At 71.0% G+C, this 55,482-nt stretch carries 53 protein-coding genes and 6 pseudogenes (1 of these 59 only partly in view); 39 read left to right on the top strand and 20 right to left on the bottom strand.

All coding sequences use genetic code 11. The features are described 5' to 3' along the window. A protein-coding gene (locus ACWEOE_RS34860; RefSeq protein WP_452016807.1) for a universal stress protein crosses the window boundary here: on the top strand, positions 1-626 show its 3' portion. It extends 274 nt beyond the left edge of the window; the window shows 626 of its 900 coding nt (coding positions 275-900); its start codon lies off the left edge, out of view; its stop codon occupies positions 624-626. Between the two features lie 134 nt (positions 627-760). Here ACWEOE_RS34860 and ACWEOE_RS34855 read toward each other — a convergent pair whose 3' ends face one another. Together ACWEOE_RS34855 and ACWEOE_RS34850 are read right to left on the bottom strand one after the other, a co-directional pair. Continuing rightward, positions 761-1,693 carry a galactose-1-phosphate uridylyltransferase gene (locus ACWEOE_RS34855; protein WP_452016805.1) on the bottom strand — a complete coding sequence of 311 codons (933 nt, stop codon included), beginning with the start codon at positions 1,691-1,693 and terminating at the stop codon, positions 761-763. Positions 1,694-1,932: 239 nt separating this feature from the next. After that, the gene (locus ACWEOE_RS34850; protein WP_452016803.1) at positions 1,933-3,081 is read right to left on the bottom strand and encodes a site-2 protease family protein; all 1,149 of its coding nucleotides are present in this window, start codon (positions 3,079-3,081) and stop codon (positions 1,933-1,935) included. Positions 3,082-3,246: 165 nt separating this feature from the next. Between ACWEOE_RS34850 and ACWEOE_RS34845 the strand changes: the two genes are divergently transcribed. Further along, a complete protein-coding gene (locus ACWEOE_RS34845) occupies positions 3,247-3,417 on the top strand; it encodes a hypothetical protein (RefSeq protein WP_452016801.1) in 171 nt (56 codons plus the stop codon). On the opposite strand, the gene ACWEOE_RS34840 is transcribed toward ACWEOE_RS34845, so the two are convergent. Then, positions 3,333-3,986 (bottom strand): hypothetical protein, encoded by a 654-nt coding sequence (locus ACWEOE_RS34840; protein ID WP_452016799.1) that lies wholly within the window; start codon positions 3,984-3,986, stop codon positions 3,333-3,335. The genes ACWEOE_RS34845 and ACWEOE_RS34840 overlap by 85 nt on opposite strands. A 187-nt stretch (positions 3,987-4,173) precedes the next feature. On the opposite strand from ACWEOE_RS34840, the pseudogene ACWEOE_RS34835 reads away from it, so the two are divergent. The 16 genes and pseudogenes from ACWEOE_RS34835 to ACWEOE_RS34760 all read left to right on the top strand — a co-directional run. Then, positions 4,174-5,460, top strand: a pseudogene (locus ACWEOE_RS34835) (SulP family inorganic anion transporter); the annotation flags it as partial. Positions 5,461-5,654: 194 nt separating this feature from the next. Beyond that, a complete protein-coding gene (locus tag ACWEOE_RS34830) occupies positions 5,655-6,047 on the top strand; it encodes an STAS domain-containing protein (RefSeq protein ID WP_452016797.1) in 393 nt (130 codons plus the stop codon). Positions 6,048-6,250: 203 nt separating this feature from the next. Next, on the top strand, positions 6,251-6,997 hold the full coding sequence (locus ACWEOE_RS34825) for a zinc-binding alcohol dehydrogenase family protein (RefSeq protein ID WP_452016795.1): 747 nt from the start codon (positions 6,251-6,253) through the stop codon (positions 6,995-6,997). A 366-nt stretch (positions 6,998-7,363) separates the two neighbouring features. Next, positions 7,364-8,245, top strand: a complete 882-nt coding sequence (locus ACWEOE_RS34820; RefSeq protein ID WP_452016793.1) for a universal stress protein — start codon at positions 7,364-7,366, stop codon at positions 8,243-8,245. 19 nt (positions 8,246-8,264) lie between these two features. Continuing rightward, a pseudogene (locus tag ACWEOE_RS34815) lies at positions 8,265-8,381 on the top strand (CBS domain-containing protein); the annotation flags it as partial. A 136-nt stretch (positions 8,382-8,517) separates the two neighbouring features. Beyond that, on the top strand, positions 8,518-8,769 hold the full coding sequence (locus ACWEOE_RS34810) for a CBS domain-containing protein (protein ID WP_452016791.1): 252 nt from the start codon (positions 8,518-8,520) through the stop codon (positions 8,767-8,769). Positions 8,770-8,904: 135 nt separating this feature from the next. Next, the gene (locus ACWEOE_RS34805; protein ID WP_452016789.1) at positions 8,905-11,184 is read left to right on the top strand and encodes a heavy metal translocating P-type ATPase; all 2,280 of its coding nucleotides are present in this window, start codon (positions 8,905-8,907) and stop codon (positions 11,182-11,184) included. Between the two features lie 213 nt (positions 11,185-11,397). Next, complete coding sequence (locus ACWEOE_RS34800) at positions 11,398-12,267, top strand: universal stress protein (RefSeq protein WP_452016787.1); 870 nt, start codon at positions 11,398-11,400, stop codon at positions 12,265-12,267. Continuing rightward, complete coding sequence (locus ACWEOE_RS34795; RefSeq protein ID WP_452016785.1) at positions 12,264-14,624, top strand: phosphoketolase family protein; 2,361 nt, start codon at positions 12,264-12,266, stop codon at positions 14,622-14,624. Before ACWEOE_RS34800 ends, ACWEOE_RS34795 begins: the two co-directional genes overlap by 4 nt. Before the next feature lie 3 nt (positions 14,625-14,627). Further along, complete coding sequence (locus tag ACWEOE_RS34790; RefSeq protein WP_452016783.1) at positions 14,628-15,641, top strand: anion permease; 1,014 nt, start codon at positions 14,628-14,630, stop codon at positions 15,639-15,641. Then, positions 15,638-16,243, top strand: a complete 606-nt coding sequence (locus tag ACWEOE_RS34785; RefSeq protein WP_452016781.1) for a DUF47 domain-containing protein — start codon at positions 15,638-15,640, stop codon at positions 16,241-16,243. The genes ACWEOE_RS34790 and ACWEOE_RS34785 overlap by 4 nt, the downstream gene beginning before the upstream one ends. 173 nt (positions 16,244-16,416) lie before the next feature. Next, on the top strand, positions 16,417-17,055 hold the full coding sequence (locus ACWEOE_RS34780; protein WP_452016779.1) for a response regulator transcription factor: 639 nt from the start codon (positions 16,417-16,419) through the stop codon (positions 17,053-17,055). 215 nt (positions 17,056-17,270) lie between these two features. Beyond that, positions 17,271-17,675 (top strand): Hsp20/alpha crystallin family protein, encoded by a 405-nt coding sequence (locus ACWEOE_RS34775; RefSeq protein ID WP_452016777.1) that lies wholly within the window; start codon positions 17,271-17,273, stop codon positions 17,673-17,675. 67 nt (positions 17,676-17,742) lie between these two features. After that, a complete protein-coding gene (locus tag ACWEOE_RS34770; protein WP_452016775.1) occupies positions 17,743-20,382 on the top strand; it encodes a GNAT family N-acetyltransferase in 2,640 nt (879 codons plus the stop codon). Positions 20,383-20,413: 31 nt separating this feature from the next. Beyond that, positions 20,414-23,152, top strand: a complete 2,739-nt coding sequence (locus ACWEOE_RS34765; protein ID WP_452016773.1) for a cation-translocating P-type ATPase — start codon at positions 20,414-20,416, stop codon at positions 23,150-23,152. An 11-nt stretch (positions 23,153-23,163) separates the two neighbouring features. Further along, a complete protein-coding gene (locus ACWEOE_RS34760) occupies positions 23,164-24,582 on the top strand; it encodes an MBL fold metallo-hydrolase (RefSeq protein ID WP_452016771.1) in 1,419 nt (472 codons plus the stop codon). A 255-nt stretch (positions 24,583-24,837) separates the two neighbouring features. Here the strand turns inward: ACWEOE_RS34760 and ACWEOE_RS34755 are convergent, their stop codons facing one another. The 5 genes from ACWEOE_RS34755 to gap all read right to left on the bottom strand — a co-directional run bounded on the left by ACWEOE_RS34755 (position 24,838) and on the right by gap (position 27,401). Then, a complete protein-coding gene (locus ACWEOE_RS34755) occupies positions 24,838-25,272 on the bottom strand; it encodes a hypothetical protein (protein WP_452016839.1) in 435 nt (144 codons plus the stop codon). 74 nt (positions 25,273-25,346) lie between these two features. After that, positions 25,347-25,508: a hypothetical protein gene (locus ACWEOE_RS34750; RefSeq protein ID WP_452016769.1), complete on the bottom strand. Its 162-nt coding sequence runs from the start codon at positions 25,506-25,508 to the stop codon at positions 25,347-25,349. 206 nt (positions 25,509-25,714) lie between these two features. Further along, positions 25,715-25,876, bottom strand: coding sequence for a hypothetical protein (locus tag ACWEOE_RS34745; protein ID WP_452016767.1), 162 nt, complete (start codon positions 25,874-25,876; stop codon positions 25,715-25,717). Positions 25,877-26,068: 192 nt separating this feature from the next. Beyond that, positions 26,069-26,356 carry a PLD nuclease N-terminal domain-containing protein gene (locus ACWEOE_RS34740; protein WP_452016765.1) on the bottom strand — a complete coding sequence of 96 codons (288 nt, stop codon included), beginning with the start codon at positions 26,354-26,356 and terminating at the stop codon, positions 26,069-26,071. Positions 26,357-26,387: 31 nt separating this feature from the next. Next, positions 26,388-27,401, bottom strand: a complete 1,014-nt coding sequence (gap, locus tag ACWEOE_RS34735) for a type I glyceraldehyde-3-phosphate dehydrogenase (RefSeq protein ID WP_452016763.1) — start codon at positions 27,399-27,401, stop codon at positions 26,388-26,390. Between the two features lie 166 nt (positions 27,402-27,567). Between gap and ACWEOE_RS34730 the strand changes: the two genes are divergently transcribed. Beyond that, a complete protein-coding gene (locus tag ACWEOE_RS34730; RefSeq protein WP_452016761.1) occupies positions 27,568-27,855 on the top strand; it encodes a hypothetical protein in 288 nt (95 codons plus the stop codon). 78 nt (positions 27,856-27,933) lie between these two features. Beyond that, entirely contained in the window at positions 27,934-28,200 is a 267-nt protein-coding gene (locus ACWEOE_RS34725) for a WS/DGAT domain-containing protein (protein WP_452016760.1), read from the top strand. Here ACWEOE_RS34725 and ACWEOE_RS34720 read toward each other — a convergent pair. The 6 genes from ACWEOE_RS34720 to ACWEOE_RS34695 all read right to left on the bottom strand — a co-directional run bounded on the left by ACWEOE_RS34720 (position 28,193) and on the right by ACWEOE_RS34695 (position 33,786). Then, on the bottom strand, positions 28,193-29,554 hold the full coding sequence (locus ACWEOE_RS34720; RefSeq protein WP_452016758.1) for a wax ester/triacylglycerol synthase family O-acyltransferase: 1,362 nt from the start codon (positions 29,552-29,554) through the stop codon (positions 28,193-28,195). The genes ACWEOE_RS34725 and ACWEOE_RS34720 overlap by 8 nt on opposite strands. A 3-nt stretch (positions 29,555-29,557) precedes the next feature. Continuing rightward, a complete protein-coding gene (locus ACWEOE_RS34715) occupies positions 29,558-29,971 on the bottom strand; it encodes an AMIN-like domain-containing (lipo)protein (RefSeq protein WP_452016756.1) in 414 nt (137 codons plus the stop codon). A 323-nt stretch (positions 29,972-30,294) separates the two neighbouring features. After that, positions 30,295-31,854, bottom strand: a complete 1,560-nt coding sequence (locus ACWEOE_RS34710; RefSeq protein WP_452016754.1) for a bifunctional aminoglycoside phosphotransferase/ATP-binding protein — start codon at positions 31,852-31,854, stop codon at positions 30,295-30,297. Positions 31,855-32,061: 207 nt separating this feature from the next. Further along, positions 32,062-32,403: a hypothetical protein gene (locus ACWEOE_RS34705; RefSeq protein ID WP_452016752.1), complete on the bottom strand. Its 342-nt coding sequence runs from the start codon at positions 32,401-32,403 to the stop codon at positions 32,062-32,064. 187 nt (positions 32,404-32,590) lie between these two features. Continuing rightward, complete coding sequence (locus tag ACWEOE_RS34700) at positions 32,591-33,451, bottom strand: universal stress protein (RefSeq protein WP_452016750.1); 861 nt, start codon at positions 33,449-33,451, stop codon at positions 32,591-32,593. A 5-nt stretch (positions 33,452-33,456) separates the two neighbouring features. Then, the gene (locus ACWEOE_RS34695; RefSeq protein ID WP_452016748.1) at positions 33,457-33,786 is read right to left on the bottom strand and encodes a hypothetical protein; all 330 of its coding nucleotides are present in this window, start codon (positions 33,784-33,786) and stop codon (positions 33,457-33,459) included. A 324-nt stretch (positions 33,787-34,110) separates the two neighbouring features. On the opposite strand from ACWEOE_RS34695, the pseudogene ACWEOE_RS34690 reads away from it, so the two are divergent. Beyond that, positions 34,111-34,170, top strand: a pseudogene (locus tag ACWEOE_RS34690) (hypothetical protein); the annotation flags it as partial. 289 nt (positions 34,171-34,459) lie between these two features. On the opposite strand, the gene ACWEOE_RS34685 reads toward ACWEOE_RS34690, so the two are convergent. Then, positions 34,460-35,092: a hypothetical protein gene (locus ACWEOE_RS34685; protein WP_452016746.1), complete on the bottom strand. Its 633-nt coding sequence runs from the start codon at positions 35,090-35,092 to the stop codon at positions 34,460-34,462. 200 nt (positions 35,093-35,292) lie between these two features. Between ACWEOE_RS34685 and ACWEOE_RS34680 the strand changes: the two genes are divergently transcribed. The 5 genes from ACWEOE_RS34680 (at position 35,293) to ACWEOE_RS34660 (ending at position 38,671) form a co-directional block, all read left to right on the top strand. Further along, entirely contained in the window at positions 35,293-36,150 is an 858-nt protein-coding gene (locus ACWEOE_RS34680; protein ID WP_452016744.1) for a universal stress protein, read from the top strand. Between the two features lie 25 nt (positions 36,151-36,175). Then, a complete protein-coding gene (locus ACWEOE_RS34675) occupies positions 36,176-36,487 on the top strand; it encodes a CBS domain-containing protein (protein ID WP_452016742.1) in 312 nt (103 codons plus the stop codon). Positions 36,488-36,501: 14 nt separating this feature from the next. Continuing rightward, a complete protein-coding gene (locus tag ACWEOE_RS34670) occupies positions 36,502-37,056 on the top strand; it encodes a flavodoxin domain-containing protein (protein ID WP_452016741.1) in 555 nt (184 codons plus the stop codon). Between the two features lie 165 nt (positions 37,057-37,221). Continuing rightward, positions 37,222-37,527, top strand: coding sequence for a hypothetical protein (locus ACWEOE_RS34665; RefSeq protein ID WP_432845006.1), 306 nt, complete (start codon positions 37,222-37,224; stop codon positions 37,525-37,527). Between the two features lie 58 nt (positions 37,528-37,585). Beyond that, positions 37,586-38,671, top strand: coding sequence for an acetate/propionate family kinase (locus ACWEOE_RS34660; RefSeq protein ID WP_452016739.1), 1,086 nt, complete (start codon positions 37,586-37,588; stop codon positions 38,669-38,671). Positions 38,672-39,607: 936 nt separating this feature from the next. Here the strand turns inward: ACWEOE_RS34660 and ACWEOE_RS34655 are convergent. Beyond that, on the bottom strand, positions 39,608-40,087 hold the full coding sequence (locus tag ACWEOE_RS34655; RefSeq protein WP_452016737.1) for a universal stress protein: 480 nt from the start codon (positions 40,085-40,087) through the stop codon (positions 39,608-39,610). A gap of 191 nt (positions 40,088-40,278) precedes the next feature. Here ACWEOE_RS34655 and ACWEOE_RS34650 point away from each other — a divergent pair, with 191 nt between their 5' ends. The 6 genes and pseudogenes from ACWEOE_RS34650 (at position 40,279) to ACWEOE_RS34625 (ending at position 46,635) form a co-directional block, all read left to right on the top strand. Continuing rightward, entirely contained in the window at positions 40,279-41,271 is a 993-nt protein-coding gene (locus ACWEOE_RS34650) for an Acg family FMN-binding oxidoreductase (RefSeq protein WP_452016735.1), read from the top strand. Beyond that, the gene (gene ppsA / locus ACWEOE_RS34645; RefSeq protein ID WP_452016733.1) at positions 41,268-43,508 is read left to right on the top strand and encodes a phosphoenolpyruvate synthase; all 2,241 of its coding nucleotides are present in this window, start codon (positions 41,268-41,270) and stop codon (positions 43,506-43,508) included. Before ACWEOE_RS34650 ends, ppsA begins: the two co-directional genes overlap by 4 nt. Before the next feature lie 133 nt (positions 43,509-43,641). Further along, positions 43,642-44,643 (top strand): annotated as a pseudogene (locus tag ACWEOE_RS34640) (Acg family FMN-binding oxidoreductase); the annotation flags it as partial. Positions 44,644-44,767: 124 nt separating this feature from the next. Further along, entirely contained in the window at positions 44,768-45,388 is a 621-nt protein-coding gene (locus ACWEOE_RS34635; RefSeq protein WP_452016731.1) for an Rv1733c family protein, read from the top strand. A gap of 28 nt (positions 45,389-45,416) precedes the next feature. Next, positions 45,417-45,923 (top strand): universal stress protein, encoded by a 507-nt coding sequence (locus tag ACWEOE_RS34630; RefSeq protein ID WP_452016729.1) that lies wholly within the window; start codon positions 45,417-45,419, stop codon positions 45,921-45,923. Between the two features lie 10 nt (positions 45,924-45,933). Then, a complete protein-coding gene (locus tag ACWEOE_RS34625; RefSeq protein WP_452016727.1) occupies positions 45,934-46,635 on the top strand; it encodes a CBS domain-containing protein in 702 nt (233 codons plus the stop codon). Between the two features lie 64 nt (positions 46,636-46,699). Here the strand turns inward: ACWEOE_RS34625 and ACWEOE_RS34620 are convergent, their stop codons facing one another. Both ACWEOE_RS34620 and ACWEOE_RS34615 read right to left on the bottom strand, forming a co-directional pair. Further along, a complete protein-coding gene (locus ACWEOE_RS34620; RefSeq protein WP_452016725.1) occupies positions 46,700-46,936 on the bottom strand; it encodes an SHOCT domain-containing protein in 237 nt (78 codons plus the stop codon). Between the two features lie 23 nt (positions 46,937-46,959). Further along, positions 46,960-47,979: an Acg family FMN-binding oxidoreductase gene (locus ACWEOE_RS34615; protein ID WP_452016723.1), complete on the bottom strand. Its 1,020-nt coding sequence runs from the start codon at positions 47,977-47,979 to the stop codon at positions 46,960-46,962. A 497-nt stretch (positions 47,980-48,476) separates the two neighbouring features. Between ACWEOE_RS34615 and ACWEOE_RS34610 the strand changes: the two genes are divergently transcribed. The 6 genes from ACWEOE_RS34610 (at position 48,477) to ACWEOE_RS34585 (ending at position 54,330) form a co-directional block, all read left to right on the top strand. After that, positions 48,477-49,835, top strand: coding sequence for an MBL fold metallo-hydrolase (locus ACWEOE_RS34610; protein ID WP_452016721.1), 1,359 nt, complete (start codon positions 48,477-48,479; stop codon positions 49,833-49,835). 387 nt (positions 49,836-50,222) lie between these two features. Beyond that, positions 50,223-50,465, top strand: coding sequence for an SHOCT domain-containing protein (locus tag ACWEOE_RS34605; protein ID WP_452016719.1), 243 nt, complete (start codon positions 50,223-50,225; stop codon positions 50,463-50,465). Beyond that, positions 50,462-51,922, top strand: a complete 1,461-nt coding sequence (locus ACWEOE_RS34600) for a multicopper oxidase family protein (RefSeq protein WP_452016717.1) — start codon at positions 50,462-50,464, stop codon at positions 51,920-51,922. The genes ACWEOE_RS34605 and ACWEOE_RS34600 overlap by 4 nt, the downstream gene beginning before the upstream one ends. Positions 51,923-52,476: 554 nt before the next feature. Then, a complete protein-coding gene (locus ACWEOE_RS34595) occupies positions 52,477-53,382 on the top strand; it encodes a universal stress protein (RefSeq protein WP_452016715.1) in 906 nt (301 codons plus the stop codon). A gap of 322 nt (positions 53,383-53,704) precedes the next feature. Beyond that, the gene (locus ACWEOE_RS34590; RefSeq protein WP_452016713.1) at positions 53,705-53,869 is read left to right on the top strand and encodes a hypothetical protein; all 165 of its coding nucleotides are present in this window, start codon (positions 53,705-53,707) and stop codon (positions 53,867-53,869) included. 101 nt (positions 53,870-53,970) lie between these two features. Continuing rightward, complete coding sequence (locus tag ACWEOE_RS34585; protein ID WP_452016837.1) at positions 53,971-54,330, top strand: TOBE domain-containing protein; 360 nt, start codon at positions 53,971-53,973, stop codon at positions 54,328-54,330. Between the two features lie 62 nt (positions 54,331-54,392). Here the strand turns inward: ACWEOE_RS34585 and ACWEOE_RS34580 are convergent. Next, positions 54,393-54,797, bottom strand: a pseudogene (locus ACWEOE_RS34580) (TSUP family transporter); the annotation flags it as partial. A gap of 13 nt (positions 54,798-54,810) precedes the next feature. Here ACWEOE_RS34580 and ACWEOE_RS34575 point away from each other — a divergent pair. Continuing rightward, on the top strand, positions 54,811-55,209 hold the full coding sequence (locus ACWEOE_RS34575) for a hypothetical protein (RefSeq protein WP_452016711.1): 399 nt from the start codon (positions 54,811-54,813) through the stop codon (positions 55,207-55,209). 13 nt (positions 55,210-55,222) lie between these two features. Here the strand turns inward: ACWEOE_RS34575 and ACWEOE_RS34570 are convergent. Next, a pseudogene (locus ACWEOE_RS34570) lies at positions 55,223-55,387 on the bottom strand (integrase core domain-containing protein); the annotation flags it as partial. Between the last annotated feature and the right edge of the window lie 95 nt (positions 55,388-55,482).

Here is a 55,482-nt window from a genome sequence, read left to right as displayed (position 1 = left end):
TCACCGACACCGCGACACCCGCTCTTCTCGACCGCTCGCGACACGTCAGGATGATCGTGCTCGGGCGCAGCGGAACCGGCGGGTTCGCCGGCATGCTGGTGGGGGCGACGGCCGCCGCGGTGGCGAGCCACGCGGCCTGCCCGGTCGCCGTGGTCCGCGGGCGGCACGGCGACGGGCCCGTCCCCGTGGACGGTTCGGTGGTGGTCGGCGTGGACGGCACGCCGAACAGCGAGGCGGCCGTCGCGGTGGCGTTCGAAGAGGCTGCCTTCCGGGGTGTCGGGCTGGTGGCGATCCACGCCTGGAACGACGTCACGTACGACTCGGTCGAGGGCACGGCACGCCTGATGCCGCAGCCGGAGGTCCTCGAACCGACGGAAAAGCGGCTGCTGGCACAGCGGTTGGCCGGCTGGCAGGAGAAGTACCCGGATGTCGAGGTCCGCCGCGAGGTCGTCCGCGACCGGCCGCGGCATGCCCTGCTCGCCGAATCCGACACCGCTCAGCTCGTGGTGGTCGGCTGCCGCGGTCGTGGCGGGTTCGCCGGCATGCTGCTCGGTTCGACCAGCCAGGCCCTGATCCACCACGCCTCGTGCCCCGTGATCGTCGTCCGGCCCGAAGCGAAGCAGTGACGGGCCGAGGTCGTGGACGTTCGGCAAGGTCGCCCCGGAAGCGCTCGCCGACTGTCCTTTTAGGGCCTTTTGTCGCGAGCGTACCCGGGGTGATCGAGTGCGCTCGTTCACCCCGCTCTTCGCCGGGCACCACGTCAGGGTGTGACAGCGGCGGCAACCCGCGTGCGGAGGCGTGCGGCGGCTTGGTCGGGGGAGACCGTCACGACCGGGATCCCCGTCGCGAGCTCGAGGCCCGCCGCGATGTCGAACCGGGGCAGCAGCTGTAAAGACCATGCGAGAAAGGGCGCGTCCTCGTATCCGCTGGGCGCGGTCCGCAGAACCAGGTTGTACGCCGGATCGCTGAACTCGGTCCGCAGCGCGGACAGCACCGCTCGCAGGCACCGCGCAACGGCCTCGACACCGCTGCGCGGCGCCGCGGCGAAATCCGCGTCCGGTTTGCGCAGCGTGAACCGAACCTCGCAGTCGGCCCGTGGCGCGAAGGGACTGAAAGCGATCACCTCGTCGTCGGCGAAAACGATCCTGGTGCCGATGTTGAGCTCTGAGGCCAAGATGTCTCTCGCGAGGCTCCGGCGATACGTGGAATGGTGGTCGCGGGCGATCTCGAGCTCACGGCGCGTGGCCGAGGACAGCACGGGCAGGCCCGCGATCTGCGAGTGCGGGTGGGAGAGGGAGATACCGGCGGCGCGGCCGTGACTGCGGAAGACGGCGACTTGGGCGGCGTCAACGCGCAGTGCCAGGTGGCGCGCCTGCCACGCCGAGAGCACGTCGACCACTTCCGAAGTGGTTGCGGTCGCCGGGTCCCAGGCGTGGGACGGTGATTCGATGACGACCTCGTGCCCGTCAGACAGCGCGTACCGATTGCGTACCGCGCGCACGCGCCAGCCGCCGTCGACGCCGGCGAGCCGCCAGGTCTCGGCGGGGGTGTCCTCACCGGGGCCGGGGCAGAACGGACACTCCGTGCGCGTGAGGACGCGCGGACGCGGAGCCCGGCCGGACGCGAGGACCGACCACTCCTGCGAGTCGGAGTTCCAGCGGAGTTCTCCGCCATGCCAGCGTTTCGTCGTCATTCTGTTTCCTTCCGCACGGGGGGAGAGGAACGTCCCTCTTCCCGCTCGCAGCAGTCGAGGATCCACTCCGGCGCGACCGGCCGGTAGGCGTCGACGGCCAGTTCAGCGGTAGCCGCATCTGCATGGCGGCGCCCTCTGTTCGTGCTCGCCACCGCACAGCCAACGGTGAGGAAAGCCGCGCGGAAAGAGGCGAAAGGCCCTGAGGGGCGGGGCCGGCGACCCCGAGCCCGTGTGCCGATTCAGGACGCAGCCGACCGTCCGACCCGCGCGCCGAGGTCGGCCAGTTCCAGCGCACGGGCGAGATCACCGGGCGTTACGACCCCGGCGAGGATCCCGTGGTCGACGACGAGTACCAGATCCTGGCCAGGACGCTGCGTCGTCCGGCCGAGCACGTCTGTCAGCGGCGTCTCGGGAGCTGCCAGGAAGCAGGCGGGAGGCTTCGTGCACACCGCTTCGAGACGGGTCGACGTGCGGACGTTCTCCGGCACGCGTGCCAACCGCGACAGGCTGACGACGCCGATCGGGTGTCCTTCGAAGGACGCCACGGGAAAAGTGCGGAACGGCGCCTGCGGTGGCGTGTCGAGAAAACCCTGCACGGTGTACCAGCCGGGCGCGGTCGCCGGGGACGGACTCATCACGTCCTCGAGCCGGACGCGCGAGAGCTTCTCACGCAGCGGCGCCGCGGTCAGCTCGGTGCGGGCCGCGAAGGCGAGGAACCAGCCGATGGCCACGAGCCAGCGGCCTTCGATGCTCCCGGTGGCGAGGAACAGCCACAGGCCCATGCCGACCAGCGCCGCGGCGAGGACCCGGCCGCTTTGCCCCGCGGCGCGGCGAGCGCGGCTCCGGTCTCCGGCGATCTTCCAGACGATGGCTTCGGCGATGCGGCCACCGTCGAGAGGAACGCCTGGCAACAGGTTGAAGAGCGCGAGCATGCCGTTCGTCCGGCCCAGCCACCTCAGCGCGACGACCACGACGGCCGGCAGAGAGGAAGCGAGGAGAACGGCGGCGCCGAGGAAGACCCCGCCGAGGAGCAGGCTCGCCGCCGGCCCCGCGCCGGCCACCAGGAACGCGGCAATGGGCGTGGGCGGATCTTCCGGCAGTTCGGTGGCGCCACCCAGCAGCCACTGAGTGATACGGCCGGCTTCGAGGCCGCAGCTGCGCGCTGCGATGGCGTGACACAGCTCGTGGACGAGCAAAGACACCAGGAACATCACGGCACAGAATGCACCCACCGCCCAGTACACAAGCGCGGACGAACCCCGGGCGCTCACCGGAAGAACGCTCGTCGCAAGCAGGGACGCCAGCAGGCAGGCGATGATCAGCGCGGACCAGTGGGCTCCGATGCGAATCCCGGCGATCCGGCCGAGCGGGAACGTCGCACGTGTCATCGCCCGAGTCTCCGGCGAGGGCCCGAATCTCGGTCAGGGTCGCACCACCCCGGCGCGAGTGACCAAAGACTCCAGACCGGCGGACGTCCGGAAGCTGCGGTCATGTCGGGCGCGCTTCTAGCGTCGTCCGGAGTTCCCCGTGCTGACGAGGACCGGAGGAGACCGATGGACGAGAAGGAAAAGGCCCGGATCGAAGAAGACGCGCGCCGTGAAGTCGCCGGGCGCGGCCGGCACGGCTCGGCGATCCGTCGTTACCTGTGGGTCAGTGAACGGCGGGCGATCGAGGAGAACGAAAGAGACGCCGTCCCCGAGTCGGCACCGGAGCCGAAGCGCTGACCGGCACGCCAGGTGCGTTTTTCCTCCGCTACGACCAGAGGCTCGAACACCGCCCGCGCGACTTCTTCACCAACTCCGCCGCGGCCGGCCCGAAATGCATCCTCAAACTCGCGATCGAGGCGGGAGATGTGCAGGTCGACGTGCCAGTGCTTCACCTGCATGCCATCCTCCTCACGGGAGAATGCAGCGGCCGGGCTTCGACCCGCGATGAAGCCCGTGAACCGGGGGCCCGACGCGTGCCTGGTCCGCTTCGGTTCCAGCGCGAAGGGCGTGCCGTCCGGTGGCCGCCTCGGACGGAGTTCTGAGTGCTGGAGCCGCCGTGCGCGGAGGCGGAGACGGACGAGGCGCGATGAGCCCACGATTGCCCTGGTGCCGAATCCCGCCTGGCACCGGCAGGTGCCCGTGACGATCACGACGTGCAGCAGTGAAGACACGCAATTGTGCAGCCAGCGCCGGTGCGGGTCCAGACCGTCTTCGTCGGAGCGGTCTTCCACGATGAGCGCGGTTGCCAGGCGCCGGTCCGCGACGTTGGCGTATCGCCGGTCGACCACGTCGGCGGGCTGAAGCACGAGCCAGTCGCGCCGGAGTGGGAGACGTCCGCTCGGCTGTGGTCGCCGAGGCGAATCCGCGGTGGAAGTGCCGGCTGTCCATTACGGGCCTCAATGTCGTCGAAACCAGGTTCCGCCGGGCAGCACGGCGCCGGCAGAGCCGGACCGCCTCCGGCGGCCCGGGACCCGGCGGGCCAAAGGCGGTCGGATGGCGACGCCCGGACGCCCTACCCTCGGGCCGGCGCCGGCGGAGCCGACCGGGCCTCGACTGTCGGGATCCGCGCCCGCACGGGCATGCGCGGCGGACTGGCTTGACCCGGATCGAGCGCGGCGACCGGAGGTCCCGGGCGGTGGGGACTTCCGGCCGCTGCGTGTGACCGTGACCGCGGGGAGGCTTGAAGCCGTGAACCTCACCGCAGCTCTTCCCGGCCTGGCGCGCCTGAAGGGGTATCGCCGGGCGTGGCTGCGCGGAGACGTCGTCGCCGGGGTCACGGTCGCGGCTTACCTCGTGCCGCAGGTCATGGCTTACGCGGAGGTGGCTGGGCTGCCGCCGTCGGCCGGGCTTTGGGCATCGGTGGGGCCGCTGGCGGTTTACGCCGTGCTGGGCTCGTCGCGCCAGCTGTCGGTCGGGCCCGAATCGACGACCGCGCTGATGACCGCGGCGGTCCTGGCGCCACTCGCGGCCGGCGACACCGCGCACTACGCGGCTCTCGCAGCGACGTTGGCGATCATGGTCGGGTGCCTGTGCCTCGCCGCGGGGCTGGTGCGACTGGGCGTTGTCGCAGACTTGCTGTCGAAGCCGGTTCTGACCGGCTACATGGCCGGCATCGCCGTGCTGATGATCGTCGGGCAGCTCGGGAAGGTGAGCGGCATCCCGGTCGACGGCGAGGGATTCGCCGATGAATTGGTCTCGTTCTTCACCCAGCTCGATCTGCTGCGGTGGCCCACGCTGGCGCTGGCGGTGGCCGTGCTGGTGGTGCTGTACGTCCTCGAACGGTTCGTCCCCTGGGTGCCGGGCCCGCTGGCGGCGATGGCGCTCGCGACCGCGGCGGTGGCGGTTCTCGCTCCGGCCGGGTTCGACCTCGTCGGCCCCTTGCCAGCCGGGCTGCCGCCCGCGGTGACCGGCGTTTCGGCGGCCGACGTCGGCGAGCTGATCCTGCCCGCGGCGGGGATCGCGATCGTCGGGTTCTCGGACAACGTCCTCACCGCGCGAGCCTTCGCGGCTCGCCGCGGGGAGGAGATCGACGCGGACCAGGAGCTGCGGGCGCTCGCCGCGGCGAACGCGAGTGCCGGGCTGTTGCACGGCTTCCCGGTGAGCAGCAGCGGCAGCCGGACCGCGCTGGGCGTGGCGGTGGGCGCGCGCACCCAGCTGCACTCTCTCGTCGCGCTCGCCACCGTGGTGCTCGCCGTGTTCTTCGCCCGGCCTCTGCTGGCAGTGTTCCCGAAAGCGGCGCTGGGTGCATTGGTCGTGTTCGCCGCCGCGCACCTGGTCGACTTCCGCGAGCTGCGCCGGTTCGCCCTGTTCCGGCGCAGCGAGATCGTGCTGGCGCTACTGACGATCGCCGGAGTGCTCGGGCTGGGGGTGCTCTACGGCGTGCTGGCAGCCGTCGGCTTGTCCGTCCTCGACTTGCTGCGCAGGATCGCCCGCCGCACGACGGCATCCTCGGCACAGTGCCCGGGCTCGCCGGGATGCACGACGTCGACGACTACCCGGCGGCAACGACCGAGACCGGCCTGGTCGTCTACCGCTACGACGCGCCGCTGTGCTTCGCCAACGCGGAAGATTTCCGCCGGCGGGCGCTCGCCGCGGCGGCCGGGGACGGTTCGGGGCCGCCGCAGTGGTTCGTGCTCAACGCGGAGGCGAACGTCGAAATCGACGTCACCGCCGCCGACGCCCTCGACCGGCTCCGGGAGGAGCTCGGCCGGCGGGGGGTGGTGTTCGCGATGGCGCGGGTGAAACAGGACCTGCGCGACGATCTGGTGGCCGCCGGGCTGGTCGCCAAAGTGGGGGAGGAGCGGATCTTCCCGACCTTGCCGACCGCCGTCAGCGGTTACCGGGACTGGGCCGACACTCACGGTTGACCATCCACAGTGGTCAATCTCCGGCAGGCGGCAGAGACGAACGTCCTGGCGCGCAGGGACCACCGCACGGTCCGTTGTGCTCCGCGGCGGCGCATGCTGGTGCGGACCGTGCCCGCGACGCAGGAGGCCGACCATGACGAATCTGCCGACGACTATGACCGCGTGGCAGGTGACCCTTCCGGGACCGATGGCTTCGAAGCCCGATGCGGCGGACGCGCATTCCGGCGCCGCGACCCGCGCCCGGCGAGGTGCTGGTGCGGGTGCTCGTGTGCGGGGTGTGCCGGACCGACCTGCACGTCGCCGAGGGCGACCTGCCGGTGCACCGGCAGGGGGTGACGCCGGGACACGAGATCGTCGGCGAGGTCGTCGACGCGGGCGCCGGGGTCTCCGGTTTCGCGCCCGGCGACCGGATCGGGATCCCGTGGTTGAGGGAAACGTGCGGCCGCTGCCGATATTGCCTCCGAAACCGGGAGAACCTGTGCGCGGGGTCGCGCTACAGCGGTTGGGACGCCGATGGCGGATACGCGGAGTTCGCCGTGGTCCCGGCGGAGTACGCGTTGCCGTTGCCCGAGAGCTACCCGGACGAGGAACTCGCACCACTGTTGTGCACGGGCTTGATCGGATACCACGCGCTGGAGCGGGCCGAAGTGCCCGAAGGCGGTCGGCTGGGCATTTACGGCTTCGGCGGAAGCGCGCACCTCACGGCACAGGTGGCCCTCGCCCGAGGCGCCACCGTGCACGTGATGACCCGCAGCACCGAAGCGCGCGAGCTCGCCCTGGAGCTCGGCGCGGTTCGGCCGGAGCAGCCGCCGACCCACCGCCGGAGCCGCTGGATTCGGCGATCCTGTTCGCGCCGGTCGGAGAACTCGTTCCGCCCGCGCTGGAGGCGCTGGATCGAGGCGGCACGCTGGCGATCGCGGGCATCCACCTGTCCGACACGCCGCCGCTGAACTACCAGCGGCACCTGTTCCAGGAACGGCAGGTCCGCAGCGTCACGGCGAACACCCGGGCGGACGCGCGAGAGTTCCTGGCGTTCGCCGCGGCGCACCACCTCAGCGTCAGCACCGTCCGGTACGCCCTGGACCAAGCAGACCGGGCGCTCGCCGATCTGGCCGGTGACCTCGTGAACGGCGCGGCGGTGCTGCGGGTCGCCTGAACCGCGCAGTGGCCACGCCGAGCTGTCCGAAAGTCCGTCGAGCCGGGGCTGACCTTGGTCCCGGGGCCTGGGGACGAACGACCGCAGCGGCGGCGGCGGCCGCGCCCTACCGTCGTTCCCGGATGCGTGGTGAGCGCACCGGAGCCGGAGGGAAGGCCTCATGAGCGCAACCGCCAACCACCCGATAGTCGTTGCGGTCGACGGCTCGGGGACCGCCGCGACGGCCGCGTTGTGGGCGGCCGCAGAAGCTGTTCGAAGGGACGTGCCGCTGCTGGTTTTCACGGCGTACGGCATCGAGGACACCGGTTTCGGCGGCAAGGTCTACCCGCCGTCGGAGTGGCTCGCGGTCAAGCAGGCCGAGGCGGACGGTCTGCTGCGCCGCACGCGCGCGACGGTGCAGGCAGCCGTGCCCGGGCTCGAGATCGCCACGGAAGCCAGTGACCGCGGAACAGTCCCGGCGCTGCTGGAGATTTCGCACCGGGCGCACCTGCTGGTGACCGGCGAGCCGGCCGGGGCGATCGCAGGGCTATTCAGCGGTTCGCCCGACGTCGACCTCGCCGCAAAGGCCCACTGCCCGGTGGTGGCCGTGCGCGGCGCCGAAAACGTCGACGGCCCGGTGGTCGTGGGCTGCGACGGCAGCCCCCTGAGCGAAGCGGCGATCGCATGGGGCTTCGAAGAAGCTTCAATCCGCAACGCCCCGCTCGTCGCGCTGTACGTCTGGCACGATGGCGACAGTGCGGGGCTGTTCAGCGACGGCAACGTCGCATTCCAAGGCGAGACCGTGCGGGAGTCCGGCCACCGGTTGCTGGCCGAGCGGCTCGCCGGCTGGCAGGAGAAGTACCCGGACGTCCGCGTCGAGCGGCGCGTCGACCACGACAAGCCGCGCCACCGGCTGCTGTCCACGAGCCATGGCGCGCAGCTGCTCGTCGTCGGGAGCCGGGGCCGCGGTGGGGTCACCGGCCTGGTCCTGGGTTCGACGAGCCAGGCCCTGCTGCACCACGCGGCCTGTCCGGTGATGGTCGTCCGCGCCGAAATCGCCTGAGCCACGGAGGAGTGCGCCCATGAGCAGCACCACGTCCGCGATGATGACCGCCGACCCGATCACCGTTTCCACGCAGGCTCCGTTCGAGGACCTCGCGCGGCTGCTCACCGGCACCGGGATCAGCGCGGTCGGCGTGCTCGACAAGACCGGCGTGCTCGTCGGCGTCGTCTCGGAGGCGGACTTGCTTCCGCACCTGTGGGACGGTCGCAAGTCCCGGTGGCGTGAGCGTCGGCCGGCCGGCAAGGCGACCGCTTGCGTTCGCGAAGGATCTGATGACCAGCCCGGCCGTCACCATCGACGCAGGCGCGCCGCTTTCGGCGGCCGCGGAGGAGTTCGCCCGGCGCGGCGTGGGCCGGTTGTTCGTGCTGAGCGACGACCGTGTCGGCGGGGTGTTGTCGCGTCGCGACCTCGTGACGGTCTTCACTCACGGTGATGTCGTGCTGAAACGAACGTTGATCCGGGACCTGTCCGGTGTCGTCGAGGTGCGCAACCGCCTCGACCACGTGTGGAACGACGTGGCCTGAGCCGGTCGCCGGAACTCGATGTCCGTTCCTGCTACCAGGAGGAAGCCGTGCCACAACCGATCGATGCCTTCGCCCGCGCGGAGAACGCGGGGAACACCGTGCCAGTGGTCGCGTTGCCGGGCGGCGCGGGCCGACGTGCGAACTGAGGCGATACCGCCGCGGCTGCGGGAGACCGCGCTGCTCGCCGGAGTCCTGCTCCTCGTGGCAGGAGGCGCAGTCGCGTGGTGGCTGGGTGCGGCTCGAGTCGCGGACTGGGTGTGGGCGGGGGCGGTCGTGCTCACGCTCGTGCCCGCGGTGGCGTGGGTCGCGGCCGACCTGCGCGCGCGACGATGGGGTGCCGATCTGCTCGCCGTGCTCGCCCTGGCGGCCACAGTTGCGGTGGGGGAGTTCCTCGCCGGGGCCATCGTCGCGACCATGGTCGCCACCGGGCGGGTGCTCGAAGCCGGTGCGCGGCGGCGGGCGAGCCGGAGCCTGACCGCGTTGCTCGAGCGAGCGCCCCGCGTGGCTCACCTGCGTACCGCGGCCGGTCACGAGACCGTGCCGGTCGACTCGGTGCGGGCCGGTCAGCTCGTCGTCGTTCTGCCGGGCGAGGTCGTGCCGGTGGACGGCGTCGTGCCGGACGGCGGCATCTTCGACGAGTCGGCGCTCACCGGTGAACCGCTCCCGGTGACACGGCAGGCGAACGACACGATCCGCAGCGGCGTGCTGAACGCCGGCGCCGCCGTCGACGTCCGTGCGAGCGCCACCGCCGCGGCGAGCGCCTACGCCGGGGTCGTACGGCTTGCCGAACAAGCGGCCGCCCGGTCGGCGCGGGTCGCCCGGATCGCCGACCGCGTCGCGATCTGGTTCCTGCCAGTCGCCCTCCTGATCGCCGCGCTCGCCTGGCTGCTGACCGGTGAGGCGGAGCGCGCCGTCGCGGTCTTGGTGACCGCGACGCCGTGCCCGCTTCTGCTGGCGGTTCCGATCGCCGTCACCGCCGGCATGTCACGGGCGTCCAAGGCCGGGGTCGTGGTGAAGGACGGCGCCACGCTCGAAGCTCTCGGCAGCGCCGCGGTGTTGCTGGTGGACAAGACCGGCACCGTGACCACGGGACGGCCTGAGATCACCGACCTCGTGTGCGCGCCGGGTCACGACCCGGCCGAGGTACTCGCGCAAGCCGCTGCGGTGGAGCAGTTCTCGCCGCACGTGCTGGCGGCGGCCGTGGTGCGCGCGGCTTCGTCTGCCGACGTCGTGCCGGCCGACGCCGAGGACGTCACGGAGGAGGTCGGATCCGGCGTCCAGGGCATGGTGGGCGGGCGCCGAGTCAGGGTGGGCCGCCAGCCCGCCGGCGCGGAGCTGCCGACGTGGGCTCGTGGCGCCGCCCGCCGTGGCCGGCTGGACCTGGCGTCGGTGCTGTGGGTCGAGTGCGACGGCGAACCTGTCGCCGCCTTGCTCGCCAAGGACCCGATCCGGCCGGATGCCGCCCGCACGATGCGGAGACTGCGGGCGGCCGGCCTCCGTGACATCCGGCTGCTCACCGGAGACCGCGTCGACAACGCGCGTGAAGTCGCCTCCATGCTGGGCCTGGACGACGTCCAGGGCGAGGCCACGCCGGAGGAGAAGCTGCGCACTGTCGAAGCCGCTCGTGCGCGCGGGGTGACGGTGATGGTCGGCGACGGTGTCAACGACGCCCCCGCGTTGGCGGCCGCCGACGTCGGAGTCGCGCTCGGCTCACGGGGCGCCACCGCGGCCGCGCAAGCCGCCGACGCGGTCATCCTCGACGACCGGCTCGCCCGGCTCGCGGACGCGGCCGAGATCGCCCGACGCTCGCACCGGCTCGCGGTGCAGAGCGCGGTCGCCGGCACGGCGTTGTCGATCGTGGCCATGCTGGCCGCGGCGGGTGGTTTCCTGGTTCCGGTGCTCGGAGCCCTGGTACAGGAGGCGATCGACGTCGCGGTGATCTTGAACGCGCTGCGAGCACTGCATGCTCCTCGCACCGGCGCCCCGGCTCCCGCCGGAGTGCTGAGGCGGTTCGAGAGCGAGCACGAACGGCTGCTCCCGGCTCGGACCGCGGTGCGCCAGGCCGCCGATTCCCTCGCCGGAGGTGCGACCACGGCGGCGGACCGCGCCGTCCGCACGGCCGCCCGGCTGGTGACCGAGCAGCTGCTGCCGCACGAGTACGCGGAGGAGAGCGAACTCTATCCGGCGCTGGCGGACGCACTGGGCGGCCCGGAGGGCACCTTCCCGATGAGCCGCGAGCACGCCGAGATAGCCCGGCTCGCGCGGCGGTTGAACCGGCACCTCGGGGAGGCTCCGGACGGCATCCAGCCCGACCAGGTCGACGACCTGCGCGCCACGCTCTACGGACTGGACGCGGTGCTCACCCTGCACTTCGCCCAGGAGGAGGAGGCGTATTTCACGCTGCCGTCCGCATGAAGTGCGGTCCTCACCCTTGATCTCCGGCGGTTTTCGTCCTTTGTGGACATGCAATGCGGGGGACGTAAGTCCCCGGGACCGGTGACAGACGCCAGCGGTGCAGGGGACAGCGCGTTTCTAGGCTCGGTCGCGACACGAACGGGACCGACCTGTGGGTGCACTTCACTCGATGACCACAGCGGTGCCGAGCCGCCCGGACGAGGGGGAGACCCGATGAGCGCGACCGAACCCAGGATCACCGTCGGCGTGGACGGCTCGGCCGGCTCCACAGCGGCTGTCGCGTGGGCTGCCAGGGCCGCGGCACGCCGCCACGTCGGCCTGAAGATCGTGCACGGGCTCCAGTTCGCCGGCCCGTATTACTTCGGTGTGGGGGCCGAAGCATTGTTCGACGCGATCCTTGCGGACGGGCGGCGCGTCGTCGCCGATTCTCGTGGGCTCGCGCTGAGCCTCGACCCGGGCCTCGCCGTCTCGACGGAGCTGCCCGACGAAACCCCAGCGCGCGTGCTGATCGAAGAATCGCGCCACTCCCGGATGGTCGTCGTCGGCAAGACCGGGGCCGGCGGCTTCACCGAGCGGCTGGTCGGCGGCACCGCGGCGACGGTCGCCACTCATGCGCACTGTCCCGTCGTGGTCGTCCGCGGCCAAGGTGAACCCGGAGCAGGTCCGGTCGTCGTCGGTGTGGACGGCAGCCCGACCGGCGATCAGGCCATCGCTGTCGCGTTCGAAGAGGCCTCGCTGCTCGGCGCGCCGCTGGTCGCGCTACACGCCTGGCACGACGGTGCCGCGCACAACACGGCCGATTCCGCCCACCCGGGCGCCTTCGACGAGTGCGAGAGGCGGCTCCTCGACGAGCGGTTGTCCGGCTGGCAGGAGAAGTACCCGGACGTCGGGATCCAGCGGCGCCTGGTGTGGGATCGGCCTCGTCAGGCTCTGATCGAGGCGAGCGTGACGGCCCGGCTTGTCGTCGTCGGCAGCCGCGGCCGGGGCGGCTTCGCCGGGATGGCGCTGGGCTCGACGAGCCAGGCACTGGGCGAGCGCGCAGCGTGCCCGGTGATCGTCGTCCGCCCGGAGGCCGAGGCATGACCGCGCTCGGCAACCGGCCGGCCGTGCTCGGCAGCACCGAGCTGGCCCAGGTCCACGCCCTGTGGCGGGCCGCGAACTACCTCGCGGCCGGTCAGATCTACCTGATGGCCAACCCGCTGCTGCGTGAGCCCCTGCTGCCCCAGCACGTCAAGCCGAGGCTGCTCGGGCACTGGGGAACCTCACCCGGCCTCAACTTCGTCTACGCCCACCTCAACCGGGCCATCCTGACCCACGACCTGAACGCCATGATGGTCACCGGCCCGGGGCACGGCGGCCCGGCACTGCTGGCCAGCACCTGGCTCGAAGGCAGCTACTCGGAAGCTTGGCCGGACGTCACGCGGGACGCGGAGGGCATGCGGGCGCTGTTCAAGCAGTTCTCGTTCCCGGGCGGCGTTCCCAGCCACGTCGCGCCGCAAGTGCCCGGTTCGATCCATGAAGGTGGTGAGCTGGGGTACTCGCTCGCGCACGCCTTCGGCGCGGCGTTCGACAACCCCGGCCTGGTGGTCGCCTGCGTGGTCGGCGACGGAGAGGCCGAAACCGGTCCGCTCGCCACGTCCTGGCACGCCAACAAGTTCCTGGACCCGGCACGCGACGGTGCGGTGTTGCCGATCCTGCACCTCAACGGCTACAAGATCGCCAACCCCACCGTGCTCGCGCGCATCGCACCGACCGAGCTGGATGCCCTCTTGCGGGGTTATGGGTACGAACCGATCTACGTAGAAGGCAGCGAACCCGAGGCGATGCACCAGGCGATGGCCGCCGCACTCGACTCGGCGGTCGCGGACCTCGCGGTGATCCACCGCCACCGCGACCGTCCCCGGTGGCCGATGATCGTGCTCCGCAGCCCCAAAGGGTGGACAGGACCGTCGGTTGTGGACGGACAACAGGTCGAGGGGACTTGGCGGGCGCACCAGGTTCCGTTGTCCGAAGTGCGGACCAACCCGGAGCACCTGCGGCTGCTGGAGCACTGGCTGCGTTCCTACCGTCCCGAAGAGCTTTTCGACGATCGTGGCCGCCCGGTCGCCGACGTCACGGCGATGATCCCGTCGGGTGAGCGCCGGATGGGTGCGAACCCCCACGCCAACGGCGGAGTCCTGCTGCGTCCGCTCGCACTTCCGGATACCGCGGCCCACGCCATCAACGTGTCACGGCCGGGCGCGACGGTAGCCGAGCCGACCCGCGTCCTGGGTCGGTTCCTGCGCGATGTGTTCGCGCTCAACGCCGACCGGGCGAACTTCCGCCTCTTCGGGCCTGACGAGACCGCGTCGAACCGGCTCGACGCGGTCTACGACGTCACCGCCAAGGAATGGCAGGCCGCGGTCGAACCGGTCGACGAGCACCTCTCGCGCGACGGCCGGGTGATGGAGGTGCTTTCGGAACACCTGTGCCAGGGGTGGCTCGAGGGGTACCTGCTCTCGGGGCGGCACGGACTGTTCTCCTGCTACGAAGCCTTCGTGCACATCGTGGACTCGATGGTGAACCAGCACATCAAGTGGCTGCGGGTGCACCGGGAGATCCCGTGGCGCTGGCCGGTCGCGTCGCTCAACTACCTGCTCACCTCGCACGTCTGGCGCCAGGACCACAACGGTTTCTCCCACCAGGACCCGGGTTTCGTCGACCACGTCGCCAACAAGAGCGCCGAAGTGGTGCGGGTCTACTTCCCGCCGGACACCAACACCTTGCTCGAGGTCGCCGCCCACTGCCTGCGCAGCCGCGACTACGTCAACGTCGTCGTCGCGGGCAAGAACGACACGCCCGACTGGCTCGACGCCGAGGCGGCCGCTCTGCACTGCGCCCGCGGCGCGAGCATCTGGGAATGGGCCAGCACCCACGCCGACCGCGAATCGGACGTCGTGCTCGCCTGTGCGGGCGACGCGCCCACACTGGAGGTCCTCGCGGCCGCGCAGATCCTGCGAGCGGCGCTGCCCGACCTGGCCGTGCGCGTGGTGAACGTCGTCGACCTCATGCGGTTGCAGCCGGCCTCCGAGCACCCGCACGGCCTCGGCGACCGCGAGTTCGACGCGCTGTTCACCCCGGACCGGCCGGTGATCTTCGCCTACCACGGCTACCCCTGGCTGATCCACCGCCTGGCCTACCGGCGCACGAACCACGCCGGGCTGCATGTCCGCGGGTACACCGAGCACGGCACCACGACCACGCCGTTCGACATGCTGGTGCTCAACCACATGGATCGGTTCCAGCTGGTCATCGACGTGATCGACCGCGTGCCAGGGCTCGTCGCCACGGCGGGCTTGCTGCGGCAGCACATGACCGAGGAACAGGGCCGCCACCGCCGCTGGATCCGGGAGCACGGTGAGGACCTGCCGGAGGTGCGGAATTGGGCCTGGGAGGAGTGAGCCGTGAGCACCACGGCTGTGCTGGCCGTGGCGATCATGATCACCCTGGTCTTCGACTTCACCAACGGGTTCCACGACTCGGCGAACTCGGTGGCCGCGCTGGTCGCGACGCGGGCTGCCGCCCCCGGAGCGGCGCTGCTGCTGGCCGCCGCCTGCCACGTCGCGGGTCCGCTTCTGGCCGGCACCACGGTCGCCGACACGGTCGGCGGCGTGGTCCGGCTTCCGGCTTCGGACGTGCTGCCCGCGGTCGGCGCGGCGGTGACTGCCGGGATCATCTGGAACGTACTCACCTGGTGGCGGGGGTTGCCGTCGAGCTCGTCGCACGCGCTCGTCGGCGGCCTGGTCGGAGCGTGCGTCGCCGTCACCGGGCCTTCGGGGGTCCGCTGGGGCGGCGTCGACGGGTTCCACGTCTCAGGCGTGCTCGGGGTCCTGGCCGGCCTTGCCGTGTCACCGGTGCTCGGCGCCGGGCTGGGCGCGGGCGCCGACCGTCTCGCGCGCCGGGGCCTGCGCCGGGCGCGCCGCCGGGCGGACACGCTGATCCGGCGGTCGGAATGGGTCACCTCGGGTGCGCTGGCCTTCAGCCATGGTGCGAACGACGCCCAGAAGTCGATGGGCGTCATCACACTGCTGCTGGTGTCGACCGGGTACCTCGGCGCCTTCGTCGTGCCACTGTGGGTGAAGCTCGCCGCCGCGGCGGCGCTGACCCTCGGTACCGGGTTCGGTGGCTGGCGGGTGGTCAAGACAATCGGCCGTGGCATCTACCGGATGCGCCCGGTCGACGGCTTGGCGAGCCAGGGCACCTCGGCCGCGGTGATCCTCACCGCGGCCGCCGCCGGCGCCCCCGTCAGCACGACTCACGTCGTCGCCGCATCAGTGGTCGGAGCCGGCGCCAGCCGCCACGCTCACCACGTGCGGTGGCCGGTTGTCGGCGAGATCTGTTCCGCGTGGCTGGTCACCCTGCCGGCATGTGCCGTGCTGGGCGCCGTCGCGCTGCCCGTGTGGAGGTGGATGGCGTGAAGTTGCCGAAGGCCTGGTTCTTGCCGAACAACCCCGACGTGCTCGGGCTTTTGCGGGACCAGGCCGACACCGTGTCCGAGGTACTGGCCGCTCTGGCCCGCTGGGTGCGGGGCCAACCGGCGGACGGGGACCTGCGCGCGCCGCTGCTGGTCCAGTCGGCAGAACGCCGCCAGGTGCTCGTGGCTGTGCGAGAGGCGTTCAGCACCCCCATCGAGGCCGAGGATGTGTTCGAGCTGGCGGAGCGGCTCGGTGAGATCGCTGACGCCGCGTACATGCTCATCCGCGAGTCGAATCTCTCCCGTACGCCGCCTGATGACCACCTCGAGGCGATGGTGCTCACCGCGGTCGCTGCTTTCGACGAGCTGCAAGCGGCCCTGGGCCTGTTGCCACACCCCGATGCGGCCGGACGCGCCGATGCCGCGGTGTCCTCATTGGATCGCGCAGAGCACGCGTACCGCAGGGCGATCGCAGGCCTCGAGACGGAGCCGGACGCCCGCCGCGAAATGCGTCTGCGGGAGCTGTACCGCCGAGCCGAGCACCTCACCCTGGCGGTGCAGCGGCTGGGACGGCGGACCTGGTACGCCGTCTACAAGATTTCCTGATCCGAAGTGAGCTGACCGCCGGACGTGCGAATGCCCATGTCGGGGGCCCTCGTCGTTCCCCGGTGGAGCTGACATGACCTACGCCCTGAGTTCGGGGACTTTGGTCATCGCGATCCGGGAGCCGGCGATCGTACGCTGATCCGCGTCATCGTTCTTGACCCGGGAGGTTCCCGATGTTCCGCGTTTTTCTCGTGGACGACCACGAGGTCGTGCGTCGCGGTGTGGCGGACCTACTGGACGAGGACGAGGAGATCACGGTGATCGGGCAGGCCGGCAACGTATCGCACGCACTCGCGCGGATCCCGGCACTGCGACCCGACGTGGCTGTGCTGGACGTGCGAATGCCCGACGGAAACGGCATCGAGCTCGCGCGCGAGCTGCGTTCGAAGCTGCCCGAACTCAAGTGCCTGATGCTCACCTCGTACACCGACGAGCAGGCCATGCTCGACGCGGTGATGGCCGGCGCCTCCGGGTTCGTGATCAAGGACATCAAGGGCATGGACCTCGTATCGGCGGTTCGGGAGGTCGGCGCGGGCAAGTCCCTGCTCGACGCCCACGCGGCGGCGGCCTTGATGGCGAAGCTGCGCAACAGCCAGGCGAAAAAGGGCCCGTTGACCGACCTCTCGGACCAAGAGCGCAAGCTGCTGGAGCTGATCGGCGAAGGCTTGACCAACCGGCAGATCGCGGAGCGGATGTTCCTGGCCGAGAAGACCGTCAAGAACTACGTGTCCCGGCTGCTGACCAAGCTGGGCATGGAACGCCGGACTCAGGCCGCGGTCTTAGCTACGGAGCTGCGAAATCAAGATCGCTGACGGGCGACGGGAAATCGGCTCGGGAAGCGGGCTCTGCCGGCACGTGGCTCGGTCGACGGCGTTGCGCTCGGGTGCTCGGCCTCCAGCGTGTTGGAGCGCGACCTCCGCCGGTGACGAAGGTCCCCGCAGTTCGGGTAGTCCGGCCGCGTCGGCACGCGCGGTCCGGACGGTCTCCTTGTGGTGTGACGAGGTCGTCGCGGAGGAAGGAGAACAGGATGACTGGTTTGGTGCCGGGTTCGCGCCTGGCGTTGCCGAGCATCGCGGCGTGGCTGGAGAACCCCTGGCCGTTCGCCGAGCACAACCCCGTGCGCATCGAGGAGTCCACAGAGGATGGAAAGTACGTCGTCCGTGCGGAGCTACCCGGATTCGACCCGGAGCACATCTCCGTGACCACGCATAACGGTCTGCTCAGCATCACGGCCGAACGGGAGGCGAGGGAGACCGCCGAGGGGCGCAGTGAGTTCTACTACGGCACCTTCGGCCGGACGATCACCCTGCCGGCGGGTGCCGACCCGGCGAAGGTCAAGGCGACGTACTCCGACGGCATCCTCGAGATCTCGATGCCCGTCTCGGAGCACCCGCAGGACAAGCGCGTGAAGATCCAGGTCACCAACGACTAGGTGGCCACCGCGGTGGGCGTGGCCGGTTCGGCCGGTTGCGCCCATCCTTGTGTCCCGAGGAGAAGCGATGAGCGTGGAAGCGGGCTCCCGGGCCCTGCTCACGGACGGCGAGGTGGTGCTCGTGCGGGCGTTGCACCCTCCCGACACCGCCGCAGTGTTCGCGCTGCACACTCGGCTCACCAAGCAGGACACTTACTTCAGGTTCTTCGGCGCCCGACCGGCCACTTTGGACAAATTGGCCGGCGAGATGGCCGCCGATCCGGGTCCCGGGCACTACGCCGTGGGCTGTTACCGCGGTGGCCTGCTCGTCGGCGTCGCCAACTACGAGGTCCTCGGCGATTCCGACGAGGCCGAGGTCGCGCTGGTCGTGGACGCGGCGCTGCGCACGCACGGCGTCGCGACGCTGCTGATGGAACACCTCGTGTCGCACGCCCGGAAAGCCGGCTTGAAGCGCTTCGTCGCGCTGGTGCTCGCCGAGAACGCCCCGGTGCTGCACGTCCTGTCCGACCTCGGCCTCCGGTTCGAGGCCGCGATCGGTGGGCCCGAGCGGGACGTCGTGCTGACTCTGGACGAGGACCCCGACTACCTGGACGCGGTGCTGAAGCGCGACGCGGTCGCCGACGCAGCCAGCCTGGCTCACCTGTTCAGGCCGTCCTCGATCGCCGTGATCGGTGCGGGTCGGCGGCCGGGATCAGTAGGCCACGCGGTTCTGGCCAACCTGGTCGCGTCGGGCTACCCGGGGCCGGTCGAGGTCGTGAACCCGCACGCGGTCGAGATCCTCGGCGTGCCCACCGTGCCGTCCGTGGCTCGGCTGAGACGGACACCGGAACTCGCGGTCGTGTGTCTGCCCGCGGCACCGGCCGCCGAGGCGGTCGAAGAGTGCGGGAAGCGGGGGGTCCGGGCGATCGTCGTCATCTCCTCGGGCCTGACCGGGACCGACGCCGGCACCCGGGTCCACACGGCGGTGCGGGAACACGGGATGCGGCTCGTCGGGCCCAACTGCCTCGGCGTGGCTTCCACCGACCCGGCCTGCCCGTACGATCTCACGTTCCTCGCGACGCCCGTCCGGCCGGGGAACATCGGCGTCGTCACCCAGTCGGGTGGTGTCGGCATCGCTCTGGCGGAGTCGCTGGGCGACCTCGGTCTCGGCGTCTCGACCTTGGTCTCCACCGGCGACAAATACGACGTCAGCGGCAACGACCTGCTGATGTGGTGGACGGCCGATCGCCGTACCGAGCTCGCCGTGCTGTACCTGGAGTCGTTCGGCAACCCACGCAAGTTCAGCCGTCTGGCCAGGCAGCTTGGCCGCACCCGCCCGGTGCTCGCCGTCCGTTCGGGCAGCGGCAGGACCGCACAGCGTGCCGCGGCCTCGCACACCGCCGCCGCCGCGACTCCGGCCGTCACGCGCGACGCCCTCTTCGAGCAGGCCGGCATCATCGCGGTCGACACGGTCGCGGAGCTGGTCGACGTCATCGCCGGACTGTCGTGGCAGCTGCTTCCGGGAGGCCCGCGGGTGGCCGTGGTCAGCAACGCCGGTGGCGCCGGAGTCCTCGCTGCCGACGCGTGCGAGCGCGAAGGCCTGGTCATGGCCGAGCTGTCGGGCCGGACCCGGGACCGGCTCGCCGGATTGCTTGCGCCCGAGGCCGCGGTGTGCAACCCGGTTGACACGACCGCGGCCGTTCCGCCGGATGTGTTCGCCGGAGCGCTACGCGCGGTGCTCGCCGATGACGGCGTCGACGCGGTGATCGCCGCCACCGTGCCGACCGCCGTGGGAGACCCCGGGACGGCGCTGGCCGAGGTGCTGCCGCCCGAGTACAAGACCGTCTTCGCGGTCCGGCCGGGGCAGCGTGCGCGCGTCACATCGCTCGTCCCCGGCAGCCGCCGAGGAGTGACCGCCTGCTACGACGACCCGGCGGCTGCCGCCGCGGTGCTGGCGCGGCTGGTGCGCTACCAGGAATGGCTGCGCCGGCCGGAAGCCGACGAACCCCTTGCCTCGTCGGCAGATCCCGCCGCGCTGCGGGCGTTCGCCGCGGGGCGGGAAGGTTGGCTGTCGCCCGTGGACGCCGCCGAGTTGCTGCGGCTGGCCGGTGTCCCCGTGGTCGAGACCCGGTACGTCGAAGCCGGCGACTCGATGGCCGCAGCGGTCGCCGACCTGGAGTCACCGGTCGTGCTGAAGGCCGACGCCGACGGGCTGCTGCACAAGAGCGCCGGGGGTGGTGTTCTCCTGAACGTCCGGGGCGCCGACCGGATCCTCGAAGCGTTCCGCACTCTGCGGGCGCGGTTCGGGTCTTCCCTGCGCGGGGTCACCGTCCAGCCGATGGCCCAACCCGGCCGGGAGCTGCTCGTCGGCGTGCGCTCGGATCCGGTGTTCGGTCCGCTGGTGGTGTTCGGCCTGGGCGGGGTCGACACGGACCTGATCGACGACCGCGCTGCGCGGCTCGCGCCGCTCAGCGTCGCCGACGCCGACCTGCTCCTGGAGGGTCTGCGCGCGTCGAAATCGCTCTGGGCCCCGGAACAGTTCGACCGGACCGCGGTGCGGGACCTGCTGCTCAAGGTCAGCCGGCTCACCGACGTCCTGCCCGAGCTCGCCGAGCTGGACCTCAACCCGGTGCGGGTCCGCGCCGAGGGCTGCGTGGCGCTCGACGTCCGAGCGCGGTTCGAGCGGCCCTCGTCGGCAGACCCGTTCCTGCGCCGCCTGCGGGATTGACTGCGGGCCCCGAAGCGAAGGAAACCCGACGATGACGATGCACCTGAGACCCAAGCCCGGGGTAGCCGACGCTCCGGCGATCGACGCCCGCGAGCCTGTCGTCCGGCTGCTGCGGGACCTCCGTACCGGCCCGAACGGTTTGACCGCACGGGAAGCCGCCCGGCGCCTGCAGGTGAGCGGGCCGAACACCCTGCCGGCGCACGGTGGCCGGAAGTGGCCGCTGGAACTGGTCCGTCAGTTCGTCCACCCCCTAGCGCTGCTGCTCTGGCTCGCGGGCGCGCTGGCCTGGGTGGCCGGCACGACGAACCTGGCGATCGCGATCGCCGGGGTGATCGTGCTCAACGGCCTGCTTGCGTTCGTCCAGGAGCAGCAGGCAGAGAAGGCCGTGGAAGCGCTCGGGCGCTACCTGCCTGCCCGAGCGTCGGTACTGCGCGACGGGAGCCCCCAACACGTTCCCGTCGCCGAGCTCGCGCCCGGAGACGTCCTGTTGCTGGATGAAGGCGGCCGGGTCCCGGCTGACGCCCGGCTGATCGAGGGCCTGCTCGACGTCGACGCGTCGATGCTCACAGGAGAGTCGCTGCCGGTGACGCGCACGGCCGCCGCCACCGACGACGCGGCCCGGCCGCTGGATTCGCCGGTGCTGGTGTTCAGCGGCACGGTGTGCGTTGCCGGTGCCGCTCGTGCAGTCGTGCACGCGACCGGGCGGCACACCGAGATCGGACGGATCGCGTCCCTGTCGGCCCGGGTGGGCCGCGAGGAGAGCCCACTGGAACGGCAGGTGCGCCGGGTCGCCTGGCTGATCGCCGGCGTAGCCGTGCTGGTGGGGCTCGCGTTTCTGCCGCTGGGCTGGCTGGCCGGGTTGTCGTGGTCGGCGGCGTTCGTGTTCGCGATCGGGCTGCTGGTCGCGAACGTCCCGGAAGGGTTGCTGCCGACCATCACCCTCGCCCTGGCCGCGGGCGTGCGGTCGATGGCGAAGGCGGGCGCTCTGGTCAAACGGCTCTCGGCCGTCGAGACTCTCGGCTCCACGACGGTGATCTGCACCGACAAGACCGGCACGCTCACTCGCAACGCAATGCACGTCGAGGAAGTCAGCGGCGCCCTCGGCGACATCCTGCCGGACTCCGGTGTGCTAGCCGAGACACTGGCTCGGTGCAGCACGGCCGACCTCGCCGCCGAAACCGGCGACCCGACCGAGCTGGCACTGCTGGGCTTCGCGGCCGAGCAGGGCACCGTGCTCACCCCGGCCGAGCGTGCGGTTGATCGCGAGAGCCTGTACGCGTTCGACCCGAGGCTCAAGCGGATGTCCACCGTGGACCATGCCGGCGCATCGCTGCGCGTGGCGACCAAAGGTGCGCCCGAGCAGGTGGTGCCCCTGTGTGCCACGGTCTTGGATGCCGGCGGCGCCGAGATCCCGCTCACCCCCGAGCTGAGGGCGCCGATCGCCGGGCGCGTCGACGAGATGGCGGGCCGGGCGTTGCGCGTGCTGGCCGTGGCCCGCCGCGAGCTGCCCGAGCTGCCGCGCGGCCGGGGCGAAGCCGAGTCGGACCTGTGCCTGCTCGGCCTCGTCGGCCTGGTCGACCCGCCACGTCCCGAGGTCGCCGCGGCGGTGGCCGACTGCCATTCGGCCGGGATCATCGTCCATGTCGTGACCGGGGACAACGGCCTGACCGCCGCGGAGGTCGCGCGCCGGGTGGGAATCGGTGCCGATCGCGTGATCAGCGGAGAGGACCTCTCTCGGCTGCCGGAGCAGGATCTCGACGAAGCTTTGACCGCCGGCGGGGAGATCGTGTTCTCCCGAGCCGCGCCCGAGGACAAACTGCGCATCGCCGACGCGCTGCGCGACTGCGGCGAGGTCGTCGCCATGACCGGGGACGGCGTCAACGACGCGCCGGCGTTGCGCCGCGCCGACATCGGGGTGGCGATGGGCGTCGGCGGTACGGACGTGGCCAAGGAGGCCGCGACGGTAGTCCTGACCGACGACAACTTCGCGACGATCGTCGCGGGTGTGCGGGAAGGGCGCCGGGTCTTCGACAACGTCCGCAAGTTCGTGCTCTACATCTTCGCGCACGCGGTGCCCGAGGTGCTTCCCTTCCTGCTGTTCGCGGTTTCGGGCGGCGCGGTCCCGTTACCGCTGACCGTGCTGCAGATCCTCGCGATCGACCTGGGCACGGAAACGCTGCCCGCGCTGGCGCTCGGCCGTGAGCCCGCGGAACCCGGGTTGATGTCCCGGCGTCCCCGCCGGCGCTCCGAGGGTGTGGTCACGGGGCGGATGCTGCTGCGCGCGTGGGGGATCATGGGCCTGCTGTCGGGCGTCCTGGTCCTGGGTGTGTACTTCGCGGTTCTGACCGTGGCCGGTTGGCACCCGGGCGCCGAGATCGCCGCCGGTGCGCCCCTGCACCACGCCTACCTGCAGGCGACGACAGCCAGCTTCGCGGCGATCGTGGCGTGCCAGGTCGGCACCGCGTTCGCGGCCCGAACCGAACGTGTGTCCCTGTGGTCGGTCGGCCTCGCCACGAACCGTCTGCTGCTGGGCGGCATCGCCTTCGAAATCGCCTTCGCGGCGGCCCTGATCTATCTGCCGCCGATGCAGGCGCTGTTCGACACGGCCGCGCTGCCCGGGTGGGTGATCGCGTTGCTGCTGCCCATGCCGGTCCTGGTGTGGGGCGCGGACGAGCTTTTCCGCCGCGCGACCAGGGGTCGTCCGGCGCGCGCTGCCGAAACCCGAGCACATCCGAGTACAGCGCCAGAGCCGCGCAATCCGTTGCGGTGAAAGGAAGATCGATGGCCGAGACGGATCAGGAGGCCGACGTGCCGAGCGCAGGCTGCCTCGCGGATCGTCGTGAGCGGAGGCGGCCCGGTCCGGCGTTGACCTTTCTCGGCGGGGTGGCAGGTGTCTCCGGCGTGCGCTACCTCGTGGAAGGCCCCAGCACGACGCTCCTGATCGGATGCGGGTTTTGCGCGGGACCGGAGGTGGCATGGCAGCGCAACTTTTCGCCGGGGCCGGCCGAGCTGCACTCGGCCGACGCGGTCATCCTGCCGAGCGCGGACCTCGCGCACTCCGGCTTCCTGCCGCAGCTGGTCGCAGAAGGCTGGCACGGGCCGGTGTACGCGACGCCGGGAACCGCTGCTCTGCTGCCGGTCGCGTTGTCCGATGCCGCTCGGCAGTTCGCGGAGGACGCGGTGGCGGCGGAGGTGGGTGGCTGGTCCGTTCGCCGTCCGGTGCTGCCGCCGTTCCGGGAGGACGACGTCGCTCGCGTGGTCTCCCTGGTCCGGGCGGTCGAGTGGGGCACCCCGCGTCGGCTGGAGGGAGCGGAGTTCGAGTTCGGCCACGCCGGCGGGCGGCTCGGTGCTGCTTGGGTGCGGGTGTCGATCGGGGGCCGCTCGGTGGTGTTCTCGGGCCCGCTCGGCAGTGCCGGCCACCCGTTGCTCGGGCCGCCGGACCCCCGTCCGCCGACCGAAGCGGTCGTGCTCGCGGCGCCTCGGCCGGCCGGTGACAGCTACGTGGCCGGCCGGTTCGCCGGGGCGATCCACCGAGCGCTCAAGCGGGGCGGCGGCGTCGTGGTGCCGGCTTCGGCGGTGGGCAGCACCGAAGTGGTGCTGACGATGATCCACGACTTGACTGAGGCCGGGCGGATCCCGCGGCTGCCGGTGGTGCTCGACGGCCCGGCGGGCCTGGCGGGCGTCGAGGTGCATCGGCGGGCCGTGGCCGAGCGATGGTCCGAGCTGCGCCAGGACATCCGCGTTGAGCTGCCCGGGCTGTTCGCCGAGCACACGAACGGGGGCCCTCCCGACCGGCCGTCGATCGTCGTGGCCGGTCCGGCGACGGCGGACACCGGTCGCGTCCTGGGGCACCTCGCCACCGTGCTCCCCGATGCACGCGCCGGTGTTGTGTTGCTGGGCCCCCAGGGGCAGGGAACCCGGGTGGCGCAACTCGCTCAGGGAGCTCGGCACCTCAAGATCCACGGACGGTACCTGCCGGTGCGGGCGGAGGTGACCGTGCTGGCCGGCACCGGTGAGTTCGCCGGTGAGTTCGCCGGTCCCGCGGAGGTGCAGGCGTGGGCGATGGCGGCGCCACCACCCGAAACCGCGTTCCTCGTCGAAGGCGAGCCCGACGCGTCGCGCGCGCTCGCCAAAACGCTACACGCGCGAGCCGGCTGGTGCGCTGTCGTCCCGGACGACGGCGAACGCGTGCTGTGGTGAGCGCCTCGACGGTGCTCAGCGGCGCGTGCTGCCGGCCGAGGACCTCAGCACGTCGCGGAACGACACGACGCCGACGACACGCCCACCCTCCACGGCGTCAACGCCAGCACCGGGGTGCTCATGATGTCGCGTGCGTGCATGGCCGGTCTCCGTTAGTTCTTGTGCCGGATGGCCCCTCCGGCACGAGACCGGGCCGGTGCAGCGAGCGTCGACCGTGCGGAGTGACTACCGGACGAGGGCGCCTGCGCGCGCCGGTCAACTCCGGAGAAGCGCCACCTTCAGCGCGTTGCTGTCCTGTGGGTGGGCGAAGACGTCGTAGGCCTCCTCCATCTCGTCGAGCCCGAACCGGTGGATGACGAACCGGCTCGTGTTCCGGCCGGCCCGCGGCCAGCATCGGGGTGCTGGACGTGTCGACCAGTCCGGTCGTGATGGTGACGTTCTTGATCCACAGCTGCTCCAGGTGCAGCGTGGCCGGGGGGCCGTGCACGCCGATGTTCGCGACGTGCCCGCCCGGCCGCACCAGCCGGGTGTACAGCTCGAACGTCTCCGGCGTCCCACCGCCTCGATCGCGACGGCCGCCCCGAGGCCGCCGCTTGCCTCGGCGACCGCGGCCGTGGCGCCGGCCGGCTGCACGAGACCGTCGGCCCCGAACGACTTCACCGCGTCGAGCCGCGAAGTTTCCCGATCCACCACGACGATCGGGGCAGGCCCGAACAACCGCGCATTGGTGACTGCCGCGAGCCCGATCGGCCCGGCTCCCACGATCACCACGGTGCCGCCGGGTTTGACCGTCCCGTTGCGATACCCACCTCGTACGCCGTCGGCACGATGTCGGCCTGCATCAGCGCAGATTCGTCACTCACCGTGGCGGGCAGCACGTAGGTCGACGTGTCGGCGAACGGGACGCGCACGTACTCGATCGGCACGCCGTCGATGGTGTGGGCCAGGATCCAGCCGCCCCCGCCGAGGAACTGGCCGTAGGCCGCGCTCCGGCGGTACTCGCACCGGCCGCACGCGACCGCGACGGCCAGCCCCGTCGTAGACGAGTGCCTTCATCTTCTCTCCTCGTTTCTGGTGGAAAGGAGCAGGATGGGCGCCCGCCGGTCGACGGTCGCCCATGGAGCACCTGGGTTCAGCACAGCCACCGGTGCTCGCCGACGAAGCCGGCCCAGCGACGGCCGAGCCCCCAGGTGTGGCCGGCCGAAGTTGCCACTAGGACGACGAGGACGAGCGCGTAGATGACGTGGTAGTCGACGATCGGGTTGGCGGAGTGCGTCGCGTCGCCGGTGCTCATCGTCTTCGCGAGCGGCCACGCCGGCGAGCCCGAGCATGAACAGCCAGTCGGTCCACCAGGTGCCGGCCCAGGCGTGGAACATCGGTTCGAACGGCCCGACGTGGTTGTCGGAGTAAGTTTGTGCCGATGCCGCAATGGTTCCCGGGGCCGAAGGTCACCGTCTTGAAGGCCCTTGGGCGAATTCTCGCTCGATCATCCGAAGCGGACCGAGGTCGCTGCTGTCACCCCGCCTGTGTCGGAGTTGGCCGGTCGGTTCTCCCGCGGACCTGCCCGCCCACAGGAGAAGTACAGGATCGGTCCCACGAAGTTGACGGCGATCACGAGCGCCCACAACCACTTCGGGCCACGGACGCGCTCCGCCGGGCGGTGGGCGAGGTCCCACCAGGCCCCGGCGGCCAGCATTACCTGCACGCCGGCTGCGACGATGATCATGGCGCGTTCCGGGCCGTCCAGATCGTGCCATCGCTTGCGTTCTCGCATGACGTTTCCTCTCAGCGGACCCGCTTCGGCGTTACGCCAAGGACCGACCGATCAGCTCCACCAGCTCCACGGTGCGGGTGGCGTATCCCCATTCGTTGTCGTACCAGCCGAACACCTTCGCCAAGTGTGAGTCGGTCTTCGTCAGCTGCGCGTCGAACACGCACGAGGCGGGATCGCCGATGATGTCGCGGGAGACGACCGGTGCCTCGGTGTAGCGCAGGATGCCCTTGAGATCGCGCTCGGCGGCTTCGGCGAACGCGTGATTGACCTGGTCCGCGGTCACCGGCTGCTCGAGTTCGACGGTCAGGTCCGTCAGCGAACCGTCCTCGACCGGAACCCGCACGGCGACTCCGTCGAGCTTGCCGGCCAGCGCCGGCAGCACGAGCCCGATCGCCTTGGCGGCGCCGGTGCTCGTGGGCACGACGTTGACCGCGGCCGACCGGGCACGGCGGGGATCCTTGTGCGGACGGTCCAGCAGCGCCTGGTCGCCGGTGTAGCTGTGGATCGTCGTGAGCAGGCCCCGCCGGATCCCGAAGGCCGAGTGCAGCACCTTCACCATCGGTGCGACACAGTTCGTGGTGCACGAGGCGTTCGAGATCACGTGGTGCTCCGCGGGGTCGTAGTCGTCCTCGTTGACCCCGAGCACGATCGTCACGTCGACGTCCTTGCCGGGCGCGGTGATCACGACCTTCCGCGCGCCCGCGGCCAGGTGCACGCCGGCGTTCTCGCGGGTGCGGAACCTGCCGGTCGACTCGACGACTACGTCGGCGCCGTACTCGTCCCAGGGCAGCCGAGCGGGATCGGCTTCGGCCCCCACCTGGATCAAGTGGTCCCCGACGCGCAGGGCTTCGCCGTCGACGATCTCGACGGCAGTGCGGAGCCTGCCGTAGGTGGAGTCGTGGACGAGCAGGTGCGCCAGCATCTCCGGCGAGGTGATGTCGTTGACCGCTACCACCTCGATCGGGCTGTCCGGTGTTTCCAGCACGCAGCGCAGGATGTCCCGCCCGATCCTGCCGAAGCCGTTGATTCCGAGCCGTACCGTCATCGTCTTCTCCCTGTCGTCGGCGGTTCTGCCCGATCGTGTGCTGCGCGTTCCGTCCGGTCGTAGGGCCCTTCGTCCTCGCGGTTCGGGCAGAACGGAAGATTCGAGCGGCGCGGGACGGCGTTTCATTGCAGGCACGGGTGTCCTCGCAGGCGACGGGAGTGCGGTAGTGGCGTTGCCGGTGCTCGGCGCGACGGTGGTGGCCGGCGTTGCGGGGGCGACGACGGTGTGGCACAGCTCGATCGGCGCCGGAGACCTGCTCGGCCGGTCGACCGCGAACGGGCTGTGCGATGGCGAACCGGGCCTCGGCTGGCTGATCCCGGTCAGCCTCCCGCCGCTCGACGAGGAGCTGCCGGTCGCGCTGGGCAACCACTTCGCGCTCGTGCCGGCGCAGCCCCCACTCGGGCGTCCGACCTTCGCCGAGCGGCTCGCGGAGGTGCACGACCCCATCGCCTGAATCAGGGGCTACGAACCGGTTCCCACCTTCGGGCCCCCGTACGCCGTGGCGCGGAGCCCGGCGCCGCTTGGCTTGGCGATGAGCCGGTGCTTCGCCGGGAAGGCCGTCGGGGTGCTGACGAACGTGCCCGGCCCGGCTGAGCCGATGACGCCGGCCGGCACGGACGTCGAGGGGATCGTCGGCTGGGCGCCGTGCAGCGGCCGCCAGGCGATCACCATGCGCGTCTTCACCTACGCCGGACAAGTGCGGTTCGGTTCGGCACGGACCGCGAGCCGATCCCGACCCGGAGGCATTGGTCGGCGCGTTGGGCGCGGAGTTCGCCGCGGCCGGCCGGTGATCAGGTGACGGTGGCGCGCAAGGCCGTGACGTCTCTGCTGATCGCGTCGGCCAGCGCCCGGGTGTCCGGGACGGTGGCGGCGTCGGAGGTGACCCCGAACGTGACGCTCCCGGCGTAGCTGAACATCGCCACTCCGGTTCGAATCCGCAGTGCGATGGGGACGTAGGGGTAGATCTCGACGATCCGGCGCTCGAGGACGGACAACGGCTCCTCCGGACCTCGCACGTTCGTCGTCACGGTCACGATGTTGCGCTGCGGCAGGTGCGCGGCGGCCCGGACTGCCCAGGCGATCGGTGCGAATGGTTCGTGAGCGGCGGTGGCGGTCACCCAGGTGCCCGCGTCCGCTTCTTTGCCGGCCTTGAGCGCGGTGAGGCGTCGGTGCACCCGGACGAGCCGCTGCACCGGATCGGGCAGGTCGACCGGCAAGAGGGGCAGCAGAAGGGAAACCTCGTTCTCGAGGGAGTAATCCGTCCGCACCGACACCGGGACCAGTGATCGCACGCTGCCGGCGGACGGGGTTTCGCCGCGCTGCAACAGTATCTCGCGGAACCCGCCGGTGACCGCGGTCAGCAGGACGTCGTTCACCGTGACGTCGAACGCGTCGGCCACGGCCTTGACGTCCGCCAGGGGAACCGACGCCGTGGCGTACCGGCGATCGTGTCCGAGCGGTCCGCTCAACGGAGCAGGCGACGCGGGCAGGAGTGCCGACGTCATCGCGGCCAGCCCGCGTGCCGCGTCGGTCACGCGGCTCGCGACCTGGGTCGGGTGCAGAAGGCTTTTCGCCACCAGGCAGGTCTGGTCCCATGGGTAGCGCAGCATCGTGCCGACCGCGTCCAGCAGGAGGTTCGCCGCGCCGGGATCCGGTGCCTGTCGACGACGCGGCGATCCGGTCGGGGTCTCGCCGAAGAGGACGGTGAGCAGCCGAGCAGCTGCTTGTCCATCGGCCAGTGCGTGGTGGACCTTGGCCAGGATCGCCCAGCGCCCCTCGGGCAGTCCTTCGACGACCTGGAACTCCCACAGCGGCCGGTCTCGATCGAGGCGTTCACCCATCAACCGGGCGACCAGGTCGCAGAGCGTCGCTTTGTCGTGCGGCGCGGGCAGCGCCACCCGGCTGAAGTGCCGCACGGCGTCGAACTCCGGGTCGTCCACCCAGATCGGCGGCCCGAGGTCGAAGGGGACCGTGCGGATCCTCTGGCGGAACCGCGGGACCGTGTCCAGCCGTGCGAGCACCGCCGAGACGAATTCGTCCTGGCTCGGCGCGGGTCCTTCGACGATCGAGAGCGAGGCGATGGCGAGCGACGAGCGGCGATCCTCGTCCTCGATTTCGAGGAAGGCCGCGTCGAGGGGGCTCAGCCGGTCCACGGCTCAGTGCCCGATGTCCAGCACCACGTGGCGGATCCGGTCCTGCGACCCGACCTGCGTGAAAACGCGGAACGGCAGGGTCGCGCGGACCCCCACGGCGAACGTGCTCACACCCTCGAACGAGCCCGCGAAGCGCACGGCTCGCAGTGCCGGCCAGCCGGGCGTTGTCACCAACTCGTCTCCGGTGTTGGCGAGCATCCGGCCGGAGTCGTCGGTGCCGAGTGCCGGAGCGCGCACGACGACCTCCAGGGCAGCGCCGCCGGGAACCGGCAGCGGGTCGCCCTTCGGATCGGAGGTGACGACCGGGACGTAGCTAACGGCGAACCCGGCCTCGGCCATGCCGTTGAGGTCGAACACGACCCGGTCGAAACAGTCGTGGCGACCGGTCCGCACGAGGTACAGCGCGTCCCGGCTCATCGAGGGGGAGCTTCGCGCGTTCGTGCTCCACCCTGACGTGGTCACCGCGCAGGACAGCTTACCTGGGACGGGCGCACTGGTGCTCGGCGAGACCGTGGGCGTGCTTGCCGTGGGAGGGGGCGCGCCGCTCGTGGCCGGCGCCGCGCCCCGGTCGTTCCCGCAGGCGACGAGGGCCAGCGTGCAGGCGAGCGCTGCGACGATAGTCTGAACCTTTGCGGTCGGCTTCGGTGTGCGGAGACACTTCGGGTGGTTCCGTTCGTGCGGCATGTCCCGGCCCCTTCGCGGAGTGGCGGTGGGCGTTGCGTCCCGTCCGCGGCTCTTGGTCACTGTGCTGCTCCGTGCGCGGGCTCGCTCCCGAGACTGAACCTCCCACCGTCGGCCGTGTCGAGGGAAGGCTCGGAGTGCCTGGTGCCAGGAGACTTTCGGGGTTCGCGCGAGAGCAGTGCCAGCGCCTTGCCGAGTGATTCGGCCGGGGTGCCGGTCGTCGGCAGCGGTTGTGCTTCGGGCCAGGGGTCGGCGGCCGCGGTCATCCGGCGTGCGATGTCCGGCGTGGCATCGGACAGGGTGTTCAACCGGTCGGCTATCCGTTGTGCGACAACCTCTTCCGGTGCACTGCAGCACACGGCGGCCAATTCCGCGCCTGATCGCTCGGCCGCCGCGGTGGCAAGCCGGCGGTGCCGGGCGGCGTTCCAGGAGGCGTCCAGCACGACGGTCTCGCCGAGGGCGAGCAGTTCGCCGGCGCGGCGAACGAGCTCCGCGTAGGTCGCGTCGGTGTGTTTGTCGTCGTACAGGCCTTGCCGGTAACCCTCGGCGGCTCGGTGCGTCGGTGTGAGACCGGCGATTTCCTTGCGCAGTCGGTCGGACTGGAGCAGCACGGCACCCAACCGGTCGGCCAGTCCGCCGGCGACCGTCGACTTTCCGGTGCCGGGTTCCCCGCCGACGAGGATCAGCCGCACCCGGCCCAGCCGGAGGTGGCGCAATGTGATGGCGGCGTACTCACGCGCCGGCGCGCCGGCTTCGGGATCGCCCTGTGCGTGCCGCAGGCAGGCGACTTTCACCCGGACGAACGCGCGGTAGGCGAGGTAGTGGTGCAGCAGCGCCGGGGGAGCGGGATCGCCGGTGAACTCCCGGTAGGCGGCCACCAGCCGCTCGCCGAGTTCGGGGGCGCCGAGCCGCTCGAGGTCCATCGCGAGGAAGGCGACGTCGTCCAGCACGTCCACGTGGCGGAGGTGGTCGTCGAACTCCAGGCAGTCCAGGACCCGTGGTCCGTCATCGAGGCAGAAGATGTCGTCGGCGAGCAGGTCCCCGTGACCGTCGACCACGTGCCCCTCGGCGATCCGGCGGTCGAACAGCGCCTCTCGCCCGGCGAGGAACTCCTCGGCCAGCGCTTCGATCTCCAGGGCCGAGGTGGGATCGAGCACGTCGCCGTGGAAGGAACGGACCTGCTCGAAACTGTCCCGCCACCGGTTCCGGACCGCATCCCGGGTCTCGTCGGCGTTGATCTGCTGGCCGCGTTCCGCGCGCGCGTGGAACGCGGCCAGCTGCCGAGTGAGCCCTCGGATCTCCGCGTGCAGGACAGCACCCTGGCGGACCAAAGTGGACATCCTCCGCGACTCAGGCATCCGCCGCATGACGACCAGGTGGTCGCACACCCTTCCATCGGGCCCGGTGACGTCGGCGACGCCGAGGTAGACGTCCGGCGACAGCCGGCGGTTCAGGGCCACCTCCCGATGGCACATCCGCTGCCGGGTCTCGCGCGCGGAGAAGTCGAGGAAGCCCAGATCGACCGGCTTCTTGAGCTTGTAGACGAGGTCGCCGGCGAGGAAGACGACGCCGATGTGGGTTTCGTGGACGCCGGCCCAGGAAGCAGCGGAAGGGATCATGCCCCCAGAGTCGGCGCCCGCGGTCGGGGAGCCAAGGGCGTTATGTCACCGGCTCCGCGAAGGAAGTCCTCGCGGCAGGACGAACGTTACCGCAGGCGAGCGCACCGGCACCCGCTCCGCCATCGGCGCGGCGAGCACCGTGGTTGTCCCCGGAGGGGAAGGAACACACGGGGCCTTCGCTCTGCGTTGGCGGTTGACGCCGATGATCTACTGTGGACAATTGAGGAGTTCGGGTGATCCTCGCTTCGAGGGGCTTTTCGCGCGCTTCTCCGCGTCGGTTTGGCGGCGGATCAGGACGGTCACTGAGGCCCCGGCAACCAGCACGCCCACGCCGGAGAGCCACCACCAGCCGGGTCGGACGCGATCGCCCAGCAGAAGCACGGCCAGCGCGCCGGGGAACACGACGCCGGTCATTGTGGTGACCGCGCTCGGCGCTGTCGGCGTGCCGTGCCGCAGAGCGGTGGCGTAAGTCGTGACGCCGAGCACGGTGAAGGTCAGGCCGAGCACCACGTCGAAAGTGCTGCCCGGTGTTTGCAGCACGAGCGGCAATGCGAGCCTCCGTAGGACAACCACGCGATGACGGCTCGGGGGACGGAACTGTCGTGCGTTCGTGTGATGGCCGCGATGGAGATGCACCGCCCACGATGCTGCCGAACGTCGCCGGGGCGGAGGACCTTCGCCTTCTCCGAGCCGGATCCGGAGCGCCGACCGGCCGGCTTTCCGCAGAGAAGGCGGGTCAACGGGGCGCCGAGTCCGTGCGCACGATCAGGACCGGGCACGCCGCATGGTTGAGGAGCGCCTGAGCGGTGGAGCCGAGCAGCAGCCGGGGGAAACCCTCTCGGCCGCGGTCACCGATCACGACGAGCTGGGCGTGCCTGCTCTTGGCCAGGAGCTCGTGCCGCGGCCGGTGAGCCACCACGACCCGGTCCACGGACACACTGGGGTGCCGGCGCGCCGGGGCGGCAAGGTGGTCCTCGAGCGCCGGTCCTGCGTCCGGGTCTTCGCCGCGCGCTGGCTCGTCGAAGGTTGCGCGGACGGCGACGAGGGGCACTCCGAGCGTGTCTGCTTCGGCGAAAGCGGCCTCGGCGACCGCGGCCGCTGCGGGGCCGCCGTCGATCCCGGCGAGTACCGGCCGCGCGGGACCGGGTTCGTCCCACTCGGTACCGCGGACGATCGCGACGGGACACGGTGCATGGGCGGCGAGTGCGGCGGAGACGGAGCCGACGAGAAGCCCCGTGAATCGTCCGTGGCGAGCGCCGACGACCACCCAGGACGCCGACCCCGCCAGGTCGAGGAGCGCTGGTGCGGCGCGGTCGTGGTCGATCCGTTCCCGCACTTCGAGGGCTCCGGCGGCATTCGCCAGCTCATGTGCCACCCGGAGATGGTGGCGGCCACGCTGCCGCAGAGCTGCTGTCACTTCTTCCGGTGGCGGAATCTCCGCTGCCATCAGGTCGGTCAACGCGGTCGCGTGGGCCAGTTCGAGCGGCAACCGGTGGCGGACGGCGGCGCGAGCTGCCCAACGGACCGCGTCAAGCGCTTCGGCGGAGCCATCGACCCCGGCGATGATCGGCATCGGGTCGCGGGCCGGCCGGCTCATCGCACTCACCTCGACATCCGTGCTCGGCGGCGCTGCGCGTACGCGGGGCCACGGAACACCGTGGCGCCCACGATGATTCCCAGAACGAAGCCGAAGTCGTACATGTGCCCGCTGTTGTAGACCGCATACACGCCGACGTGATCGTTGAACAGGGAGATCAGGAACGTGATGGGGCAGATGAAGCCTTGCCAGAGCCCGAGCCAGAAACCCGGCCGGGAAACGGTTTCCGCGAAGGGGTTCGCGCCGGCCGCGCAGGAGTTCAGGACCAGCGTCAGGAGCAGGAGGAGGCCGGCTGCTGCGGCCCGGCGGCGAGCCGGTCGGGGATGGGTGGCCATCCGGTCACACTGCCCGGCGAACGGGTGTGTCCGGCAGAGCCGAACGTCCTCCCGGTCTGGGACTTGCGCGAGTGCGCACGGACCGGCCTGCGCTCGCGGTGATCCTGCAGGCTTGCGGCAGCACCGCGGAAAGCCGTGCGGTCCGGTCCGGCGCCGACGGGAAGCGCGGGCGCGGAAATTGCGGACAAGCGCACGAACTCCCGAATACCGCCTGTCGCGTACGAGCATGAGCTCCTCAACCGCCGGTGTCGTGCGGATCGCCGCCCTGCGGGAGCCGGCCGACCAGCAGAGCACGCGTGGTACTTCCGGCGCTGAGCCGAGCAAATGCCGGCGGCGGGGGAGATCATGCTGTCCGACGGCGCCTGGTACAGCCGGGCCGGCGTCGAACAGGTCCTCGGGTCCTGCAACCCCGAACACCACCGGCGATCCTCCGACAGTGCCCGGTCTTCGAACGACTGCTTCTTCACCCGAGCGTGCCGTGCTACGAGGCACCTCGCCAGCGGTGACCCTGACGCCGAGACCGGAGCCCACCGGCTACTCGGGCACGGACCGGCGGCTCCACACGAGCGTGCCGGACCACGACGCCGGTTGCACGCCGACCGAGGCGAACCGGGGAAGGCGAACCCGCTGAACAGCGGGCGGTCTCCCACCGCGGGGCAGGAGGCCGCCCTGGTCACCCGTCGTCGGTGCGCCGGTACGAGCCCAGTGCCTGCTCCCGCGCCACGGCGGCGATCGTCCGCAGCAGCGCCGTGTGCATCGCGCCCGCGACGGGGTACGCGAAGCGCCAGTACCGGCGGAACTTCACCCAGCTCGGCGGGTCGGACAGCTGCACGCGGGTGTCGATCGTCAGCAGGCTCCGGTGCGCGCCATACGGCCGGACGCTGAAGGTGACGGCGAGCTTGCCGTAACCCGGCTCGGCGAACGAGGCGAACTCGGCGGGTTCGACGCGCCGCCAGGTGATGACCGGACGCCAGAACTTCCCCGCGACGCCGAGAGCGAACTCGCTGCCCGGGTGTTCGCCGAGCAGCGCCCAATCGGACCCCGCGTCGAGGTCGTCGATCGTGAGCCGGGTCGGGCGCCGAGGCGGGCCGTGCCTGCGGTCGCGCCAGCGCTCGGGCAGTTCGCGGACCCAGCCGGCGGCCGAGATCAGCCCATTGTGGATGTCGGTGAGGTCCAGGTCGCGAGCTGCGGTATACGTTTCCTTGACCGGCGCGTCCACGAGGAGATGGCGCACGAGCGTGAAGTGGGGGTGGGGAATGAGCCGGTCGCCCAGCAAGTCGGCACCCGGCTGGTCCTGTTCCGTCATGGTTCCTCCTGCGGCTGGTGGGAGAGGTTTCCAGGATCGGCTGGTACTTCCCGCAGAGACCAGGATCGAGTGACCTCGCGCTGCCCGATTTCGTCATCGGCGGAGGGGACTTCGTGCCCTGTCGGGGATTCGGCCGGGAGAGCCACCGTTGGCTGCAAATGGCGTTGGCGACGTCGCGGTGCGGCGAAAGGAGGTTCATGATGCCCGGGACCGGAGTCGACAACGCCATTGTCGTAGGCATCGACGCTTCCGAGCCTTCGCTCGCGGCGGTCCGATGGGCGGCGGACGAGGCAGTGCGACGGGGGAGCGTCCTCAGAGTCGTCCACGCCGCGGTGTTCGACGAAGCGGACCTGGCACCTCGCGAGAGAGCGCACGGCGATGAATCTGCGCTCCTGCTCGAGCCCGCTCACCGCTGGCTCCAGCGCGCCGAAGCCGTCGCTCGTCAGGCCGCACCAGGGGTTCGCGTCGAATCGCCAGTCTGCCTCGGGCTCGCGGTCGAGCTGCTGATCGAGCTGTCGGAGGACGTACCGCTCGTAGTACTGGGCTCGCACGGCCTGGGCGGCCTTCGCGGCGCGGACATCGGCTCCGTCGCGCTACGCGTGGCCGCTTCCGCGCGCTGCACAGTGGTCGTCGTCCGCGGGCCCCCGCGGAACACCGGCCCCGTGGTGGTCGGCGTCGGCCCTGAGACCGAGGACGAGCGGGTGCTGGCCTTCGCCCTCGAAACCGCGGCCGGGCGTGGTGTGCCGCTGCTTGCTGTTCGCGTCCGGCGTGACGTCCTGTGGTGCGACGAGCTCGTGCAGAAGGAACCGGACGTCGAAGCGGAGCGCGCGTTGGCAAGCCGGCTCTCGGGATGGATCGAGAAGTACCCGTCAGTGGCCACGCGGGCTTTGCTCGTGCGGGATCGGTCGACGGGCCACGCGTTGCTGGACGCGGCGCCCGATGCGCAGCTGATCGTCGTGGGCACGCGCGGCAGAGGGCCCGTCTCGGGAGGCTTGCTCGGCTCCACCGGCAACCGTCTGCTCGCGCACGCGCCCTGCCCCGTCGCCGTGGCGCGGTGACCGGGCCGTCCAGCGGAGGTGTGCCGTGCCGGCACGGGAGATCATGCCCAGTGCGGTGGTGCGGGTCGATCCCGCGACCCCGGTTCGCGAGGGGATCGCGTTGCTCACCGAGCGCAGTGTGGCGGCATCGCCGGTCGTGGACTCGGAGAACCAGGTGATCGGGTTCACGGACCATTCGGGTTGTCGCGACCGCTGGACGATCTCCGTCACCGCGGGTCTGGTGACGGTCACCGGGGCCTCGCGGACGAGGCCGAGCGACGGGTCGTGGCCGCGCTCGCACGGACCCGTCCACGGCGTCGTCGACGTCGACTTCCGCACGAGGGGCGCGGGAACGTGAGGGTCCTCCTAGCGGTGGCGACCCGGCACGGGGCCACCAGGGAGATCGCCGAACAGGTCGCCCTCGCGATGACGTCCGCGCTGAACGAGGCGGATGTCAGGGCGGACGTCGACGTGCTCGACGTCGCGCATGTCACCGCGGTGACCGGGTACGACGTGGTGGTGCTCGGCAGCGCCGTCTACATCGGACACTGGCTGGAGGCCGCGCGCCACCTCGCGCGCGAACACCGCGACGAGTGGCGCCGCGTGCCCGTGTGGTTGTTCTCCAGCCGGCCTGTCGGAGAACTCGTCCGGCCTGGGGAGGGACCGGTCGACGTCACCGACGTGCCGGCCGCCACCGGCGCCCACGCTCACCGCCTCTCCGACGGGAAGATCGACCGGGCTGCGTTGCACTGCCCCGAGCGCGCCTTCGTCACCGCGCTGCGCGTGCCCGACGGCGACAACCGCGACTGGCCGATGATCAAGGCCTGGGGTCGTGAAAACGCGGCCGAGCTGATCGCGCTGCCGTCTGGGCTGCTGGTCGTGCTCATCAGCCTCGCGTGGTTCGGGCGCAGGGCACCGGCCTCGTGACCACGACCGCGAACTCCCGGCACGTCCACGGGGCCGCCGATCCGCCACGCAGGATGTGGCCGGTTCTGCCGGAATCCCCGATGCCGGGGCGCCCGGGCGGGTCTTTCGCCTGCTTGAGGGTCGTCGCCTGGTTGGGAGACTGGGTGTCCCAGACCAGCGGCCCGCGTGGTGCACGACGGCCCCGGCGAAGACAGGCACGGCTGTGAGCGCAGCTCGGTCCGGCTGCGCGGCCTTCTGCGCGCGACCACGATGATCACGAGCGACCTCGCCTTGCCGAGTCTGCGCACGCGCATCGTCGAGGCGGCTCGCGAGCTGGTGGGGGCGCACCACGCAGCACTGGGTGTGATCGGCCCGGACGGGCAGCTGGCCGAGTTCGTGCACGTGGGCATGGCCGCGCAGATGTGCCACGGCGTTGACCATCGCGGCGGTGACCTTCGTCCTCGGTGTTCGGGCAATCCGGCAGCGTCCTGACGGACCGCGGCCGCGATGGAGTGGAGACGACACCGGCCCGCCCCCCGAGGAGACGATCGTGCGAGTCCTGACGTTGAACCCCGGCTCGTCGAGCCTGAAAGCCGCGATGGTCCACGACGACGTGGCGGTGGGGTGGGCGGCCTGGCCGACGACCGACCCCAAGGACGTCCTGGACGCGGTCCACCGGTGGCCGGAGGCCGACGCGGTGGCGGTGCGGTTCGTTCACGGAGGAGCGCAAAAAGCTCCGGCTGTGGTCACCGGGGATCTGGTGGCCGACCTCGAACGGCTCGTTCCGCTGGCACCGACACACCAGCCGCTGTCGCTGTCGGTGGTCCGCGAAGTGCAGGCTCGGCTCCCTGGTGTTCCGATCGTCGCGTGTTTCGACACCGCGTTCCACCACGGGCTGCCGGAAGCCGCGGCGCACTACCCCCTCCCGCGCGAGTGGACCCGCCAGAACCGCTTGCGTCGTTACGGGTTCCACGGTCTTTCCTGCCGGTACGCCGCGCGCAGGACGGCAGAACTGCTGCAGCGCCCCGTAACCGATCTGCAGCTGGTGTGTGCGCACGTAGGCGCCGGAGTGTCGGTCACCGCCATCCGCGACGGTTCCAGCGTGGACACCTCGATGGGCTACACGCCGCTCGAAGGTCCGGCGATGGCAACCCGCTCCGGGTCTGTCGACCCGGGGTTGCTCCTGCACGTGATGAAGACCGCGCCGATGGACCCGGACGAGATGGCCGACGCGCTCTACCACCGCTCGGGACTTTCCGGCATGAGCGGGACGACCGGGGACATGGGCGTGGTGCTCACGGCGGCGGCGGCCGGGAGCGCAGACGCCGAACTCGCGGTGGCTGTGTACCGCCACCGGCTCCGCCGGGAGATCGGCGCGGCGGCCATGAGCTTGGACCGGCTGGACGCCCTGGTGTTCACCGGCGGAGTGGCCGAATACCAGCCGGAGCTCGTGGCCGATGTCGCGGCCGGCCTCAGCGTCCTCGGGCTGCGCCTCGGTCCTCTCGAAAGCCCGGACGCGGACCGGGTGATCAGCACACCCGACTCCGCGGCGGCCGTTGTCGTGGTACGCACCCGCGAAGAACTCGAGCTCGCCCGCGGCGCCGAGGCCGTCCTCGCGCAACCCGCGGTTCGGTGACCGCGGGGACGTCGGGTTGGTCGAAGCGCAGCACGCCCGCGCGGTTACGGCGCCCTCACCTGCGAAAACTCCGCCCGCGCAGTGCTCGTCGACGCGCTCTCCCGGCTGCACGGCCGCCGCTTCGTCGCAGAGACTCGGGAGCAGGAGCTCGCGATAGCCGTGACCGGTTCCCTCCGAGAAGACCGCCGGCTCACCGCCGCACTCGCCCATTGCGGCGCAGCGCTGTGCACGGCCGCGGTCGTTCTCCGGGCGCTGGGCTTCGCACCGGCCGCGGCTTTTCCGCACGACGCGGAACACCCCCGAACGTCCGACGGCGCGAGACTGCGATCGCTACACCGCACTCCGGTCGGACCGCGAGCGCACTAGCAGAACCTGCGCCGCGGCCCCGCGTCCGGACGCTCTTGCCACGGCGATCTCCTGGCCGCACACGATCGTCCTGCCCGGCCAACCGGAGGGGAACCTGGTGCCGGAGGGCTCGGCGCCGAGCCCTCCGCGGCGCCGACCTCGTCGGTGGTCACCGAAGGCACAGCCCCTGACGGCATCGCCCTCGCCGGCGCCGCCGCTCAGGACGTTCGGGTCGAAGCGACGGCATCGGGCATCGACGTGTCGCCGGCGATCGTCCGCGTGGGGGCTCATCGCCCTCGAAATGGCTGACGGTAGAGATCGATTCGGTAAAAATCGTCACGTTCCGGTCCTCGCGGCGACCTCGCAGTAATGGGGGCACGCCTCGGGAGAACCCGGGAGCCGGCGGCGTGCGGCGTGATCATCGCCGATGAGCCCGGCGGCGATGCCGCGGAGCAGAAGGTTTGGCTCGCGGGAACACTGCCCGTTGGAACTCGCCCGCCCCGCGTACACAACGGGGAGTGACTTACGACTTGCCTTGCGAACGCTGGGATTACTTCGCGGGCGACGGGCTGCCGGCGCACTAACCGACCGTCATGAACTCGGCTCGGGAAGCAGCCGGTGGGCGGCTTCCGGCGTGATGACCACGACAGGGCAACGCGCATTGCGTACACATTCCCGCGATACGCTGCCCATCAGAAAGTCCGTCGCGCGCCCCGAGCCGTGGGAGCCGACGACGAGCAGGTCGGCGTCAGCGGACGAGGCGACGAGCACGTTGGCAGCATCGCCCTCCGGAGTGGTGACGGTGATTTCGGGCGCCGCTGGGAACTCGGCGCGGATCCGGGCGATGTGGGCGTGCGGGGAGTACATCCCTTCAGGCTGCCGGCCGTGGGGCTGGAATGCGTACGAGGTCCCGGGAAGCAGGGTGCGCGCAGGACGCGCCATCACCGCGTGGACAGTGTCAGCAGGCAGCGCGATGTACTTCAGCGTCCAGCGCAGGGCGGCGTCCCCGTGGTGCGAGCCGTCGACACCGACGACGATCAGGCGGCTAGGGGCCACTTTCGCGGAGTCCATCAGATTCCTCTTTCTCCGGGGGCGACGTGATCGTGCGCCGAGACAGCACGAGCCGGATAGGGCCGGAGGTCATCGGTGCCGGCGAGGCCGTCCGGCGTCGGCGCGGTGACTTTGGGCCCCATCGCGCCTGGAGCTGCGCTGGTGAGCATGGAACCGCCGGAGCGACCGTCTCCGGGTATGGAGCCATCGGGATGACCTCAGCGCCCACGACCGCCTTCACCGACTCGGAGATCGACGTGCTCGCGCGGGCGATCAGCCGGGCGCCGTCGGTCCACAACACCCAGCCGTGGAGCCTGCGGGTCCGCGGGGCGGACATCGACCTCGTCGAGCGCGTCGTGGCGTTGCCCAGCCACGACCCCGACGGCCGCGACCGAGCCATCTCGTGCGGCGCCGCGCTCGCCCACCTCGACCTCGCCGCACGAGTGCTCGGCCGCGAACCCAGCACGACATTTCCCGCCGACGGGGACGTGCTCGCCACCGTGCACACGGCACCGGGCGGCGGTGCCCGGGCTGACGAAACAGCGCGCTACCACGCCATCCCGCGCCGGCGCAGCCATCGGCAGTGGTTCGCCCCCGAACCGGTCAGCGACGCCGACCGGACAGCCGTGGCTTCGGCCGGCGCCGAAGCGGGGGTCCGGCTTGTGGTGCCGGGACACCTCGACGCGCTGGCGGCGATGCTCGGGTTCGCCACCCGCGTCTTCCGCGCGGACCCGGCGTACCAGCGTGAGCTCGACATGTGGACTGCCCGCACCTTCGTGCCGCACGCGCTCGGCGCGGCCGACGGCATCCCCGAGGACGCCCTCAGCGGCGAGTCCCTCCCTGCGGCCGGCCTGATCCGTCGTGACACACCAGTACCCGACGACGCGCGTCTGGCGAAGCGGCTCGAGAGCGAGAGCCTGCTGGTGATCTGCACCGACGGCGACGCTCGCCGCGACCACCTCGCCGCGGGTGTGGCGCTGGAGCGTGCGTGGCTGCAGGCCACGGTCCGCGCTCTGGCCGCGTCGGTGATCACGCAGCCGCTGCACCTGCTCGGCTTCCGTGAGCTGCTTGCGGAACGCCTCGAGCTGCCGGGCGTTCCGCAGGCGATCTTCCGGTTCGGCCACCCTGCGCCCCCGGCGACTCCGGCGCCCCGCCTTCCGCTCGATGAACTCTTTCCTGACGCCCCTTCCGGAGGACTGTCATGACGCACGTACGAGACCTCGCCGACGTCCGGCTCGCCGACGCCGAGACCGTGGGCGGCAAGGGCGCCAACCTCGGTGAACTGATCGCAGCCGGATTCCCGGTGCCCGGTGGCTTCGTGGTCTCGCGCGAGGGGTACTGGGCGGCGCTGGACGCCGCCGGCGTGCAGGGCCAGGTCGCCGACCTGCACGCGAAGGCACTGGCCAAGGTGGACGACCCGCAGCAGCTCGCCGATGCGTGTGAGCAGCTGGGCGCGCTCGTGCGTTCGGCCGGGCTCACGGAGGAGCTGGCCGCCGATATGACCGCCGCCTACGAGGCGCTGGGCGATACTCCCGCCGTCGCCGTGCGCTCGTCGGCGACGGGCGAGGACGGCGCGGAAGCTTCGTTCGCCGGCATGAACGCCAGCTACACCAATGTCTGGGGCGGCAAAGCGCTGACCGAACGGGTGGTCGACTGCTGGGCCTCCCTGTTTTCCCCGCGGGTGGTGAGTTATCGCGCCGGCCGTGGGTTCACCGGCGAGCCGGCCATCGCCGTCGTGGTCCAGCGGATGGTCCGCGCCGAGCGTTCCGGTGTGGTGTTCACGGCCGATCCCCGCACGGGTGACCGGGGTCGGCTGGTGATCGAAGCGGTGTTCGGCCAAGGTGAGGCGATCGTGAGCGGCGCCGTCGAACCGGACACCTACGTGGTGGCGAAGGACGACCTGCGGGTGCTCAGCGCCCGGGTGGGCACCCAGACGCACAAGATCATCCCGAAGGTGGGTGGCGGAGACGTGAAGGTCCCTCTCACACCCACGGCAGGCAAGCTTCGCGCCCTCGACGATGCCACCGTGCTGGAACTGACGCGTCTCGCCGCGCGGGTGGAAGACCACTACGGCGTGCCGCAGGACATCGAGTTCGCGGTCGCCGATCGCACGATCTGGCTCGTTCAGTCGCGCCCGATCACGACGCTGCCCGCGGCCGAAGCGAGGACCGGCGTCCTCGTCACGGGGCTCGCGGCCTCGCCCGGCGACGGCAGCGGCGCAGTCCGCGTACTGCACGACCCCGCGGAGGCGAAGCGCCTGCGCGACGGTGAGATTCTCGTGGCACCGATGACCAACCCCGACTGGGTGCCGGCCATCCGCCGGGCCGGCGCGCTCGTGACCGACGGCGGTGGCATGACGTGCCACGCCGCGGTCGTCGCGCGTGAGCTGGGCGTGCCGTGCGTGGTGGGCACCGGTGACGCGACCCGGGTGCTCGCCGACCGCACGCTGGTCACGGTGGACGGGACGAACGGCGAGGTCCGCGCCGGTGCCCCCGTCCACGAGACCGCGCACGTCGGACCGGTCGCCACGCCGACCGACGCCGAGACGATCGGAACGCGGTTGTACGTCAACCTCGCGATGCCCGACCATGTCGAAGAGGTCGCGGCACAGCCCGTCGACGGGGTCGGGCTGCTCCGGGCTGAGTTCCTCCTCACCGAGGCGCTCGGCGGACGGCATCCACGTGACCTGCTCGCCCGGGGCGAGGAAGAGTCCTTCGTGGACTCGATGGCGAAGTCACTGCTCGAGATCACGACCGCGTTCGGCAGGCGGCCGGTCGTCTACCGGGCCACGGATCTGCGCACCAACGAGTTCCGCGGGCTCGCGGGCGGTGAGGCGTTCGAACCCGTCGAGAGCAACCCGATGATCGGCTACCGCGGCTGCTACCGCTATGTGCGGGAGCACGATCTGTTCGCCCTTGAGCTGCGCACGCTCGCCCGGGTGCGCGAGCAGACGCCGAACCTGCACCTGATGATCCCGTTCGTGCGCACCAGATGGGAGCTGGAGGCGTGTCTGGAAGCAGTCGACGCGAGCCCGCTCGGCAGGCAGCGCGGGCTGAAGCGGTGGATCATGGCCGAGGTTCCGTCGGTCGTCTACTGGCTGCCGGAGTACGCGCGCCTGGGGATCGACGGGGTGTCGATCGGCAGCAACGACCTGACCCAGCTCGTGCTCGGCGTCGACCGCGACTCCGCCGTGTGCGCGGAGCTGTTCGACGAGGCGGATCCCGCGGTGCTGGACGCGATCACCAAGATCGTCGGCACCGCCAACGCCCGCGGAATCACCTCCTCGCTGTGCGGGCAGGCGCCTTCGACCAACCCGGCGTTCACCGAGCACCTGGTGCGGCTCGGGATCACGTCGATCTCCGTCAACCCTGACGCAATCGATCCCGCGCGCCGGGCGATCGCCGCAGCGGAACGGCGGCTCCTCCTCGACCACGTGCGATGAGACCGAGCGGCCACGATGGCACTGCTACGTCGGAGCTGCGCAGCGGGGGACATAGGTCCCTTAGCCTCGTGACTGCAGCCCGTACGTCGAGCAGGTCGCGCGGAGAAGGCTCGACGGTGCCTCTTGTCGCCACTTCACGGAGACCGCGATGAACGACCAGCTCCCCACCGCGTTCGACCAGGCCCTCGCGGCGGCGGTACGGGCGCCGTCTCCGCACAACACCCAGCCGTGGCGGTTCGTGGTGGACGGGGACGCGGTCGAGGTGTGGCTCGACCGCGCCCGGGTGCTCGCGGTCGCGGATCCCGCGGCGCGGGAAGCGAGAGTGTCGTGTGGCGCGGCAGTGCTGAACCTCGTGATCACCCTGCGGCTCAACGGGCTCGGAGCTCGGGTGCGGATCCTGCCGGACCCCGCGTCGCCCGACCTGCTCGCCCTGGTCAGCCTTGACGGCACCCGGCGTTCGACGGAACAGGACCGCAGACTTGCCGAGGCGGTGTACCGCAGGCACACGAATCGCCGCCCGTTCGTCGACCGCGCGGTGCCGACGGTCGCCCGCGCGCGGCTGAAGTCGGCGGCGCTGACCGAGGGCGGGCAGCTCGAGTTCCTGGACGTGTCGGGGCGCTACCCGAGGGTCGCGGCGCTCGTGCGGCGTGCGGAGGCGCTGCAGTCCGAGGACCCGTCGTTCCGGGCGGAGTCGGCCTGCTGGACCGGGCGCCCGGTGGAGAGCCCGGACGGGGTGCCGACGGTCGCTTTCGGGCCGCCGCACGAGATCCCCGGTGTCGTGTCCCATCGCGCCTCGCACACGAACCCGGCCGTTCCTTCACGGGCGTTCGAGCAGGATCCGTTGCTGGCGGTCGTGCTGACGCGCGACCACGGCGCGGCCGCCGAAGTCCGGGCGGGTATGGCGATGCAGCGGGTCCTGCTGACTGCCACCGCGGAGGGCCTGGCCTCCTCGTTCCTGTCCCAGCCGCTGGAGGTCTGCGGCACCCGGCGAGAGTTCCTGGAGCTGTTCCGCGGGCTGGGGCAGGTGCACGCGCTGCTGCGGATCGGGTACGGCCACCCCACGCGGATGACGTCGCGGCGGCCGGCCGCCGAGGTGACGACACAGCGCACCGAACCCCGCTTACCGGCCCTCTGACCGTCCGATGGGACCAGCTCCAAGCGGTGTCCCTCGTGAAGAGGACCGTCGGCCCGCGAGGCGGGGCCGAACGCCACTTCGGCCGTCCACTGGTCCGGAAGATGCTGGTGGGCGAGGAGATCTGGTGCGCAGGAAGGCAGGAACCATGGACACGTTGGCGAACCGGCTGATGCGTTGGTGGCACGCCATCGCTCCCGGCCGCGATTCGGTCGCCCGGCCCTCGGACCGCTTCCAGGCCGCCCTGCTCGCCCTGTGCGTTCTCACGGCCCTGGCCGCCGTGCCGTTCGCAGCCGCAGCGGGATCGAGGCTGTACGAGAGCCAGGCGGCGCAGTCAGCCGAGCAGCTCGCGGACCGCTACTCCGTGACCGCGACGTTGCTGGCCGACGGCCCCGAGCTCACCACGAGCGGGCGCAGCGGGGCCGTCGGCAGTCCGAAACCGACGGACGCGACGTGGGAGCTGGCCGACGGCGGCCGCCGGGTCGGCCGCGTTGACGCGAACGAGGGAACCCACCGGGGCGACACTTTCCTCATTTGGGTGGACCGCTCCGGAACGCCCGTGGACCCGCCGCTGACGCCGGCTGCCGCCGTGGTCAACGCGGCGGCAGGTGCCACCGGGCTCTGGCTTGCCGCCTGTCTGGCACTCGCGACCCTCTACGGCTCGGTGGCGTTCGTCCTCAACCGGCGCCGCGGCGCGCAATGGCAGCACGAATGGCTGGCCGGGCAGGCGAAGCGGACGCATTCGTGAGTTCCATCCGTGAGCGAAGGAGAAGATGATGAACACAGCCAACCAGGGCGACGTCGTCGTCGGCGTCGACGGTTCGGAGGTGAGCCTGGCCGCGCTGCGCTGGGCGCTGTCCGAGGCACGGGCGAGCGGCCGGACGGTGGTCGCGGTGCGGGCCTGGACGTTCGACCCCTTCGCCGATTTCGCGTCGGCCGCCGTGCGGTCGCCGGTCGAGCTGGCCGCGCTGCAGCGCCGCGAACTGGAGTCCGAAGTCGCCGACGCGCTGGCGGAGGTCGGCGAGACGCAGGTCCGCGTCGAGGCGATCGACGGTGCTGCCGGGCCCGTTCTCGTCCGGCTTGCCGAGGACGCGGCGATGCTGGTCGTCGGTAGCCACGGTCACGGCAGGCTGCTGCGGTTGCTCGTCGGCTCGGTGTCGGCGTATTGCCTGCGCGAGGCCCACTGTCCCGTCGTGATCCTGCCGGCGGGCACTGTCGAAAAGCCCGAAGCGGCCCTCGAAGCGGAGACCGCCGGGAACTACTACCCCGGCCCGCTGCTGTGAGGAGCCAAGGATGACCACGAAGCACCCCGTCCGCGCGGTGATGACGACCCCCGTGGACCAGCTCGCGCCCGGAACGCCGTTCAAGGCCGTCGTGGCTCTCCTCGAAGCCCGCGGAATCGGTGGCGCACCGATCGTCGACGAGCACGGCCGGGTCCTCGGCGTCGTGACGCAGGCCGACCTGCTCACGCGAAAGCTGCCGCACCGCGGACTCGGGCCCGGCGCGCGCCGCGGCCGACGCAAGGCCGAGGCGGTGTTCGCTGCGGACCTGATGAGCACGCCGGCGGTCACCGTCGGCCCGGACGATGACGTCGTCCATGCCGTGCAGCTGATGGAGACCCACCACGTCCACCGGCTCCCTGTGGTCGACGGCGACGGTGCACTGGTCGGCATCGTGGCGAGGGCCGACCTGCTGCGTGTTTTCCTGAGGCCGGACGTGGACATCTGCCACGAAGTCGGCGGTGAGGTGCTGGAGAGGGAGATGTGCGTCGATCCACGGACGCTGAACGTCACTGTGCACGACGGGATCGTCTCGATCAGTGGCGTCGTCGAGCGCTACAGCATGATCCCGCTGATCGCGGCTCTCGTCCGCCGGGTGGACGGCGTGGTCGAGGTGCGCGAACACCTCAAGGCCGATCTGGACGACCGGGGTGTCCGCCAGGACGGTCCGATCGCGAGCGGCCTGTTCGGCGGGCGTTCGGCGCGCAATCTTTGACCCGTCGAGAAAGCGGCCACTGTCCGGAATGGATGGTGGCCGCGTCCCTGGCCGGATCCGCGGCTCAGCGCTTGAGCGCCTCACGGCGGCGCTCGTACTCCTCTTGGTCGATCTCGCCGCGAGCGAAACGCTCACGCAGGATGTCCAGGGCACTGTCGTGCTCCTGGGGCGACCGGGTGCCGCGTCGGACGAGGAGCGCCGCGATCAGTCCGGCGGCGGCCAGGACAACGACCAGGACGACGACCGCGAGCACGGGCCCGAGCCAGCCCATCCCCGCGTCGTAGTGCCGCCAGTACGGCATGGCGACCTCCATTTCCGCCCGGTTCAGCGCCACGGTTCGCCGCCGCCCGGTGGGTCCGCGGTGTCGAGCGGCGTCAGCACGTCGTCGAGGTCACGGCGCGGGGTGGCGGGCAGCGGGTCGGCGTTGACCGGTGCCCAGCCGATACGCAGCACCATCTGCGGAACCGTGCCGCCGGAGACCTTCTCCTCGACGGTGCGGCGGACGTCCGCGATCTCCAGCGGTTCGGTGAGGGGGCAACTGGCGAGGCCCAGGCTCGTCGCCGTAAGCAGCACCGCGCTCGTCGCCTCGCCGGCGCGCAACCTCGAGAGGCGATCGTCGGACGCGGTGCTCAGGACGAGCAGCACGGTCTCGTCGTCCTCGCCCGCGGCGCCCACTGCCTCGGCGAGCTCGGGGTCTGCGAACCGCCGCGACGGAATCGCGCCCGGTGTCCTGTCGGGCAGCGGGGTGTTGCGCGACGGGACCCCGTCGGGTGCTGCGTGGCGGCCGCTCCACGCGGCCAGCTCGGCGCGGTAGGCCGGGTCGGCGAGATGTTCTTTGGACGCGTCTTGGATCGCGACGGCCAGGTAGTACCGCTCAGCGTCTTTCGCGATGCGCAGGACCACGCCCTCGTCTCCCGCGGCGACGGCCAGCGCTTCGAGGTGCCCGCGCGGCACCTCCCACGAACTGTGCCGGCGGCGGTCGGTCCGGCGGCGGGGGATCGCGGCGGCGAGCGCGACTTCATCCATCGACGGCTCGTGCCGATGCAGCTCGATTGCCGCCAAGTGGTCCGGCTCGTCCGGGTTGGGCAGCCGGCGCACCTCGGCCCGCCAACCCAGCGCGGCGAACCCGACACGCGCGTGGTGCAGCGCGGCGCCACAGCTGATGAGCAGGTCACGCCCGTCCGGATCGGTCTCCGTGAGCTGCCGCGACGGATCCGCGTACAAGTGCAGGGACTGTGAGCCGACGGCCCAGCGCCAGGGCTGCGAATTGTGCACCGACGGCGCGCGGACGGCCATCGCCACCGCGGTCTTGACGGTGAAATCGTCCGGAAGTCCACGTTCCATGGTGAGCCTGCCTAGTCGTCTCGTCCGATGGTCACCCCGACCCTGTCACCGGCGGGCCTCGCCAGTGCAGGGCAGGAGTTCCCCGGCACGAAGGACTTTCGCCGTGTCCGACGATGCGGCCATCCGCCTCGTCGCTCAGGCCGGGGAACGTCGTGCGCGGCACTGTCCTTTAACGATCGAGACGGACTTCGGCGCACCACGCGGTGAATACGGCGGATCCGATCTTCTGCGTCCCGGTGCGGAGCGCCTTCGCCACATCGGGTGTTCCTCCACGAGTCATGGGCCGTATGCCGAGCTTCCATATACCCCACGAGGGTACGAAGCTCAGGGATGCCGACGCAGTCTCGGGGTGACTGCGGTTGTGCATCCCTGTGACCAAGTCCTCTGTGTGTGCCGCCTGAACGCTGCCACGCTGCTTTCCGAGCGGAGAAGAGTCAGGTGTTCCGTAATACTTCCGGGGTGCCCCGGAGGGCCGGCGGCGAATGAGGAGAGGCCTCATGATCGAGATCATCGCCATCGACACACCGAGCCTCGGCGACCGCAGCTACCTCGTAGAGGACGGCGAGACAGCCTTTGTGGTCGATCCGCAGCGCGACATCGACCGGGTGCTGGACCTGGCCCACGTGCGAGGGTTGCGGATCACCGACGTGTTCGAGACCCACATCCACAATGACTACGTGACCGGCGGTCTCGCGCTGGCTCGCGTGACTGGCGCGACCTACCACGTCAACGCCGCGGATCCGGTGTCCTTCGCGCGCGCCCCTATCGAGGACGGGAACGTGATCGACGTCGGGCCCCACATGCACGTGCGCGCGTTGGCGACACCGGGACACACGTTCACCCACCTGTCCTACGTCCTCGAGGTGCTCGGACGCGTTCCCGCGGTGTTCACCGGCGGTTCGCTGCTGTACGGCTCCACCGGCCGGCCCGACCTGCTCGGCCGGGCCCACACCGGTGAGCTGGTGAAGCGTCAGTACGCGTCCGCCCACCGGCTGGCCGCCGTGCTGCCGGACGACGCAGAGGTCTATCCCACCCATGGCTTCGGCAGCTTCTGCTCTGCCACCCCGTCCGACGCCGGCCAGTCGACGATCGGCCGGGAGAAGCAGGTCAACCCGGTGCTGACCCAGCAGGAGCACGACTATGTCGACGCACTGCTCGCCGGCCTGGACGCCTACCCGGCCTACTACGCCCACATGGGTCCGGCGAACAGGGTCGGTCCGGACGCCCCGGACCTCGCCGAACCGAAGACCGCCGATCCGGCCGAGCTGCGCTCGCGCATCGAGGCCGGCGAGTGGGTGGTGGACCTGCGCTCGCGGACCGCGTTCGCCGCTCGGCACGTGGCCGGCACCCTGAACTTCGGCGCGGACGGCAGTTTCGCCACCTACCTGGGCTGGCTCATCCCCTGGGGCACCCCGCTCTCCCTGCTCGGCGACACCGCCGCGCAGGTCGCCGACGCGCAACGCGAACTGGTCCGGATCGGCATCGATCGCGTCGAAGCCGCGGCCACCGGAACCCCCGAAGCGTGGTCAGGTGCCGCGCGCCTCGGGTCATTCCCGCGAGCGGACTTCAGTGAGCTGGCCATGGTCCGCCACCACCGGCCGGTGACGATCCTCGATGTACGGCGCAACCTGGAATGGGCGCAGAACCACATCGACGGCGCACTGCACATCCCCTTGCACGAACTGCTCGATCGGCTCGGCGAGGTGCCGGTCGGAGAAGTGTGGGTGCACTGCCAGGCGGGATACCGCGCATCGATCGCGGCCTCGGTGCTCGCCGCGGCGGGGAACCAGGTCGTCGCGGTGGACGACGAGTTCGACCGGGCGGCGTCGGCCGGGCTGCCTGTGACCGCCGGCTGATGCGGATTCCCTGACGATCCTGCCGGCGGCGGTGTTCGGCCTGGTCGTCGGCACTGGCCGGGACGTGCTCGGCGCGGGCGGCTCCATCGTGGCGATCCCCGGCCTTGGTCCAGCGGGTCGGGCCGCCGCTCAGCTCGGCGATCCCCGACGTCGCTCCTGGTCGCCTTCCGCCCCGCCCCGCCCCGGCGCGGGGCGCCGCCCGCCTGACCATCGGCGGTGGGGTGACCTGACGAAGCCGTGACCACGTTGCCAGGACTCACCGCGCCGGAGGCCGACGGTGAATCACATGGGGTGCAGTGCCGGGACGCGGGGATGGACACTGAGCGGAGAGACGGTCCGGAGGGCCACTCGCAGGCGTGCGCCCTGATCAATCAAGAGGGGCCACAGATGAGGGATGGCGATGGCTGGGTGATGGGCTGGTGGTGGGTCTGGCCCGCGTTGATCGTGGTCGGTCTGGTGATTTTGGGTTACCTGGCGGTCCTGCTGGCGCGGGGCAGGGTCCGCGGCTCCCGAGAGGGAGAGCCTGACGGAGGCGTCAGGTCCTCGGCGCGCCGAATTCTCGACGAGCGGTACGCCCGGGGGGAGATCGACGAGGAGGAGTACCTGCGTCGGAAAGCCGAGCTCCGGTGAGCAGCGAGCCGATCAGCCGTCGTCGCGCCTTCGGTCTGCTCGGGGTGGGGGTCGCAAGCGTCGCGGCCGGCGCCACGGGGTGGGCGACGGGGCTGGGTGCAGTCGACGGGAAGGCGGGCCGGTCAGCCGGTGCGAGCGGGCAGTCTCTGGCCGAACCGCTGGAGTTGAGCAGCCGGGCCGGCGTGCTGCCGGTGGAGCTGACGGCAGCACCGGGAGTGCGCCTCGCTGGCCGCGACACCGCGGCATGGGGGTTCAACGGCACGTCACCTGGCCCGACGCTGCGGGTGCGGCCGGGGGATCTGCTGCGCATCCGGCTGGTCAATCAGCTGGGTCAAGCGACCAACCTGCACACCCACGGCCTGCATGTCTCCCCGCAGGGCAACAGCGACAACCCGTTCCTGAGAATCGAAACGGGGACCAGCTTCGACTACGAGGTTCGCGTTCCGGACGATCATCCGGCCGGGACGTTCTGGTACCACCCGCACCACCACGGCACCGTGGCTGATCAGATCTTCGCCGGTCTCGCCGGGGCACTGCTCGTCGACGGCGGCCCCGCGCTCGCCGCACAGGAGCGGATTCTGCTGATCACCGACACCACGTTGAATGCCGCGGGCCGGGTGGCGTCGGTGACTGCCATGAGCAGGATGACGGGCCGCGAGGGCACGGTGGTGCTGGTCAACGGCCAGCACCAACCCGTCGTCGCGGCCGCGCCCGGTGCCGCGCAGCGGTGGCGAGTCATCAACGCCTGCACATCCCGTGTACTGGCGCTGCGGCTGCAGGGCCACCAACTCACCGAAGTGGCCTTCGACGGCCGGTTCCTGCCCGCCCCCACGGTGCAGGAGCCCGTCGTGCTGGCACCCGGCAACCGCGCGGACCTCCTCGTCCGGCCCGCTGCGCCCGGCCGCTACGCGCTGATCAGCGACGCCTACGACCGCGGCAGCGTGATGGGTGGGGGCTCGGTCACCAGCAGCCGGGTCGTTCTGGGCACCCTGGACGTGACTGGGCCCGCGGCGGCGGCACCGGCATTGCCCGTCGCACTGCCGGCTCCACCCGCGCCGGCAGGCCCGATCGTGCGGCAGCGTCAAGTCACCCTCGGCACGGCTATGGGTGGAATGGGCGCGGGCGAGATGATGAGCTTCACCATCGACGGACGCACATACGATCCGACCCGCGATGATCAAACCATCCGGCTCGGCACCACCGAAGACTGGACGGTGATCAATACCAGCCCCATGGTGCACCCGTTTCACCTGCACGTCTGGCCCATGCACGTCGTGGGCGACAGCACCGGCACGGCTCCGATCAGGAGACAGCAAGACGTCGTCCTCGTTCCCGCCCGTGGCTGGGTCCGCCTGCGCATCGCCTTCGCTGACTACCCGGGCCGCAGCGTCTACCACTGCCACATCCTCGATCACGAAGATGTCGGCATGATGGCCACCGCCCACGTCCGCAGCTAGCAACGAGGCGTGACCGGTGATCGCGACGGTCTCTCCGACGACGGTGTTCTCATCGTGCCCCCGCGCCGTTGACGGCGTGGATGGCGCGGCCGGCGCGGCTGTCGCGTCTGCCGGACAGTCGCGGCCGCGCCGCGCGGAGATCGTTGCGCGCGGCCCGCGCTGACGGGCGGGCTGAGGATGTCGTGCGCAGGGAGGTGCGCGATGACCTCGCCGGCGTCGCCGTCGGTCTCTCCGCTGACCGCACACCAACCTGATCGCCTTGCCCACCGCGAAGAGTGCTGGATTGCTGACACGTGCCGTACGTCAGGTCCGTCGCCCCCTGACCTGCGTGCCGTTCCCGCTGGTGTAACCACCGCCGGGTTGCGTGAGTACACCGGACCAACGCCGATCGGCGCGGCAAGGACCCGGAGCCGAAAGACCCGCCGTGTATGGGCGTCGGCCCCTACTCGGAGCCGACGCAGGCAAACATGCTCGGGGAAGTCCGGTGACAGTCACAGAAGTCCGCGATGGCACGTCCGTCTCCCGTAGCGGTGGTGTTCTTGACGACCGGGAGGATGATCAGGAAGGCGCTGGTCGTGAACGAAAGCAGTCGGTCGGTTGTGGTCGGTGTGGATGGATCGTCCTCGGCCCGACATGCGGTGCGTTGGGCCGCACGTGAGGCCGAGTGCCGTCGTCTGATGCTGGTGATCGTGCACGTGTGCGCACTGGTGCCTGTCGCCGTGCCGCACGCGGTGGCGCTGCGCCGATACCAGGCTGCGCTGGTGGAGCAGGGGCACCAGTGGCTTGCCGAAGCCGCTGGAGCAGCCCGGGAGTCAGCACCCGACGTGGCCGTGCGCACCGACCTGACCGGCGGCTCGGCGGCCGATCAGCTGATCGGGCTGTCAGCCTCGGCAGAGCTGATGGTGCTCGGCTCACGAGGGCTGGGCGGGTTCACCGGTCTGGTGGTCGGATCGACCGCCGTGGCGGTAGCCACCCACGGGCACTGCCCGATTGTGGTCGTACGAGGAGCTGATGCTCAGACCGAACCACGCCAGGACGGTCCGGTGGTGGTGGGTGTCGACGGAGCACCGAGCAGTCAGATGGCGATTTCCTTTGCCTTCCAGGCCGCGGCTACCCGGAACGCGCCCCTGGTGGCCGTGCATGCTGTGAACGACGTGCCCATCGCGGCCGTCCGGAGATCTGCGGCGGATCGGCAGCCGATCGAGTTCCACGACTCAAGGCTGCTGAGCCAGTGGCTGGCCGAGTACCAGGAGACGTATCCCGTTGTGTCGGTCGAGCAGGTCGTGGCGCGTGACCGTCCGGCTCACATCCTGCTTGATCACGCCAAGAGTGCACGGTTGGTCGTGGTCGGGTCCCGCGGCCGTGGTGGTTTCCGAGGTCTGCTGCTGGGATCGACTGGCCAGGCCTTGATGTACCACGCAGCCTGCCCAGTGGCCGTCGTGCCATCACCGCGACCATGACCATCCCCATCACGACAGGCCCGACAACCGCTGCAGGTTACGAGGAACGGCAGCATGGTGTGTCGGACTGTGCCGACTGCTGACCGCGCCGGTGCCGACATCGGCTGCCGGTCGCGGCCGGCCAGAGGCGAAGGTTTCCGGCCTCGGCTGCTGCGCAGCAGCCGAGGCATTCTCTCGTGCGTGCGGTCCTCACCGGTAGAACCGCGCCGCGCGGTCCCGAATCCTCGCTCGCCTCGAAGGGTCGGCGGCAGCACGGTGAACTCGTGCTCGAGCCAGCCGGGCAGCCGGCAGATGTGCCGCGAAGTGCGCGGCACTTTCGACCGTGAGCCGGCCGCTCACTGTCGCGTCGCCCATGCTCAATCCGATGATCGCCGGGACCGCCGCGATGGAGTTCTCGCCGGTGTTCCTGGTCAGCCATAGCCTGTGGCTACGACGTTTTCACAGCCCCCTGAACACCGCGCAGACCGCCTCGCCGGGCCGGCGATGACGGTGGGAGGTCATCCGATGCATCACCACAGCGGACAACTCGTTCAGCACGATCGAGAGAGGGTCGTGCTGAACGTCAGCGGATTGCTGCGCGCTGGCGCGGTGCCGCAGTACCGGATCTCCGAAGCAGTGAAACTGCTCGGCGTCAGCGACGACACCATGCGGCGCCACATCGACGTCGGAACGCTCACCGCGGCCAAAGACAAGGCCAAGCGGGCCGTGATCGCCGGTGAGGAACTCGGCGAGTTCGCTCGCCGCCAGGGCGAGGCCGCGCCTGATCCGATCTCAGTGGGACGCTCGGCGCGCAACCGCATGGTCGTGCTGGTCACCTCGGTCGTCGCCGACAAGGTCATGGCGCAGGTCGAGATCCAGCGCGGCCGCGACCGCGTGGTCTCCCTGATGAGCACCGAGGCGGTCCGAGAACTGGGCATCGAACCCGGGTCGCTGGCCGTCGCGACGTAGAGCGCGCCGATGCCCAGGGCGAGGATGCCGAGCAGGAGGCGGAGGCCGGTTTCGGGGAGCCGGGGCTGCAAGCGGGTGCCGAGGTAGCCGCCGAACAAGCCGCCGAGGCCGCAGGCGAGGCCGACAAGCCAGTCGGGTGCGATGTCGCCGGTCGAGGTCATCGCGAGCAGCGCGAACGAGGTGGCGCCGACGAGTGATGTGACGAAGGTGGAGGCGAGTGCGGCCGGGGCGGCGGTGGCGACGGGGACTCCGCGGCTGACGAGGATGGGGCTGAGGAGCGAGCCGCCGCCGATCCCGTAGATCTCGCCCACGATGCCGACCACCAGGGCGAGCGCGACGGTCGCGCGCGGCGACGGCGGCGTATCGGCGTGGTGCCGAGCCGGACGCAGCGCGCGGATGCAAAGCGACAGGCCCAGTGGCAGAAGGAAGGCCGAGGCCAGCAGACGAAACACGCGGGGACCGGGCACTGCGAACACGCGGATGACGGCGCCGATCACGACGCCGGGAACCGCCGACGGTCTTCACGTCGGTGACCTGCCGCTCCAGCTTGCCGTTCGCAGCAACGCAGAGACACAGGGAGCGGTGTTCTACCAGCCAGAGGAGGTCCTCGTCGGCAGTTCGGACCGGCGTTCGTCCCCCGCACTTCAGGTGCGGGCCCGGGTCATCGAGGTCGTGCGCACGGACCCGCTCGCCCGTGTCCTGCTCGCCACCACACCACCGTCGGCCGCGTTCGTGCCGCACCGCGACCTCGGCGAGCTCAACGGCGATGTGGAAGTCACCGTGCCCCACCACGCGCTGCGCATCATCGGGCCCGTAACAGCATCGGCTCGACCCAGACCGGGACGCGAGACCGGTCGCGAGCAGCCATGCCGACCCTAGGTGTATTTGGCCATCAGGTTGGTGGCAGTCGGTTGATGGGTGGGTGTCCGCCGAGTGCGCTGTGGCGGCGTTGAGTGTTGTAGTGCTCGAGCCAGGGTGCAAGAGCTGCTGTGCGTTCGGTGTTGCTGGCGAAGGCCTGGCGGTAGGCCCACTCGGTTTGCAGTGTGCGGTTAAGACGTGTCAAGTACCGGGTTTGGTGGAGAGTGGATTAGTTGGTTTCCAGGGTTGCGGTGACCGGGTGGGTCATCGCGTGTAGTGCTTCGTACTCGGTGG

This window comes from Amycolatopsis sp. NPDC004368 (assembly GCF_053602515.1).
This window is presented reverse-complemented; position numbering and strand designations above follow the sequence as displayed.

Excerpts from the sequence above, each read along its gene's own strand:
- ACWEOE_RS34575 (WP_452016711.1), top strand. The coding sequence starts at position 54,811 with ATGACGGCGCCGATCACGACGCCGGGAACCGCCGACGGTCTTCACGTC.
- ppsA (WP_452016733.1), top strand. The coding sequence starts at position 41,268 with ATGACGCACGTACGAGACCTCGCCGACGTCCGGCTCGCCGACGCCGAG.
- ACWEOE_RS34850 (WP_452016803.1), bottom strand. The coding sequence starts at position 3,081 with ATGACACGTGCGACGTTCCCGCTCGGCCGGATCGCCGGGATTCGCATC.
- ACWEOE_RS34780 (WP_452016779.1), top strand. The coding sequence starts at position 16,417 with ATGTTCCGCGTTTTTCTCGTGGACGACCACGAGGTCGTGCGTCGCGGT.
- ACWEOE_RS34855 (WP_452016805.1), bottom strand. The coding sequence starts at position 1,693 with ATGACGACGAAACGCTGGCATGGCGGAGAACTCCGCTGGAACTCCGAC.
- ACWEOE_RS34710 (WP_452016754.1), bottom strand. The coding sequence starts at position 31,854 with ATGATCCCTTCCGCTGCTTCCTGGGCCGGCGTCCACGAAACCCACATC.
- ACWEOE_RS34680 (WP_452016744.1), top strand. The coding sequence starts at position 35,293 with ATGCCCGGGACCGGAGTCGACAACGCCATTGTCGTAGGCATCGACGCT.
- ACWEOE_RS34610 (WP_452016721.1), top strand. The coding sequence starts at position 48,477 with ATGATCGAGATCATCGCCATCGACACACCGAGCCTCGGCGACCGCAGC.
- ACWEOE_RS34760 (WP_452016771.1), top strand. The coding sequence starts at position 23,164 with ATGGCCGAGACGGATCAGGAGGCCGACGTGCCGAGCGCAGGCTGCCTC.
- ACWEOE_RS34775 (WP_452016777.1), top strand. The coding sequence starts at position 17,271 with ATGACTGGTTTGGTGCCGGGTTCGCGCCTGGCGTTGCCGAGCATCGCG.
- ACWEOE_RS34715 (WP_452016756.1), bottom strand. The coding sequence starts at position 29,971 with ATGAGCCGGGACGCGCTGTACCTCGTGCGGACCGGTCGCCACGACTGT.
- ACWEOE_RS34795 (WP_452016785.1), top strand. The coding sequence starts at position 12,264 with ATGACCGCGCTCGGCAACCGGCCGGCCGTGCTCGGCAGCACCGAGCTG.
- ACWEOE_RS34810 (WP_452016791.1), top strand. The coding sequence starts at position 8,518 with ATGACCAGCCCGGCCGTCACCATCGACGCAGGCGCGCCGCTTTCGGCG.
- ACWEOE_RS34685 (WP_452016746.1), bottom strand. The coding sequence starts at position 35,092 with ATGACGGAACAGGACCAGCCGGGTGCCGACTTGCTGGGCGACCGGCTC.
- ACWEOE_RS34845 (WP_452016801.1), top strand. The coding sequence starts at position 3,247 with ATGGACGAGAAGGAAAAGGCCCGGATCGAAGAAGACGCGCGCCGTGAA.
- ACWEOE_RS34655 (WP_452016737.1), bottom strand. The coding sequence starts at position 40,087 with ATGGACTCCGCGAAAGTGGCCCCTAGCCGCCTGATCGTCGTCGGTGTC.
- ACWEOE_RS34765 (WP_452016773.1), top strand. The coding sequence starts at position 20,414 with ATGACGATGCACCTGAGACCCAAGCCCGGGGTAGCCGACGCTCCGGCG.
- ACWEOE_RS34695 (WP_452016748.1), bottom strand. The coding sequence starts at position 33,786 with ATGGCCACCCATCCCCGACCGGCTCGCCGCCGGGCCGCAGCAGCCGGC.
- ACWEOE_RS34630 (WP_452016729.1), top strand. The coding sequence starts at position 45,417 with ATGAACACAGCCAACCAGGGCGACGTCGTCGTCGGCGTCGACGGTTCG.
- ACWEOE_RS34770 (WP_452016775.1), top strand. The coding sequence starts at position 17,743 with ATGAGCGTGGAAGCGGGCTCCCGGGCCCTGCTCACGGACGGCGAGGTG.
- ACWEOE_RS34615 (WP_452016723.1), bottom strand. The coding sequence starts at position 47,979 with ATGGAACGTGGACTTCCGGACGATTTCACCGTCAAGACCGCGGTGGCG.
- ACWEOE_RS34700 (WP_452016750.1), bottom strand. The coding sequence starts at position 33,451 with ATGAGCCGGCCGGCCCGCGACCCGATGCCGATCATCGCCGGGGTCGAT.
- ACWEOE_RS34625 (WP_452016727.1), top strand. The coding sequence starts at position 45,934 with ATGACCACGAAGCACCCCGTCCGCGCGGTGATGACGACCCCCGTGGAC.
- ACWEOE_RS34825 (WP_452016795.1), top strand. The coding sequence starts at position 6,251 with ATGCGGCGGACGCGCATTCCGGCGCCGCGACCCGCGCCCGGCGAGGTG.
- ACWEOE_RS34800 (WP_452016787.1), top strand. The coding sequence starts at position 11,398 with ATGAGCGCGACCGAACCCAGGATCACCGTCGGCGTGGACGGCTCGGCC.
- ACWEOE_RS34745 (WP_452016767.1), bottom strand. The coding sequence starts at position 25,876 with ATGAGCACCGGCGACGCGACGCACTCCGCCAACCCGATCGTCGACTAC.
- ACWEOE_RS34725 (WP_452016760.1), top strand. The coding sequence starts at position 27,934 with ATGAGCCGGTGCTTCGCCGGGAAGGCCGTCGGGGTGCTGACGAACGTG.
- ACWEOE_RS34595 (WP_452016715.1), top strand. The coding sequence starts at position 52,477 with ATGATCAGGAAGGCGCTGGTCGTGAACGAAAGCAGTCGGTCGGTTGTG.
- ACWEOE_RS34620 (WP_452016725.1), bottom strand. The coding sequence starts at position 46,936 with ATGCCGTACTGGCGGCACTACGACGCGGGGATGGGCTGGCTCGGGCCC.
- ACWEOE_RS34650 (WP_452016735.1), top strand. The coding sequence starts at position 40,279 with ATGACCTCAGCGCCCACGACCGCCTTCACCGACTCGGAGATCGACGTG.
- ACWEOE_RS34740 (WP_452016765.1), bottom strand. The coding sequence starts at position 26,356 with ATGCGAGAACGCAAGCGATGGCACGATCTGGACGGCCCGGAACGCGCC.
- ACWEOE_RS34820 (WP_452016793.1), top strand. The coding sequence starts at position 7,364 with ATGAGCGCAACCGCCAACCACCCGATAGTCGTTGCGGTCGACGGCTCG.
- ACWEOE_RS34830 (WP_452016797.1), top strand. The coding sequence starts at position 5,655 with ATGCACGACGTCGACGACTACCCGGCGGCAACGACCGAGACCGGCCTG.
- ACWEOE_RS34605 (WP_452016719.1), top strand. The coding sequence starts at position 50,223 with ATGAGGGATGGCGATGGCTGGGTGATGGGCTGGTGGTGGGTCTGGCCC.
- gap (WP_452016763.1), bottom strand. The coding sequence starts at position 27,401 with ATGACGGTACGGCTCGGAATCAACGGCTTCGGCAGGATCGGGCGGGAC.